Source organism: Actinomadura napierensis, assembly GCF_039529375.1.
Lineage (GTDB): Bacteria > Actinomycetota > Actinomycetes > Streptosporangiales > Streptosporangiaceae > Spirillospora > Spirillospora napierensis.
This window is the reverse complement of sequence record NZ_BAAAMR010000008.1, coordinates 33,549-88,052: the sequence shown is the minus strand read 5'-3', so window position 1 is coordinate 88,052 and position 54,504 is coordinate 33,549. Positions and strand designations below refer to the sequence as shown.

At 73.6% G+C, this 54,504-nt stretch carries 55 protein-coding genes, 2 tRNA genes, 1 other RNA gene and 1 pseudogene (1 of these 59 cut by a window edge); 30 read left to right on the top strand and 29 right to left on the bottom strand.

The window, feature by feature from the left end; genetic code table 11:
• On the bottom strand, positions 1-208 hold the 5' end (the start) of the coding sequence (locus tag ABD296_RS07260; protein ID WP_344262826.1) for a hypothetical protein. The gene continues 341 nt to the left of window position 1, outside the view; only the first 208 of its 549 coding nucleotides appear in the window; the start codon lies at positions 206-208; its stop codon lies beyond the left edge, outside the window.
• A 99-nt stretch (positions 209-307) separates the two neighbouring features.
• Here ABD296_RS07260 and ABD296_RS07255 point away from each other — a divergent pair, with 99 nt between their 5' ends.
• From ABD296_RS07255 to ABD296_RS07230, 6 genes are all read left to right on the top strand, one after another.
• The gene (locus ABD296_RS07255) at positions 308-991 is read left to right on the top strand and encodes a response regulator transcription factor (protein WP_344262824.1); all 684 of its coding nucleotides are present in this window, start codon (positions 308-310) and stop codon (positions 989-991) included.
• Positions 988-2,274: a sensor histidine kinase gene (locus ABD296_RS07250; protein WP_344262822.1), complete on the top strand. Its 1,287-nt coding sequence runs from the start codon at positions 988-990 to the stop codon at positions 2,272-2,274. Before ABD296_RS07255 ends, ABD296_RS07250 begins: the two co-directional genes overlap by 4 nt.
• 130 nt (positions 2,275-2,404) lie before the next feature.
• On the top strand, positions 2,405-3,487 hold the full coding sequence (locus ABD296_RS07245) for a hypothetical protein (protein ID WP_344262820.1): 1,083 nt from the start codon (positions 2,405-2,407) through the stop codon (positions 3,485-3,487).
• A complete protein-coding gene (locus ABD296_RS07240; RefSeq protein ID WP_344262818.1) occupies positions 3,484-4,302 on the top strand; it encodes a hypothetical protein in 819 nt (272 codons plus the stop codon). The genes ABD296_RS07245 and ABD296_RS07240 overlap by 4 nt, the downstream gene beginning before the upstream one ends.
• Entirely contained in the window at positions 4,299-5,777 is a 1,479-nt protein-coding gene (locus ABD296_RS07235) for an NADH-ubiquinone oxidoreductase-F iron-sulfur binding region domain-containing protein (RefSeq protein ID WP_344262816.1), read from the top strand. The genes ABD296_RS07240 and ABD296_RS07235 overlap by 4 nt, the downstream gene beginning before the upstream one ends.
• A 141-nt stretch (positions 5,778-5,918) precedes the next feature.
• Positions 5,919-7,580 (top strand): catalase, encoded by a 1,662-nt coding sequence (locus ABD296_RS07230; protein ID WP_344262814.1) that lies wholly within the window; start codon positions 5,919-5,921, stop codon positions 7,578-7,580.
• A 62-nt stretch (positions 7,581-7,642) separates the two neighbouring features.
• Here the strand turns inward: ABD296_RS07230 and ABD296_RS07225 are convergent, their stop codons facing one another.
• Positions 7,643-8,125, bottom strand: coding sequence for a hypothetical protein (locus ABD296_RS07225; RefSeq protein ID WP_344262812.1), 483 nt, complete (start codon positions 8,123-8,125; stop codon positions 7,643-7,645).
• 123 nt (positions 8,126-8,248) lie between these two features.
• Entirely contained in the window at positions 8,249-9,226 is a 978-nt protein-coding gene (locus ABD296_RS07220; protein ID WP_344262810.1) for a GlxA family transcriptional regulator, read from the bottom strand.
• Positions 9,227-9,345: 119 nt separating this feature from the next.
• Here ABD296_RS07220 and ABD296_RS07215 point away from each other — a divergent pair, with 119 nt between their 5' ends.
• A complete protein-coding gene (locus tag ABD296_RS07215; protein ID WP_344262808.1) occupies positions 9,346-10,248 on the top strand; it encodes a helix-turn-helix domain-containing protein in 903 nt (300 codons plus the stop codon).
• A gap of 1 nt (position 10,249) precedes the next feature.
• Here the strand turns inward: ABD296_RS07215 and ABD296_RS07210 are convergent, their stop codons facing one another.
• Entirely contained in the window at positions 10,250-11,362 is a 1,113-nt protein-coding gene (locus ABD296_RS07210) for a diaminopropionate ammonia-lyase (RefSeq protein ID WP_344262806.1), read from the bottom strand.
• Positions 11,363-11,450: 88 nt separating this feature from the next.
• Here ABD296_RS07210 and ABD296_RS07205 point away from each other — a divergent pair, with 88 nt between their 5' ends.
• The 8 genes from ABD296_RS07205 to ABD296_RS07170 all read left to right on the top strand — a co-directional run bounded on the left by ABD296_RS07205 (position 11,451) and on the right by ABD296_RS07170 (position 20,422).
• Positions 11,451-12,689 carry a LysR substrate-binding domain-containing protein gene (locus tag ABD296_RS07205; RefSeq protein WP_344262804.1) on the top strand — a complete coding sequence of 413 codons (1,239 nt, stop codon included), beginning with the start codon at positions 11,451-11,453 and terminating at the stop codon, positions 12,687-12,689.
• A 161-nt stretch (positions 12,690-12,850) separates the two neighbouring features.
• Positions 12,851-13,123, top strand: a complete 273-nt coding sequence (locus ABD296_RS07200; RefSeq protein ID WP_344262802.1) for a hypothetical protein — start codon at positions 12,851-12,853, stop codon at positions 13,121-13,123.
• A 64-nt stretch (positions 13,124-13,187) separates the two neighbouring features.
• Complete coding sequence (locus ABD296_RS07195) at positions 13,188-13,355, top strand: hypothetical protein (RefSeq protein WP_344262800.1); 168 nt, start codon at positions 13,188-13,190, stop codon at positions 13,353-13,355.
• Positions 13,356-13,408: 53 nt separating this feature from the next.
• Positions 13,409-14,170, top strand: a complete 762-nt coding sequence (locus tag ABD296_RS07190; RefSeq protein ID WP_344262798.1) for a MerR family transcriptional regulator — start codon at positions 13,409-13,411, stop codon at positions 14,168-14,170.
• A gap of 70 nt (positions 14,171-14,240) precedes the next feature.
• Positions 14,241-15,149 carry a serine hydrolase gene (locus tag ABD296_RS07185; protein ID WP_344262796.1) on the top strand — a complete coding sequence of 303 codons (909 nt, stop codon included), beginning with the start codon at positions 14,241-14,243 and terminating at the stop codon, positions 15,147-15,149.
• Positions 15,150-15,199: 50 nt separating this feature from the next.
• A complete protein-coding gene (locus ABD296_RS07180) occupies positions 15,200-16,963 on the top strand; it encodes a S9 family peptidase (RefSeq protein WP_344262794.1) in 1,764 nt (587 codons plus the stop codon).
• Positions 16,964-17,150: 187 nt separating this feature from the next.
• Complete coding sequence (locus tag ABD296_RS07175) at positions 17,151-18,071, top strand: hypothetical protein (protein WP_344262791.1); 921 nt, start codon at positions 17,151-17,153, stop codon at positions 18,069-18,071.
• Between the two features lie 86 nt (positions 18,072-18,157).
• Positions 18,158-20,422 carry a zinc ribbon domain-containing protein gene (locus ABD296_RS07170; protein ID WP_344262788.1) on the top strand — a complete coding sequence of 755 codons (2,265 nt, stop codon included), beginning with the start codon at positions 18,158-18,160 and terminating at the stop codon, positions 20,420-20,422.
• On the opposite strand, the gene ABD296_RS07165 is transcribed toward ABD296_RS07170, so the two are convergent.
• The 6 genes from ABD296_RS07165 to ABD296_RS07140 all read right to left on the bottom strand — a co-directional run bounded on the left by ABD296_RS07165 (position 20,419) and on the right by ABD296_RS07140 (position 28,601).
• Entirely contained in the window at positions 20,419-21,087 is a 669-nt protein-coding gene (locus tag ABD296_RS07165) for a TetR/AcrR family transcriptional regulator (protein ID WP_344262786.1), read from the bottom strand. The genes ABD296_RS07170 and ABD296_RS07165 overlap by 4 nt on opposite strands.
• Positions 21,088-21,139: 52 nt before the next feature.
• The gene (locus ABD296_RS07160) at positions 21,140-22,231 is read right to left on the bottom strand and encodes an aspartate-semialdehyde dehydrogenase (protein ID WP_344262784.1); all 1,092 of its coding nucleotides are present in this window, start codon (positions 22,229-22,231) and stop codon (positions 21,140-21,142) included.
• Positions 22,232-22,499: 268 nt separating this feature from the next.
• On the bottom strand, positions 22,500-23,774 hold the full coding sequence (locus tag ABD296_RS07155) for an aspartate kinase (RefSeq protein WP_344262782.1): 1,275 nt from the start codon (positions 23,772-23,774) through the stop codon (positions 22,500-22,502).
• 142 nt (positions 23,775-23,916) lie between these two features.
• Complete coding sequence (locus ABD296_RS07150; protein ID WP_344262780.1) at positions 23,917-24,822, bottom strand: TIGR03620 family F420-dependent LLM class oxidoreductase; 906 nt, start codon at positions 24,820-24,822, stop codon at positions 23,917-23,919.
• A gap of 98 nt (positions 24,823-24,920) precedes the next feature.
• A complete protein-coding gene (locus tag ABD296_RS07145; protein ID WP_344262778.1) occupies positions 24,921-25,268 on the bottom strand; it encodes an ArsR/SmtB family transcription factor in 348 nt (115 codons plus the stop codon).
• A 51-nt stretch (positions 25,269-25,319) separates the two neighbouring features.
• Positions 25,320-28,601 carry a DUF4132 domain-containing protein gene (locus tag ABD296_RS07140; RefSeq protein WP_344262777.1) on the bottom strand — a complete coding sequence of 1,094 codons (3,282 nt, stop codon included), beginning with the start codon at positions 28,599-28,601 and terminating at the stop codon, positions 25,320-25,322.
• Positions 28,602-28,688: 87 nt separating this feature from the next.
• On the opposite strand from ABD296_RS07140, the gene ABD296_RS07135 reads away from it, so the two are divergent.
• Positions 28,689-29,258: a YciI family protein gene (locus tag ABD296_RS07135; protein WP_344262776.1), complete on the top strand. Its 570-nt coding sequence runs from the start codon at positions 28,689-28,691 to the stop codon at positions 29,256-29,258.
• Between the two features lie 3 nt (positions 29,259-29,261).
• On the opposite strand, the gene ABD296_RS07130 is transcribed toward ABD296_RS07135, so the two are convergent.
• The 3 genes from ABD296_RS07130 to ABD296_RS07120 are packed head-to-tail and all read right to left on the bottom strand — an operon-like array spanning position 29,262 to position 30,819.
• On the bottom strand, positions 29,262-29,810 hold the full coding sequence (locus tag ABD296_RS07130; protein ID WP_344262774.1) for a DUF5063 domain-containing protein: 549 nt from the start codon (positions 29,808-29,810) through the stop codon (positions 29,262-29,264).
• Positions 29,803-30,402: a recombination mediator RecR gene (gene recR / locus ABD296_RS07125; RefSeq protein ID WP_344262773.1), complete on the bottom strand. Its 600-nt coding sequence runs from the start codon at positions 30,400-30,402 to the stop codon at positions 29,803-29,805. Before recR ends, ABD296_RS07130 begins: the two co-directional genes overlap by 8 nt.
• A 36-nt stretch (positions 30,403-30,438) precedes the next feature.
• A complete protein-coding gene (locus ABD296_RS07120; RefSeq protein ID WP_407061448.1) occupies positions 30,439-30,819 on the bottom strand; it encodes a YbaB/EbfC family nucleoid-associated protein in 381 nt (126 codons plus the stop codon).
• A 395-nt stretch (positions 30,820-31,214) separates the two neighbouring features.
• Between ABD296_RS07120 and hemC the strand changes: the two genes are divergently transcribed.
• Positions 31,215-32,120, top strand: coding sequence for a hydroxymethylbilane synthase (hemC, locus tag ABD296_RS07115; protein ID WP_344262771.1), 906 nt, complete (start codon positions 31,215-31,217; stop codon positions 32,118-32,120).
• A 6-nt stretch (positions 32,121-32,126) separates the two neighbouring features.
• Here hemC and ABD296_RS07110 read toward each other — a convergent pair whose 3' ends face one another.
• Positions 32,127-34,325: a DNA polymerase III subunit gamma and tau gene (locus tag ABD296_RS07110; RefSeq protein WP_344262769.1), complete on the bottom strand. Its 2,199-nt coding sequence runs from the start codon at positions 34,323-34,325 to the stop codon at positions 32,127-32,129.
• 55 nt (positions 34,326-34,380) lie between these two features.
• An RNA gene (gene ffs / locus ABD296_RS07105) (signal recognition particle sRNA small type) lies at positions 34,381-34,476 on the bottom strand.
• A gap of 58 nt (positions 34,477-34,534) precedes the next feature.
• On the opposite strand from ffs, the gene ABD296_RS07100 reads away from it, so the two are divergent.
• The 3 genes from ABD296_RS07100 to ABD296_RS07090 all read left to right on the top strand — a co-directional run bounded on the left by ABD296_RS07100 (position 34,535) and on the right by ABD296_RS07090 (position 35,977).
• On the top strand, positions 34,535-34,879 hold the full coding sequence (locus ABD296_RS07100; RefSeq protein ID WP_344262767.1) for a DUF952 domain-containing protein: 345 nt from the start codon (positions 34,535-34,537) through the stop codon (positions 34,877-34,879).
• A gap of 10 nt (positions 34,880-34,889) precedes the next feature.
• Positions 34,890-34,977: transfer RNA gene (locus ABD296_RS07095), tRNA-Ser, on the top strand.
• 244 nt (positions 34,978-35,221) lie between these two features.
• Complete coding sequence (locus ABD296_RS07090) at positions 35,222-35,977, top strand: SDR family NAD(P)-dependent oxidoreductase (protein WP_344262765.1); 756 nt, start codon at positions 35,222-35,224, stop codon at positions 35,975-35,977.
• Positions 35,978-36,035: 58 nt separating this feature from the next.
• Here the strand turns inward: ABD296_RS07090 and ABD296_RS50505 are convergent, their stop codons facing one another.
• A complete protein-coding gene (locus ABD296_RS50505) occupies positions 36,036-36,167 on the bottom strand; it encodes a DUF1059 domain-containing protein (protein WP_407061447.1) in 132 nt (43 codons plus the stop codon).
• On the opposite strand from ABD296_RS50505, the gene ABD296_RS07085 reads away from it, so the two are divergent.
• Positions 36,105-36,785 carry a helix-turn-helix transcriptional regulator gene (locus ABD296_RS07085; protein WP_344262763.1) on the top strand — a complete coding sequence of 227 codons (681 nt, stop codon included), beginning with the start codon at positions 36,105-36,107 and terminating at the stop codon, positions 36,783-36,785. The two genes, ABD296_RS50505 and ABD296_RS07085, sit on opposite strands and share 63 nt — an antisense overlap.
• Before the next feature lie 97 nt (positions 36,786-36,882).
• Positions 36,883-37,194, top strand: coding sequence for a type II toxin-antitoxin system VapB family antitoxin (locus ABD296_RS07080; protein WP_344262761.1), 312 nt, complete (start codon positions 36,883-36,885; stop codon positions 37,192-37,194).
• Positions 37,195-37,204: 10 nt separating this feature from the next.
• Here ABD296_RS07080 and ABD296_RS07075 read toward each other — a convergent pair whose 3' ends face one another.
• The 7 genes from ABD296_RS07075 to upp all read right to left on the bottom strand — a co-directional run bounded on the left by ABD296_RS07075 (position 37,205) and on the right by upp (position 43,810).
• Complete coding sequence (locus tag ABD296_RS07075; protein WP_344262759.1) at positions 37,205-38,476, bottom strand: CynX/NimT family MFS transporter; 1,272 nt, start codon at positions 38,474-38,476, stop codon at positions 37,205-37,207.
• A gap of 128 nt (positions 38,477-38,604) precedes the next feature.
• Positions 38,605-39,321 (bottom strand): FadR/GntR family transcriptional regulator, encoded by a 717-nt coding sequence (locus ABD296_RS07070; protein ID WP_344262757.1) that lies wholly within the window; start codon positions 39,319-39,321, stop codon positions 38,605-38,607.
• A gap of 140 nt (positions 39,322-39,461) precedes the next feature.
• Positions 39,462-40,934, bottom strand: coding sequence for a helix-turn-helix transcriptional regulator (locus tag ABD296_RS07065; protein ID WP_344262755.1), 1,473 nt, complete (start codon positions 40,932-40,934; stop codon positions 39,462-39,464).
• A gap of 255 nt (positions 40,935-41,189) precedes the next feature.
• The gene (locus ABD296_RS07060) at positions 41,190-41,981 is read right to left on the bottom strand and encodes an endonuclease/exonuclease/phosphatase family protein (RefSeq protein WP_344262753.1); all 792 of its coding nucleotides are present in this window, start codon (positions 41,979-41,981) and stop codon (positions 41,190-41,192) included.
• Between the two features lie 53 nt (positions 41,982-42,034).
• Entirely contained in the window at positions 42,035-42,565 is a 531-nt protein-coding gene (locus ABD296_RS07055; RefSeq protein ID WP_285913316.1) for a PH domain-containing protein, read from the bottom strand.
• A gap of 154 nt (positions 42,566-42,719) precedes the next feature.
• The gene (locus ABD296_RS07050; protein ID WP_344262748.1) at positions 42,720-42,980 is read right to left on the bottom strand and encodes a hypothetical protein; all 261 of its coding nucleotides are present in this window, start codon (positions 42,978-42,980) and stop codon (positions 42,720-42,722) included.
• A 191-nt stretch (positions 42,981-43,171) separates the two neighbouring features.
• Complete coding sequence (gene upp, locus ABD296_RS07045; protein ID WP_344262746.1) at positions 43,172-43,810, bottom strand: uracil phosphoribosyltransferase; 639 nt, start codon at positions 43,808-43,810, stop codon at positions 43,172-43,174.
• Between the two features lie 85 nt (positions 43,811-43,895).
• Between upp and ABD296_RS07040 the strand changes: the two genes are divergently transcribed.
• Positions 43,896-44,255, top strand: a complete 360-nt coding sequence (locus tag ABD296_RS07040) for a hypothetical protein (RefSeq protein WP_344262744.1) — start codon at positions 43,896-43,898, stop codon at positions 44,253-44,255.
• A gap of 198 nt (positions 44,256-44,453) precedes the next feature.
• Positions 44,454-44,939 carry a tRNA adenosine deaminase-associated protein gene (locus ABD296_RS07035; protein WP_344262742.1) on the top strand — a complete coding sequence of 162 codons (486 nt, stop codon included), beginning with the start codon at positions 44,454-44,456 and terminating at the stop codon, positions 44,937-44,939.
• A gap of 17 nt (positions 44,940-44,956) precedes the next feature.
• Here the strand turns inward: ABD296_RS07035 and ABD296_RS07030 are convergent, their stop codons facing one another.
• Positions 44,957-46,255 (bottom strand): alkaline phosphatase family protein, encoded by a 1,299-nt coding sequence (locus ABD296_RS07030; protein WP_344262741.1) that lies wholly within the window; start codon positions 46,253-46,255, stop codon positions 44,957-44,959.
• Positions 46,256-46,416: 161 nt separating this feature from the next.
• Here ABD296_RS07030 and ABD296_RS07025 point away from each other — a divergent pair, with 161 nt between their 5' ends.
• From ABD296_RS07025 to ABD296_RS07015, 3 genes are all read left to right on the top strand, one after another.
• Positions 46,417-46,854 carry a tRNA adenosine deaminase-associated protein gene (locus tag ABD296_RS07025; protein WP_344262739.1) on the top strand — a complete coding sequence of 146 codons (438 nt, stop codon included), beginning with the start codon at positions 46,417-46,419 and terminating at the stop codon, positions 46,852-46,854.
• Positions 46,847-47,350, top strand: coding sequence for a tRNA adenosine(34) deaminase TadA (tadA, locus tag ABD296_RS07020; RefSeq protein WP_344262737.1), 504 nt, complete (start codon positions 46,847-46,849; stop codon positions 47,348-47,350). The genes ABD296_RS07025 and tadA overlap by 8 nt, the downstream gene beginning before the upstream one ends.
• A 10-nt stretch (positions 47,351-47,360) precedes the next feature.
• Positions 47,361-47,448: transfer RNA gene (locus ABD296_RS07015), tRNA-Ser, on the top strand.
• A 72-nt stretch (positions 47,449-47,520) separates the two neighbouring features.
• On the opposite strand, the gene ABD296_RS07010 is transcribed toward ABD296_RS07015, so the two are convergent.
• The 3 genes from ABD296_RS07010 to ABD296_RS07000 form a co-directional block, all read right to left on the bottom strand.
• Positions 47,521-48,402, bottom strand: a complete 882-nt coding sequence (locus ABD296_RS07010; RefSeq protein ID WP_344262735.1) for a DMT family transporter — start codon at positions 48,400-48,402, stop codon at positions 47,521-47,523.
• Complete coding sequence (locus ABD296_RS07005) at positions 48,402-49,067, bottom strand: B3/B4 domain-containing protein (protein ID WP_344262733.1); 666 nt, start codon at positions 49,065-49,067, stop codon at positions 48,402-48,404. Before ABD296_RS07005 ends, ABD296_RS07010 begins: the two co-directional genes overlap by 1 nt.
• Positions 49,068-49,211: 144 nt before the next feature.
• Positions 49,212-50,147, bottom strand: coding sequence for an RNA polymerase sigma-70 factor (locus ABD296_RS07000; protein ID WP_344262731.1), 936 nt, complete (start codon positions 50,145-50,147; stop codon positions 49,212-49,214).
• A 198-nt stretch (positions 50,148-50,345) separates the two neighbouring features.
• Here ABD296_RS07000 and ABD296_RS06995 point away from each other — a divergent pair, with 198 nt between their 5' ends.
• Positions 50,346-50,831, top strand: a complete 486-nt coding sequence (locus tag ABD296_RS06995; RefSeq protein ID WP_344262729.1) for a carboxymuconolactone decarboxylase family protein — start codon at positions 50,346-50,348, stop codon at positions 50,829-50,831.
• 57 nt (positions 50,832-50,888) lie between these two features.
• Here ABD296_RS06995 and ABD296_RS06990 read toward each other — a convergent pair whose 3' ends face one another.
• Positions 50,889-51,326, bottom strand: a complete 438-nt coding sequence (locus ABD296_RS06990) for a MarR family winged helix-turn-helix transcriptional regulator (RefSeq protein WP_344262727.1) — start codon at positions 51,324-51,326, stop codon at positions 50,889-50,891.
• Positions 51,327-51,414: 88 nt separating this feature from the next.
• On the opposite strand from ABD296_RS06990, the gene ABD296_RS06985 reads away from it, so the two are divergent.
• Together ABD296_RS06985 and ABD296_RS06980 are read left to right on the top strand one after the other, a co-directional pair.
• Complete coding sequence (locus tag ABD296_RS06985; RefSeq protein ID WP_344262725.1) at positions 51,415-52,623, top strand: alpha/beta hydrolase; 1,209 nt, start codon at positions 51,415-51,417, stop codon at positions 52,621-52,623.
• A 105-nt stretch (positions 52,624-52,728) separates the two neighbouring features.
• Positions 52,729-53,181, top strand: coding sequence for an iron chaperone (locus ABD296_RS06980; protein WP_344262723.1), 453 nt, complete (start codon positions 52,729-52,731; stop codon positions 53,179-53,181).
• 7 nt (positions 53,182-53,188) lie between these two features.
• Here the strand turns inward: ABD296_RS06980 and ABD296_RS06975 are convergent.
• A pseudogene (locus ABD296_RS06975) lies at positions 53,189-54,504 on the bottom strand (ATPase); the annotation flags it as partial.

Sequence of the window (54,504 nt, the reverse complement as noted above, 5' to 3'; positions counted from 1 at the left end):
GCGGCGCGGAAGGCGCGGACGTGGGCGGAGGCCCCGGCGGCGTGGGCGGGACGGCGAGTGCGGCGTCCACCTGGTCCGGGGTCATCGGCTTCACGCCGCGCTCGGTGATGCCGGTGCCGACGGCGGAGATCGCCGCCATCCCGGCCGCGACCCCGACGACAGCGGCCGCCGACCAGACCGCGGCGGCGAGCACGCTGTGCTTGGACATGCACGAACTGTTCCAGAACGATGGCTAAGGTTCGACTAAGGCGCGATTAAGCGGGCCATAGGGCCCTTATCGGCCGCGTCAGCGGTCTAGCGTGGCGCCGTGGCGCAACTGCTGCTGGTGGAAGACGACGCCGAGGTGCGCACCAGGCTCGTCCGCGCGCTGGGCGAGCGCGGGCACGCGGTCGCGTCGGCGCCCACGGGCATGGACGGCATCCGGCGGGCGGTCGGCGCCCCGCCCGACCTGGTCATCCTCGATCTCGGGCTGCCCGATCTGGACGGCGCCGAGGTGCTGCGGATGCTGCGCGCGGTCAGCTCCGTCCCGGTGATCGTGGCGACGGCCCGCGACGACGAGCGGGAGATCGAGCGGATCCTGAACGCGGGCGCCGACGACTACCTGGTGAAGCCGTTCGGCGCGGGGCAGCTCGACGCGCGGGTCCGGGCGGTGCTGCGCCGCGCGGAGGAGCCGGCCGGCGCGTCCCGGGAGGTGCGGGTCGGCGGGCTGCGGATGGACGCGGCGGCCCGGGAGGCGACGCTGGACGGGCGGCCGCTCGGGCTGTCGCCGAAGGAGTTCGACCTGCTGTTCTACCTGGCGTCGCGGCCCGGGCAGGTGGTGTCGAAGCGGGAGCTGCTCACCGAGGTGTGGCACGTGCCGCTCGGCGGGGCGAACAAGACGATCGACGTGCACGTGGCGTGGCTGCGGCGCAAGCTGGGCGAGTCGGCGTCGGCGCCGCGCTACCTGCGGTCGGTGCGCGGCTCCGGCATCAAGATCGTCGACCCGTCGTGAGGCGGCACATCACGCTGCTGGTGGCGGCGACCGTGGTGCTGGTGCTGGTGGCGTTCCTCGTCCCGCTCGCGCTGCTGGTGCGGGACGTCGCGCGGACGCGGACGCTGGCGGCCGCGAACGTGCGGGCGCAGTCGCTCGCGCCGGTGGTCGCGGCGGGCGACCGGGGGACGGTCGAGGTCGCGCTGCAGCAGACCGCGTCCAGCGGCTATCCGATGACGGTGCTGTGGCCGGACGGGCGGATCAGCGGCGCACCGGCCGCGCGGGACGACGGGGTGCGGCTCGCCGAACGGGGCCGCAGCCTGACCGTGGACACGCCGGGCGGCCGGGAGATCCTGGTGGCGGTGCTCGGCGGACCCGGCGGGACGGCGGTGATCCGCGCCTTCGTCACCGACCGGCAGATGGTCGCCGGGGTGGGCCGGGCGTGGGCGATCCTGGCCGGGCTCGCGGCGGGGCTGCTGGCGGTGAGCGTGCTGGTCGCCGACCGGCTGGCGCGCTCGCTGGTGCGGCGGATCACCCGGCTGGCCGCGCTCGCCAAGGGCATCTCCACCGGGGACCTGGACGCGCGGATCGAGCCGGGCGGCCCGCCGGAGATCCGCGCCGTGACGATCGGGCTGAACGAGCTCGCGGGGCAGATCGGCGCGCTGCTGTCGCGCGAGCGGGAGCAGGCCGCCGACCTGTCGCACCGGCTCCGCACGCCGCTGACCGTGCTGCGGCTGGAGGCCGAGACGCTGCGCGACCCGGCGGAGGCCGGCCGGATCGGCGAGCAGGTCGACGTGCTGGAGCGGACCGTCACCGAGCTGATCAACACCACGCGCAAGCCCGTCCGCGCGGAGGCGCCGTGCACCGACGCGACGGCGGTCGTGACGGAGCGGGTCCGGTTCTGGTCGGTGCTCGCCGACGAGCAGGACCGGCGGATGGAGATGCACGTCCCGTCCACTCCACTGCTGGTCAGGGTGCGTGCCGAGGACCTGTCGGCGTGCCTGGACGCGCTGCTCGGCAACGTCTTCGCGCACACCCCGGAGGGCGGCGCCATGGGCGTGGCGCTGGAGGCGCGCAGCGGCGCCGTCTACCTGACCGTGGACGACGCGGGCCCCGGTTTCGGCGGCCGGCACCTGCTACGGCGCGGGGTCAGCACGGCCTCGTCCACCGGGCTGGGGCTGGACATCGTGCGGCGGACGGCGGAGGCCAGCCACGGCAGCCTGCAGCTCGGCGAGTCACCGGCCGGGGGCGCGCGGGTCATGGTGCGCTTCGGCGTGCCGCCGCGCGACGGCTCGGCTACCTGAGGATCACGCGCTTTAGCCGAGCCTTAACCCGCCCGCAGCGCCGTCTTATCGGGTGAGACGCGAATCTGGCGGGGTGATGTCCCCTCCGCGGTCTGGCGGCGGCTCTATCCTGCCGTGGGCCAACCGCATCGTGCGTCTCGGCGGCGCCGGCGCGGGTGCCGTCGTGCTCGTCCTGTGCGCGGTCGTGGTGCAGGCGATGCAGACGCCGCCGGGACGCCCATCTGCGGCGCCGGAGCCCGCGACCAAGCGGACCCGGCCGGCGCACGCGTCCCGGGGCACGGAGCGGACGAAGCCGACCGCGAAGACCACCCCGCTGGTCAAGACGGTGCGGGCGGCGGTCCTGCAGCAGCGCTCGACGATCGCGCGCCGCGAGTTCGGCGGGCGCGCACCGCAGCAGCCGACCGTCCTGCTGTCCCGGTCGGACGCGGCGAAGGGCTGGGCGTTCGGCTCGTCGGTGATCGCGCCGCCCGCCGGCGTGGACGCGCCGCCGGACGCCTCCCTGTTCATCGCCCGGCACGTCAAGACCGGATGGCAGGTGTCGGTGACCGGCGCCGCGAGCTTCGCGACGTTCGCGCGGCACGCCCCGGCGGACGTCGTCCCGGACGCCGAACGCGCGCCGCTCGCCAAGTACGGCAAGGCCGCCGCGACCGGGAAGGCCACCGGGCTGCAACTCCCCTGGGGCGTCGGCAAGTCGTGGACGATGGGGTCCGCCGGCGACCCGAGGCTGATCGCGTTCGCCGGAGGGGACGGCCGGGTCCTCGCACCCGGCCCCGGCCGCCTCTACCGGCTGTGCAGCCGGACGTCCGGGCACGCGCTGCTGCTGCTCATCCACCCGAACGGGCTGGCCTCGACGTTCGCGCGGCTGACTTCGCTGACCCCGGTGAAGGACGGCGGCGCGGTCCGGACGGGCGCCTACCTCGGGACGACCGGACGCGGGTTAGCGTGCTCCACCGGGCAGGCGGAAGGGCCAGCGTCGGTGGTGTTCGGGCTGCTGTCGGGCGGGCGCCCGGCGGCGTTGAACGGCGTGCAGATCGGCGGCTGGACGCTGCAGGCCACCGCGTCTGGGAAGGCCGTCGCGGCGGCGCGTCCGGGCGTCCGCGTCCAGGAGGGCGACCCGCTCCTCAATCTCGGCGACGGCGCCGCCCCCACCCCGGCGCCGTCGCCGGCGGTCACCGTGCCGCCGGCCGCGTCCCCTTCGGCGTCGCCGTCATGACGGGGAGGCAGGCGGCGTCCACGCCCGTCCGGGCGCCGGGCGGGCGGCGGGCGCTCAAGGTCACGCTGATGGCGGCCGGGCTCGCCGCCGCGGCGATGCTCGGGCGGACCGGCCGGGCGGCGGCCCCGCTCACCGCCGCGCACGCCTTCCTGGAGTTCTTCTCCGGCGTGTTCACGCTGGTCGGGCTGACCGGCGCCGTGGTGTTCGGGCTGCTGGCCGCGAGCCGCTTCACGCCGATCCGGCTGCGGGTCCTCGCCCAGTCCGGGCACCGCGCCGCCGCGACGCTCTCGCTGAGCTTCCTCGCCGTCCACATCGCCCTGAAGGTGCTGGAGAAGCACGCGACCGCGCTGGACGCCGTGCTCCCCGCCGCCGGCCTGCACGGCCGCGGCCTGATGGTGAGCCTCGGCCCGGTCGCCGGCGACCTGATGATCCTCGCGGTGCTGACCGGCGTCGCGCGCGGCCGGTTCATCGGCGCCGGGCGCGCCTGGACGTGGCGGCTGCTGCACCTCGCCGTCTACCTGTGCTGGCCGGTCGCGCTCGTCCACGGGCTCCAGGCGGGACGGGCCGCCAAGAGCTGGGTGATCTACAGCTACCTGCTGTGCGCTGCGGCGGTGGTGCTGCTCGTCCTGCTGCGGCTGGCCATCGCGTCCCGGCACCGCCGCGCGCGGGGGCCGCGTCCGGTGCGTCCCGCCGCGGCGCGTCCCCCTGCCCGGCGGCCCGCGCCCGCCCCCGCCGCGGAGGCGCGCGTCCCGGACGAGCAGTTCTGGGCGGACCTCAAGGACGAGGCGCGCCGCTGGTCGAGGAGCCGCCCGTGAGCCCCGGTCTCCGCCTCACCACCCTCGGGCCGCCGCGCCTGCTCGCCGGCCTCGACCGGACGTCCCGGCTGGACGCGGCGGCGCACCGGCTCGTCCACCCGGTGCCGCGCGGGCTGTCGTTCCGCGACCTGGCGGCGCTCGCCGAGAGCGTCGACCTGCGCGGGCACGGCGGCGCCGCGTTCCCGTTCGCCCGCAAGCTCGCCGCCGTCCGCAAGTCGGCGCAGCGGACCGGCCGCGAGACGGTCGTGCTGGTCAACGCCACCGAGGGCGAACCCGCCAGCTCCAAGGACAAGGCGCTCCTCGCGCACGCGCCGCACCTCGTGCTGAACGGGGCGGTGCTCGCCATGAGCGCGCTCGGCGCACGGGAACTGGTCATCGGCGTCACCGACGACGGCCTGCCCGCCCGCTCGCTGCGCCTCGCCATCGCCGAGACCCGGCTGCGCGGCCGCGCCCGCGTCGTCCAGCTCCCCGAACGGTTCATCACGGGGGAGGGCGGCGCGCTCGTGCGGGGCGTCAACGGTGAGACGCCGATCCCGCCGGGCGTCAAGACGAGGGCGGCCGACGGCGGCGTCGACCGGCTGCCCACCCTGCTGTCCAACGCGGAGACGTTCGCGCAGCTCGCCGTGCTCGCCGAGCTCGGCGCCGACGGCTACCGGTCCGCCGGGACACCCCGCGAACCGGGGACCGTGCTGCTTACCGTCACCGCCCCTGACGGGGGGCACATCGTCGTCGAGGCGCCTACGGGTGTGCCGCTCGCGGACGTCCTGCGGCACTGCGGGACCGACGCGGGGCAGGGCGTCATCGTCGGCGGCTACCACGGCGCGTGCCTCACCCCCGCGCAGGCCGCGCGGGTCAGGGTCTCGCGGGAGTCGATGGCCGCCGCCGGAGGCGCGCTCGGCGCCGGCATCATCGTCCCGCTGCCCCGCGACACCTGCCCGCTCGGCGAGATCGCCCGCGTCGCCGGCTACCTCGGCGCCGAGTCCGCCGGGCAGTGCGGCCCCTGCCACCTCGGCCTGCCCGCGATCGCCCGCTCCGTCGCCGCGCTCGCCGCCGGCACCGCCGGGGACGAGGCCGTCGCCGCGATCCGCGGCGGCAGCGCGACCGTCCGGGGGCGCGGCGCCTGCAAGCACCCGGACGGGACGACCCGCTTCCTGCTGTCCGCGCTGCGGGCCTTCGGCGACGACGTCGCCGCGCACGTCGACAACGGCGGCTGCGGCCGCCCGACCCGCCGCTTCCTGCCCGTACGCGGCGAGGAGGCCGCGGAGGCCGAGAGGTCCCCGCACCGGCTGGCCATCGACTGGTCGCGATGCGCCGGCCACGGCCTGTGCCGCCACCTGCTCCCCGACCTGGTCCGCCTCGACGAGTTCGGCTACCCGGTCATCAGCGACGGCGCCGTCCCCGCGCGCCTGCTGCGCGACGCCGTCCAGGCCGCCGAGATGTGCCCGGCCCTCGCGCTGTCGGTGCGGAGCGGCTGACACCCCTCGGCCAAGAGGCCCCCGGGTCATGAGGGCTTTACCGGCGGCGGACCATCGGCGGCGCGGCTTGCGGGTAGTGCCATTCCGCCGACCGGCCGCGAGCACATGAGCCGGCCACGAGCACACGAGGGGAGAGCCGGCGTGACCGACGTCGCGAGTTTGGGTTCCGAGCCCGGGGACGACCGCCCGGTACTGACGAACCGGCAGGGCCATCCGGTCTACGACAACCAGAACCAGCGGACGGTCGGGGCGCGCGGCCCCGCGACGCTGGAGAACTACCAGTTCCTGGAGAAGATCAGCCACTTCGACCGGGAACGCGTCCCGGAACGGGTCGTGCACGCCCGCGGCGCCACCGCGTTCGGCTACTTCGAGGCGTACGGGAAGTGGGGCGACGAACCCGTCTCCCGGTACACGCGGGCGAAGCTGTTCCAGGAGGCGGGCAAGCGGACGCCGGTCGCGCTGCGGTTCTCCACGGTCATCGGCGGACGGGACTCCGCCGAGACCGCCCGCGACCCGCGCGGGTTCGCGATCAAGTTCTACACCGAGGACGGCAACTGGGACCTGGTCGGCAACAACCTCGCGGTGTTCTTCATCCGGGACGCCATCAAGTTCCCCGACGTCATCCACTCCCTCAAGCCCGACCCGGTGACGTTCCGGCAGGAGCCCAACCGGATCTTCGACTTCATGTCGCAGACGCCCGAGACGATGCACATGCTCGTCAACGTGTTCAGCCCGCGCGGCATCCCGGCCGACTACCGGCACCAGCAGGGCTTCGGCGTCAACACCTACAAGTGGGTGAACCGGTCCGGCGACACCGTCCTGGTCAAGTACCACTGGATCCCGAAGCAGGGCGTCCGGAGCATGACCGGGGCGGACGCGGCGGCCGTGCAGGCCGACGACCTCGGGCACGCGACGCGGGACCTGCACGAGGCCATCGACCGCGGCGAGTACCCCGAGTGGGAGCTGGTCGTCCAGATGATGAGCGACGACGACCACCCGGAGCTGGACTTCGACCCGCTCGACGACACCAAGGTGTGGCCGGAGAACGACTTCCCGCCCAAGCCGGTCGGCCGGATAGTCCTCGACCAGAACGTCTCCAACAACTTCGCCGAGAACGAGCAGATCGCGTTCGGCACGGGCGTGCTGGTCGACGGCCTCGACTTCTCCGACGACAAGATGCTCGTCGGCCGCACGTTCTCCTACAGCGACACCCAGCGGCACCGGGTCGGGCCCAACTACCTGCAGCTGCCCGTCAACCAGGCCAAGGGCACGAAGGTGCGGACCAACCAGCGCGACGGGCAGATGACCTACTACGTGGACGGCGCCGGCGAGAACCCGCACGTCAACTACGAGCCGTCCATCACGGGCGGGCTGCACGAGGGGCAGTACCCGACGCACGACGACCAGGGCCCGGAGATCCGGGGCCGCGTCACGCGCAAGCGCATCCCGCGCGTCAACGACTACAAGCAGGCCGGTCAGCGCTACCTGCTGATGGAGGAATGGGAGCGCGACGACCTGGTGCACAACTTCGTCGACCAGCTGTCGCAGTGCGTCCGGCCCGTCCAGGAGCGGATGGTGTGGCACTTCCTGCTGGTCGAGGACGACCTGGGCCTGCGCGTCGGGAAGGGCCTCGGGATCTCGCCGGAGGACGTCGCGCACCTCGAGCCGCTGAACGGGCAGGACCTCACCGACGAGGACAAGCAGCGGCTGGCCAACCTCGGGAAGAACGGCTCGCGCGACGTGTCCGGGCTCAAGATGACGCACTGCGTCCCGAACGAACGCGCCACCCAGGTCTTCGGCTAGAGCGCCCACGCATCCACAGGCGGCCGGCGCCACGCCGGCCGCCACGGGCGGGCTGGGCCGGGTTAGTTGGCGGAGTAGCGGTGGGAGCGGGGTATCAGGGGGTACAGGCGGGAGCCGGTGCGGGGGCGGGCGGCATGGTGGTGGCCGGCGGCGTGGTGGCCGTCCACCGCCGCCTCGATGATCTGGTCCTCGGCGCTGAACGCGCTCTCCATGACGGCGATGAACTCGGTGTTCGGCGGGTGGACGCGGGCGGCGGCGTTGGCCGTCCGGCGGATGAGGACGCGGGCGCCGCTGCGCAGCGCCGACTCCAGGTGCCGCACGTCCTGCCCGGCACGGGCCTCGTGCGCGCCGAGGCGGCGGAAGTGGTCCAGCGCGGCGCGGCGGTCCTGCGCGCCGGTGTAGACGGTCAGCGCGTCCCGCACGAGGGTGAGGATCATGGCGGCGCTCAGGCCGGTGTAGGCGGGGACGCGGCCGACGATCTCGCCGACGACCTCGGCGGTGATCTCGTCGAGCCGCTCGGCGAGCAGTTCGGTCACGGGGTTCATGGGCGCGTCACCTCAGGGCTGCGGAGTCGCGGCCGTGCCCAGGCCGGGCTGGGCGCACCGGCCGCGAGTGATCCATCCCGCGCGTCCGCGGTACCGGTATGTTACTCGCGCGTAGGCCCGCTGTCAGTGCACCCGGCGGTCGGAGCGCGCGGCGCGGAAGGTGTGGCGGTAGGCCGACGGCGGGACGCCGATCGAGGCGACCAGGTGCTGGCGCAGCGACGCCGAGGTGCCGAAGCCCGCGCGCTCGGCGATGCGGTCGACGGGCAGGTCGGTGGTCTCCAGCAGGCGGCGCGCCAGGTCGACGCGCTGCCGGGCCAGCCACTGGCCCGGCGTCATGCCGGTCTCCTCGCGGAACCTGCGGGAGAACGTGCGGACGCTCATCCGCGCGTGCCGGGCCATCTCGGCGAGCGGGATCGGCCGGTGCAGCTCGCCGAGCGCCCAGGCGCGGGTCGCGGACGTGGCGGCGGCGTCCGGTTCGGGGACGGGACGCTCGATGAACTGGGCCTGGCCGCCCTCGCGCCAGGGCGGGACGACGCAGCGGCGGGCGACGCGGTTGGCGACCTCGCTGCCGTGGTCGCGGCGGACGATGTGCATGCACAGGTCGATCCCGGCGGCGACCCCGGCGGAGGTGAGCACGTCGCCGTCGTCCATGAACAGCACGTCGGCGTTGACGTCCACTCCGGGGAACAGCCGCTTGAAGCGCTCGGCCTCGGCCCAGTGGGTGGTGGCGGGCCGCCCGTCGAGCAGGCCGGCGGCGGCGAGCAGGTAGGACGCGGTGCAGATCGACACGATGCGGGTGCCGGGGCGCAGCCGGGCGAGCGCGGCGGCGACCGGCGGCGGGCACCAGTCGCGGTCCTCGGCCGGGCCGCATCCGAACGGCGGGACGACCAGCGTGCCGGCGGTCCCGATGATCTCGCAGCCGTGCTCGACGGCGATCGCGAAGTCGGCGCTGGTGCGCACCGGACGCCCGTCGATCCCGCAGGTCAGCACCTCGTAGAGCGGGTCGCCGCCGGGTCCGGTGGCCGAGCCGAAGATCCGCACGGGGATGCTCAGCTCGAACGGGTACACGCCGTCGAGGGCGAGGACGACGACACGGTGCATGGCCGGAGTCTTTCACGCGCCGCGATCTGGCCGGAATGAGACTCTCGAAGCCCCTGCACGTGCATCTGCAAGTGCCGCTACTATCCCGGGGCAGGATCCCCACCCCCGGAGGAGCGGCGTTGAGCGCAGGGCAGGATCCGGGGGCGGTACGGCCGGCGGACGGCGCCGTGCGGGGACCGGCGGCGCGCCGGATGCTGGTCGGCGCCCGCCTTCGCGACCTGCGGGAACGCAGCGGGCTGAGCCGCGAGCGGGCCGGCTACGCGATCCGCGGCAGCGCGTCGAAGATCAGCCGGATGGAGCTCGGCCGCACCTCGTTCGCCCGCCGGGACGTCGCCGACCTGCTCACCCTCTACGGGCTGCCGGACGGCCCGGAGCGCGAGGAGCTGATCCGGCTCGCGCAGGAGGCCAACGAGCGCGCCTGGTGGCACCGGCACGGCGAGCTGATCCCCGCCTGGACGCACCGGTTCCTCGACCTGGAGGAGACCGCCCGGCAGGTGCGGACCTACGAGCCGTGCCAGATCCCCGAGCTGCTGCAGACCGAGGAGTACACGCGCGCCAGCCTGGCGATCCGGGACGGGATCCGGGAAGGCGACCGGCGCATCGAGATCGACGAGCGGGCCGCCGTCCGGCGGCTGCGCCGCCGGCTGTTCACGGGCGACCCGGGCCGGGCCCTGACCGCCGTGCTGGACGAGGCCGCGCTGCGCCGCTTCGTCGGCGGCCCCGAGCTGATCCGCGGCCAGCTCGACCATCTGGCGGAGCTCACCGAATCCGGCCGCGTGGAGCTGCGGATCATCCCGGTCGGCGGGCGCCCGTTCCCCCTCGCGCACGGGTTCACGATCCTGAGCTTCGCGAAGCGGGCCCTTTCCGACGTCGTCTACGTCGAGTTCCTCACCACCGCGCTTTACCTGGACAAGCCCACCGACGTCGCCGCCTACGCGGGCGCCTGGGACCGCCTGACCGCGGCGGCGCTGCCGCCGGACACCGGCCACGCCCTGCTCCGCGACCTGCGCGAACGCCTCTGATTCAGACCGTCGCCGGGTTCGCGGCCGTGCCCTCGGTGCTCAGCAGGACGACGGTGTCCGCAGGTCCGAGGGACAGGCTGGGCAGGGCCGCGCGCACGCCCGCAAGGGACGCCGCGCCGCACGGGCCCGCGGGAACGCCCAGGTCCGCCAGCTCGCGGGCGGCGACCGCGGCGTCCTCGTCCGCGACGCAGACGGCGGCGTCCACGCCCGAGCGCAGATACGGCCAGGCCAGTGCGGACGGCGTGGCGCAGTTCAGGCCCGCCATGGCCGTCGCCCCCGTCTCGACGGTGACCGGCCGGTCGCCGGCGAGGCTCGCCAGCACGCACGGCGCCGCGTCCGGCTCCACGGACAGCAGGGTCGGCGCGGACCCGCCGGACCGGTAGTGGATCACGGCGGCCTGGGCCAGCGACCCGACCCCCACCGGGACCGCCACGACGGTGGGCGCTCCGGCGCCGGCCGAGCGGAGCTGCCGGTCGATCTCGGTGAACAGCGTCGAGTAGCCCTCCACGATCCAGCCGGGCACGCGTTCGTATCCGGGCCAGCCCGTGTCCTGGACGAGCAGCGCCGACCCGTCCGATGCGGAGTGTTCGGCGGCTCGGCGCACCGCCTCGTCATAGGACGCGGCGACGCGGACGACCCGCGCGCCTTCAGCCTCGATCGCGGCGAGCGCGGCGGGATGGACGCCGTCCGGGACGAAGACGTCCGCCGTGGTGCCGAGCATCCGGGCCATCGCGGCGACGGCCCGTCCGTGGTTCCCGTCCGTCGCGGTGACCAGCCGGAACGCCCCGGCGCGCGCCCGGAGAACGCCGAGCGGGTCCCCGGCCGGGACGGTGATGCCGAGGCGGTCGCACAGCGCGCGGCAGACGCCCCACGACGCGCCGAGGATCTTGAACGCGGGCAGCCCGAGGCGCGACGACTCGTCCTTCACGAACACCCGGCCGGCGCCGAGGCCGGCGGCGAGGGCGGGCAGCTCGACCAGCGGCGTCGGGGCGTACCCGGGCAGCGACGCGTGGAAGACGGCGACCCCGCGGGGCGCGGGCGGGCACGTCCACTCCCTGGCGGCGGGGCGGGAGAACCAGGAGGTGCGAGAGGCGGGATAGGCGGGAGCGACCATGCGGCCACGCTTCCGCAGCGGACACCCGTCGGTCCAGCGAATGTTTTCGAGCAATAATCATCGACTGAACCGACGAATGGAGCCCGCCATGCTCGATCTGCACCGGCTCCGCCTGCTGCGCGAACTCAAACACCGCGGGACCCTCGCCGCCGTCGCCGAGGCGCTGTCCTACAGCCCGTCCTCGATCTCGCAGCAGCTGTCCGTCCTGGAGAAGGAGGCCGGGGTGCGGCTGCTGGAACCGGTCGGGCGCCGCGTCCGGCTGACCGCGCAGGCCGAGATCCTCGTCGCGCACACCGAGGCCGTGCTGGAACGCCTCGAACGCGCCGAGGCCGACCTCGCCGCGTCCCTGCGCGACATCACCGGGGTGCTCCGGGTCGCCGCGTTCCAGACCGCCGCGCTCGCCCTCGTCCCGGACGCCCTCACCGCGCTCCGCGACGCCCATCCCGGCCTGCGCGTCGAGGTCGCGCAGCGGGAGCCGGAGAGCGCGCTGCCCGCGCTGCTCGCCCGCGACTTCGACGTGGTCGTCACCGAGGAGTACCCGGGCGAGCCGCACCCCCGGCCGTCGGGCGTCGAGTACGAGGAACTGGGCGCGGACGAGATCCGGCTGGCCCTGCCCGCCGCCGTCCCGCCCGGCACGTCGCTCCCCGATCTCGCGGACGTGCCGTGGGTGATGGAGCCCGCCGGGACCGCCGCCCGCGCCTGGGCGACCCGGCTGTGCCGCGACGCCGGCTTCGAACCCGACGTCCGATTCGAGTCCAGCGACCTGCTGCTGCACCTGCGGCTCGTCGAGGGCGGGCACGCCGCCGCGCTGCTCCCCGGGCTCGTGTGGGCGGGCGGCCCGCCGACGGTCGCGCTGGCGCCGCTGCCCGCCGGGCGGCGCGTCCGGCGGCTGTTCACCGCCACCCGGCGCGGCGGCGGTGCGCACCCCGCCGTCCGCGCCTTCAGGAACGCGCTCGCGGGGGTACGAGACCCGCGAAAGCGGACTAGCCTGGAACGCGTGAAGAACGTGTCGCGCTACGGGAAGCTCGTGGCCCATGAGGGCCGCGGTGCAGAGCTCGCCGAGCTGCTGCTCGAAGCCGCCCGTGCGCTGACCGATGTGCCCGGCTGCCTGCTGTACCTCGTGAACCGCCAGGCCGGCGCCCCTGACACCGTCTGGGTGACGGAGGTCTGGCGCAGCCAGGACGACCTGGACGCCTCGATCGCGCAGGTACGCGGCAGCGAGGCCACCGCGAAGGCGATGGCGCTGGTCAGCGGCGCCGAGATGATCGAACTGGAGGCGCTCGGCGGCAAGGGCCTGGACGCGGCCCCTGCCACGCCGGCTCCCTGAGACTTCCGCACCCCGATCTCCGGAACGCTCCGCCTACGGGAGTTCTGCGGGTGACCCTCACCTTCGGATGGGTGTTCTCCCCGATGGCGATGAGTCCGTCCCTGCGGCAGAGTCATATCAGACGGCAGGGGACGAGCTTCCTCGCAGGAAGAAGGCACACGATGTCGAAGACGCCGCCCAATCCCTCACTGACCACCACCGACCTCGCCGAGATCCTCTTCAGCTCCGGCCTGCAGGCCTCCGACCATCCGAGCGCCGAGCGGGTCCGGACCGCCATCGAGGCCCTGTCGCGCACCTGCGGGGGCGACCCGTCCGCCTGCGCCGCGCGCGTCGCCCAGGAGGCCGGCGACCACCCCGACACCTTCGCCGTCCGGATGCGGTGGGCGCTCGACAGCGTCCACGACGCCTACGGCGACCTCACGACCGCTGCCTGACCGCCCCGCCGGGGGTTGACCGGACGCCCGTCCGGGAACCGCACCGGGAACAGGGAGGGATCCGATGCGCTCGACAGCGACGCGTTCGCGCTTCACCGAAAGGCGGGAGGACATCGTCCCCCGCACACTCCGCGACCTGATCGCCGCCGACGCCGCGCGGCCGGGCGACCGGGCCGACGACGACCGCCGGCGCCGCAGACGCCGGACCACGGCCGTCCGCCGCGTCACCTAGCGGCGTCCCGGCCCGGGGCCGGTCGCGTGTCGTAGCGAACTATGCTTCTCCGCGTGACCGAACAGCCGGCGGACGAGCAGGGCGCCCCCTCCGCGGGCGCGGGCCGCGAGTACCGGATCGGCGAGCTCGCCCGCGCCGCCGATGTCCCCGTCCGGACCCTGCGCTACTACCAGGAGCGCAAGCTGCTGCCCCCGCCGCGGCGCGCGGGCCGCATCGGCCTGTACTCCGAGGACCACCTCGCCCGCCTCCGCATGATCGGCAACCTGCTGGAGCGGGGCCACACGCTGGAGGGCATCCGCGAGCTGCTGTCGGCGTGGGAGCAGGGCCGCGACATCGGCACCGTCCTCGGCGTGGAGAAGGTGGCCACGGCCCCGTGGTCCAACGAGGTCCCCGTCACGATGACGCTGGACGAGCTGGCCGAGCTGTTCCCCGGCGAGGTCGATCCGGAGTCCGTCGAGCGGGCGCTGTCGTCCGGGGTCATCGAGATGGACGGCGACCGCGTCACGCACTGGAGCCGCCGCCAGCTGGAGGCGACCGTCACGCTGGTGCGCGCGGGGGTGCCGCTCGCGGAGGTGCTGTCGGCCGGGCGCAGGCTCCAGGAGAGCATGGACGAGCTGGCCGCGATGTTCGTCCGGATGATCGCCGACCATGTGATCGGCGACGTCCAGGACCAGGACCTCGGCGACCTCACCGAGACCCTCGCCCGGCTGCGGCCCGGCGCCCAGGTCACCGTGGAGGCCGGTTTCGCCCGCGCCATGGACCGGCAGGTCCGCGCCGCGATCGACCAGCTCCTCGGCCGCCTCACCACGCCGTAGCCACGGTTCGTGAACGTCTCGTCGCGTGTCGTGACGGTGACATGGCCCCGTTGATCATTACGGTGGGCGGATGCCCGCCGTCCTGCCGCGCATGCTGGCCGCCGCCGCCCTCACCGCCTGTGCGGTGCTGCCCGCCGCGCCCGCCGGGGCTTCGGAGACGCCGGTGTGCCGCTCGCCGAAGCATCCGATGCTCGCAAAGCGGCTCGGCCACCGGATCGCGAGCGCGCTGGAGGACCGCACCGGCATCGAATCGGTCGCCGTGTACGACCGGAAGCGCGGAGTCCGCTGCGGCGTCCTGGCCGGGCGGCACTACGACTCGGCGAGCGTCGTCAAGGCGACCATCCTCGCCGCCCTGCTGCGGAAGGCCGCCGAGGGGCACCGGCCGCTCAGCGCGGCCGAGAAGAATCTCGCCACCAAGATGATCACTCGGTCGGACAACCGGGCCGCGTCCGCGCTGTGGCGGTCCGTCGGCCGCGCCCGCATGGCCCGCTTCCTGAAACGGGCCGGGATGGCGCGCACCGTGCTCGACCCGGCCGGCCACTGGGGGCTCACCCAGATCACCGCCGCCGACCAGATCACGCTGCTGCGGCGCCTCACCGCGCACAACCGCCTGCTCACCGACAAGGCCCGCGCGTACGAGCTGGGCCTCATGCACCAGGTGATCGCGTCGCAGCGCTGGGGGACCACGGCCGGCACGCCCGCCGGAGTCGCCTGGCACGTCAAGAACGGCTGGCTGCCCCGGCGCGGCAAGGACTGGCGCGTGCACAGCATCGGCGCGTTCACCGGCCACGGCGAGAACTACCTGATCACCGTCCTCACCCAGGGCACCCCGACCATGGCGTACGGCGTCGAGACCATCGAGCGCGTCGCCCGCGCCGTGCACGGCGACCTCGCCCCCGGCACCCGCGCATCGATCCCCGGCGGCCTGCCGGACGGCGCGGCGGAGACCTCCGACGGCTCCGTCCCGGCCGGCGCCTGAGGGCCGCGCGGATGGACGACCGGCCCGGAACCGGCGGCGATACTGGGGGGATGGCCGACGACGAACGCTGGAAGGCGCGGTTCCGCGCCGCCCGGATCACCCTTCCCCGCTGGGCGCGCGACGCCCCGAACCGCAGCATCTACCGGTCCAACGCCACCGGAACCTGGGAGGTCTACGCCTGGGACCGCGAGACCGGCGACCGGCGGCAGGTGACCGACCGGCCCAACGGCACATGGATGGGCACCGTCGACCCCACCGGCGCATCGGTCTGGTGGTTCGCCGACACCGACGGCGACGAGTTCGGCGTCTGGCGGCGCGTCCCGTTCGGCGGCGGTGAGGACGCCGTGGCGGTCCCCGGCCTGGAGCCGTCCTACCCGGGAGGGCTGGCCCTCGGCGCGAGCGGGCTCGCGGTGGTCGGCCGCACCGGCGAGGACGGCAACACCGTCCACCTGTGCCGTCCCGGCTCCGCGCCCGAGGTTCTCTACCACCACGCGGAGGACGCGCACGTCGCCGCCCTCACCCGGGACGAGTCGCTCATCGCGATCGGGCACAGCGAGCACGGCGACAGCCGCCACATGGCGCTGCGCGTCGTCCGCCCGGACGGCTCCGCCGTCGCCGACCTGTGGGACGGCCCCGGCAAGGGCGTCTACGGCATGGGGTTCGCGCCCGTCCACGGCGACACCCGCCTGCTCGTCGGGCACGAGCGCCGCGGCCGCGACGAGACCCTCATCTGGGACCCGGTCGCCGGCACCGAGCAGGAGATCGTCCTCGACCTGCCCGGCGAGATCGGCGCCGGCTGGTACCCCGACGGGTCCGCGCTGCTGATCTCCCACAACCACGGGGCCCGCGACGAGCTGTACCGCTACGACCTCGGCGACGGGTCGCTCACCCGCATCGACACGCCGCGCGGCGTCATCGGCGGCGCCGCCGTCGGGCCGGACGGGACGATCGAGTTCTCCTGGTCGTCGGCCGCCGAACCGCCGGTGATCCGCTCCACGTCCGGCGCGGTCGTGCTCACCCCGCCCGGCCCGGCCGCCCCGCCGTCCGTCCCCGTCGAGGACGCCTGGGTCGACGGCCCCGGCGGGCGCATCCACGCGCTGGTCAGCAAGCCGGACGGCGACCACCCCCACCCGACCGTGTTCGACGTCCACGGCGGCCCGACCGCGCAGGACGACGACTCGTTCGCCCCGGCCGCGGCCGCGTGGGTCGACCACGGCTTCGCCGTCGTCCGGGTGAACTACCGCGGCTCCACCGGCTACGGCTCGCAGTGGCGCGACGCCATCGAAGGACGGGTCGGGCTCACCGAACTGGAGGACATCAAGGCCGTCCGCGACTGGGCCGTCTCCAGCGGCCTCACCGACCCGGACCGGCTCGTGCTGACCGGCGGCTCGTGGGGCGGGTACCTCACCCTCCTCGGCATCGGCACCCAGCCGGACGACTGGAGCGTCGCGGTCGCCTCCGTCCCCGTGGCCGACTACGTCGCCGCCTACGAGGACGAGATGGAGGGCCTCCAGGCGTTCGACCGCTCGCTGTTCGGCGGCTCCCCCGACGAGGTCCCGGAGCGGTACCGCGAGTCGTCGCCGATCACCTACGTCGAGAAGGTGAAGGCGCCGGTGCTGATCCTGGCCGGCGAGAACGACCCGCGCTGCCCCATCCGGCAGATCGACAACTATCTCGCCCGCCTCTCCGAGCTGGGCCTGCCGCACGAGACGTACCGCTACGACGCGGGCCACGGCTCCCTCGTCGTCGAGGAACGCATCACCCAGATGTCCGCCGAAATGGACTTTGCCAGGAAACATCTGGGTATGTCATAACGCAGTCGCGGGGGCGGGCGTCGCCCCGCCCGCCCCCGCGTTTACAAGATCGAAGACCCGGGCATCCCTCCGATCGGCCGCCACCAGGCGTGCCAGCATGCGAGCCGGTGACCGACCGGCGGCCCCCCGGCGCGGCGGCGCGCTCGACCGCCGCTCTCCGCGCGGAGAGCCGAACCGGGGGGATCGCATGAACCGGCCGCACACCGTCCGCACGTCCACGCCCGCATCCGCGCCTACGCCGCCTTGCCCGCGCGCGCGCCGAAAACCCGCGTCCGCCGCGCTGACCACGCTGCTCGCGACCGCCGCCGCGCTCGTCGCGACCGCCCCGCCCCCGGCCCGCGCGGCCGAGGACCCGCGTCCAGGGACGGGCCCGCATCCGCTCTCCCCTCTCGGCGTGAACGTGCCGGGAACGCTGGCGGGCCTCGCACCGTCCGCCGCGGACGCCCTCCTGCCCGCCGCCACGCCCACCCCGGGACGCCCGCCGGACGACCCGGCGGCGGCATCGTCCGACCACATCACACCCGCGCCGGCCGCCGCACCTCACTCCACACCGGCGCCGACCCCGCCCACGTCCACCACCTCCGAGAACCCGATCTCGCTCGGCGCGCATCCGACCGCACCCGCGGCCACGGGCGGCGAAGCGGGCGCACGTCTTCCGACGACCGGCGCGGTCGCCGGGGTCCTCACGGGCGCGGTGCTGCCGGAACTGCCGAAATCGGTGCGGCTGCAGCAGGAGACCGCCGCCCTCCTGCTTGAGGCCGGCGGGATCAGGTGGCGGTCGACCGGGCACTGCTCGGACCGCACGCGGACGACCTGCACGTCCTTCGACGGCCTGCGCTGGGGGACGTTGAAGGGACTGCTCGACTTCCGGGCCGAGAGCGGCTGCCCGATCACGGTGACGGGCGGGACGGAGCGCGGGCACTCGGGCGGCCCCCGCAGCCACGGCACCGGCTACAAGCTCGACATCGCGACGAGCCGCTGCGTGGACACGGCGATCAGGCGCTACCCGTACCAGGGGGTGCGGGGCGACGGGGCGCGGCTGTACCGGTCACCGGACGGCACCGTGTTCGCCCGCGAGAAGGACCACTGGGACATCACCTTCCGCTAGGCGCGGAGAGAGCGGAGAGAACAGAGTCGGCGGCACTGCCAGGTTGTCGATTGCGTGTTCGATTATGGTGACGTAATGTATCCACCATGCCACAGTCCGCATCTCTTTATACCGCCGGCGGCGCCCCCACCGCCATGCGGAACATTGCGGAAGCTGCGGACGAGACGACAGTTACTGCCGGTGCGCGGCGGTTTCGCGGGAAGAACAAGGGTCCGGCGTGGAAGCGCCCAGCGGACGGTCCGGTGACGGTGGTGCGGTTGCGGCTGACGCCGGACCCGGCGGCCCGGCACCGGCTGGAGGGATTGTTCGGAGCGGCTTGGAAGCTGAAGAAAGCGCTTAAGCACGATGCTCGCTCGCGCGCCTTGGCCTATGAGGCCGCGCACCGTCGCCGCCGGAACCCCGGCAGAGCCAAGCTGTGGCGGACACGGCTCGGGTTGTCGCGGGATGCGCTGGAGCGCGCTGCCTACCGGCATCTGGACGCCTCACGTCATCTCAAGCATCACCTGTCGAAGGCCGTGGCCATGCATCTGGCCGACGAGGTGTGGACCGGTGTGGAGCGACACCTGTTCCCCGACGCGTCCGGCCGCCGACACGGCGTGCCCAAGGTCGGGTCGTGGTGGGAGTTCACCCGCATCCCCGGGCGGGCCCGCTCGCACACCACGGCCCGCAAATGGGAGACGTTCCGGCTGCACGGCACCCTGTCCGGTCACCTGGCCGGTCACGCCGCCCCCGGCTTGCCCGACGGCGTCTCGCCGCGGCAGGCGGCCGAGTCGGCGCCGGGGACGGGTGTGCTGGCTCAGCCGCGCACAATGCCGGTGCCGCCTCCACCCCGTAGCCGAGGTCGGGGGAAAGGCGTGTGGTGGGAGTATGACGGGGCGTTGACGGTGGTGTACGGGGGTGGTCCGGACGGGCGTCGCGGGGATCTTGTGGTGCCGGTTCGGCTCCCTCAAGGGGCGGGCCAGTGGCCACATCTGCTCCACACACTGGCTGATCCGCAGGCGTGGCACAAGGTGGACCTGGTACGCCGCCGTGACCCGGCCGAACCCGGCGGCTGGGCCTACGAGGCCCACCTCATGGTCCTCAAGCCCGCCTTTGTCCCTGCCTCGACGGCCGCACGGCGGGCCACCGCACCGACCGGTCGCCGGGGTGGGGTGGACGGCAATGTCTCCAACCTGGCGGTGGTGTCGGTCCCGGCCGGGCAGGCGCCTGCGGACCCGATACCCGGGGAGCCGGCCAGGCCCGAACGGGCCGCCGCTGCGCCAACACGGACGACCGAGGCGTCGCCGGATGCAGCGGTGATCTCGTCAAAGGTCACCATGTCCGACGCCGAGCAGACCCGTATCGCCCGGCGGGAGCGCAAGCGGCGGGGGCGGCAGCGGGCGCTTGAAAGATCGCGCCGCGCGTCCAACGCCGCCCAGTACGGGCTCAGCAAACGCCAACGCAAACGCCAGCGCCGCCGCCAGGCCACCGGGCTCCCACCCCGGCAGGTGCCGGTGCCGGGCGGGCCGCGCCTGCTCCGTGCCGACGGCAAACCCCGCCGCTCCTATCGCCGCGACACCGTGTCGAAGACCTACTTGCGACTGCGCGTCCGGCAGGCGGTCGCCGACCAACGCGCCGCTCAGTCCCGAAAGACCCGGGCGCGGCATTCCGCAGGCGGCATCGTGGCGGTACACGGCCCGAGCCTGGTGATCGAAGACTGCGACATCAGCGGGTGGTTCCGGTTGTGGGGACGGGCGTGCGCCCGCTTCACCCCCGGCATGCTCATCACCGCCCTCGAACACGAGTGCCGCGCAGCCGGCGGACGGCTGGTACGCGCGTCCACCCGCACCACCGCACTGTCCCAACACTGCCCCTGCGGGCGACGCGTCCCCAAACACCTGGGCATGCGCACCCACCGCTGCCGGACCGAGGACGGCGGATGCGGGCTGACCGGCGATCGAGACCTCATCGCCGCAGCGCTCGCCGCATTCGTCCATTTTCAAGATCCTGATGACCCGTCCACCGCCCGGGTGGACTACACGCTGTCCCGCCGTGTGCTGTGCACGGCCGGGCCGGGGCTGCCTGGAGCCCTGTCCGAGTCAACCGCGCTCATCCCTACTACCGGTGCGTCCGGCGCAGGGACCGGGAACGCGGCAGCCATCCACCACACCCGGCGCCGTCGCCGCAGTCCGCGGCCGCGGGAACGCAGGCAGGTGGCCTCTGCTCGGCGAAACCGGATCAGTACGGTGTCGACCCCGGATGAACCATGCCCGCCCACCACGGCCGGGACCACGGTCACGCCGGACAGACACCGACCACGAACCCGGCTGTTCAACAGACCCCCACCACAGGACTTGTCGAACAGGCCTTAGGCGCGGACCTCGCGGATGATGCCGACGAGCTCACGGGTGACCGACTTGAAGCCGGGCAGGCGGGACATGGAGACCATCCGGTTGACCAGCGGGACGGTCCGCTCGACGAGGAGGTACGTCTTGCGGCAGCCGGGGGAGCTGTCGTGCACCCAGTACAGCACGATGCCCATCGAGTAGATCCACAGCAGCTCGGGCAGCTCCTTGCGGAACTCCTTGTCGATCTTCAGGTCGGAGCCCTCGACGACCTCGCGGTAGATCGCGACCGCGGAGTCGCGGGCGGGGCCGGACTCGGCGCTGAACGGGTTGAGCGGGCTGGTGGGCTCGGCGGCGAACTTGAAGAACTTCCCGGCGAACTCGTGGTAGGGGACCATCGTGTCGACGCGGGCCTTCAGCACGCCGAGGAGGCGGGGCGCGAACGCGGTCTCGGCGTCGAGGACGGCGCGGCAGGCGGCGAGGTGCTCGTCCTGCAGCTCGTCGTAGTACGCCTGGATCAGTTCTTCCTTGGACCCGTAGTAGTAGTAGGCGTTGCCGACCGAGACCCCGGCCTCCTTGGCGATCGCGCGCATCGTCGTCGCCTCGTAGCCGCGCTCCCGGAACAGCCGCAGCGCGGTCTGGACGATCAGGGCACGCGTCTGCTCGGACTTCACCGCCTTCGTCTCGGTCACGCATGCCACCCTACGGCCCCGATCGGACGTCCTGCAGGTGCCGTGATCGCCGTCAGGGGGTGAGTTCGGCGGCGACGAGCTCGGCGATCTGGGCGGTGTTGAGCGCGGCGCCCTTGCGCAGGTTGTCGCCGCACAGGAACAGGTCGAGCCCGCGCGGGTCGTCGAGGGAGCGGCGGACCCGGCCCGCCCAGGTCGGATCGGTGCCGACGGCGTCGGACGGGGTCGGGAACTCCAGCATCTCCGGGTCGTCGCAGAGCACGACGCCGGGCGAGCGGGCCAGCACGCCCTGCGCCTCGCGCTGGTCGACGCGCTCGCCGAACACCGCGTGCACGGCCACCGAGTGCGCGGTGACGACCGGGACCCGCACGCAGGTCGCCGCCACCTTCAGCTCCGGCAGGCCGAGGACCTTGCGGCACTCGTCCCGGATGCGCAGCTCCTCGGAGCCCCAGCCGTCCGCGCCGGGGCCGCTGGTCCACGGGACGACGTTGAGCGCGAGCGGCGCGGGGAACGGGCCGAGGTCGCCGACCACGCCGCGCACGTCCCCGGCGCGGTGGCCGAGCGCGCGGTCGCCGCCGACCTTCTCCAGCTGCGCGTACAGCGTGTCGACGCCGTCCCGGCCGGCGCCGGACGCGGCCTGGTAGGACGCGACGACCAGCTCCCGCAGCCCGTACCGCTCGTGCAGCGCGCCCAGCGCCACGATCATCGCCAGCGTGGTGCAGCCGGGGCCCGCGAGGACGCCGCGCGGGCGGTCGCGGACCAGGCCCGGGTTCACCTCCGGGACGATCAGCGGGACGTCCCGCCGCGCCCGGAACGCCGGGGAGGCGTCCACGGCGACGGCGCCCCGCGCGACGGCGACCGGCGCCCATTCGGCGGCGGCGCGGGCCGGGACCGCGAACACCGCGATGTCGGCGCCGTCGAAAACCTCGGGGGTGAGCGCGACGACCTCCGTCTCCTCGCCGCGCACCCGGAGCGTCCGTCCGGCCGACCCGGGCGTGGCGGCCAGCCGGATCTCCCCGTACACGTCGCGGCGGGTCGACAGCAGGTCCAGCAGGACGGCGCCGACCGCTCCGGTCGCGCCGGCCACGGCCAGCGTGGGCGCCCGCCGCCCGTCGCGTCCGGTCCTCGGCCCGGCGGTCGAGCCCATGGTCGCCCCTCACCCTCTCGTCGGTCGGGTCGTCCGCTGCGCGCGCCCCCGCTCCGTGTGAACTTCCGCGGGGCGCGGCCGGTTCCCGCACGAGGGTGCCACGGCCCGGCGCGCGCGACTGCGGCACGCGCCTCAGAAGCGCGGCGGGCGGGGCGGAAACGACGGCGCGGGCCGCACGGAACGTCCGTGCGGCCCGCGGCCCGCGGCCCGCGGCCAGCGTCGGGAAGGGCCGGGCGTCGGGAAGGGCCGGGCGTCGGGAAGGGCCGGGTCAGCGGCCGGTGCCGCCGTAGACGACGGCCTCGACCTGGTCGACGTCGAGGTCGAAGGCGTGGTGCGCGGCGGCGACCGCGGTGTCCACGTCGTCCTGGGCGACCACGACGGAGATCCGGATCTCCGAGGTGGAGATCATCTCGATGTTCACCCCGGCGTCGGCGATCGCGGCGAAGAACGTCGCGGTCACGCCCGGGTGCGAGCGCATCCCGGCGCCGATCAGCGACACCTTGCCGATCCGGTCGTCGTAGCGCAGCGACTCGAACCCGATCCGCTCCTTCAGCTTGTTCAGCGCGGTCAGCGCGGACTGCCCGTCGCTGGCCGGCAGCGTGAAGGAGATGTCGGTGCGCCCGGTGGACGCCGCCGACACGTTCTGCACGATCATGTCGATGTTGATCTCGGCCTCGGACAGCACCGTGAAGATCGTCGCCGCCTCACCGACCTTGTCGGGCACCCCGACCACGGTGATCTTGGCTTCGCTCCGGTCGTGCGCGACCCCGGAGATGATCGCCTGCTCCATGTCCTGTCCTTCGATCTCGCTGCTGTCGACGACCCACGTCCCCTCCTTCTGGGAGAACGAGGACCGCACGTGGATCGGGATGTTGTACCGGCGCGCGTACTCCACGCAGCGCAGGTGCAGGATCTTCGCACCGGTCGCCGCCATCTCCAGCATCTCCTCGTAGGAGATCTTGGGGATCTTGCGGGCGGCCGGGACGATGCGCGGGTCGGCGGTGAAGACCCCGTCGACGTCGGAGTAGATCTCGCAGACGTCGGCGTCCAGCGCCGCCGCGAGGGCCACCGCCGTGGTGTCGGAGCCGCCGCGGCCGAGCGTGGTGATGTCCTTGGTGCCCTGCGAGACGCCCTGGAAGCCGGCCACGATGCAGACCGCGTTCTCGTCGAGCGCGCTGCGGATCCGCCCCGGCGTCACGTCGATGATCTTCGCTTTCCCGTGGGTGCCGTCGGTGATGACCCCCGCCTGGGAGCCGGTGAACGAGCGGGCCTCGTGGCCCAGGTTCGCGATGGCCATGGCCAGCAGCGCCATCGACATCCGCTCGCCGGCGGTGAGCAGCATGTCCAGCTCACGGGCCGGCGGCAGGGGGCTGACCTGCTTGGCCATATCGATGAGGTCATCCGTCGTGTCGCCCATGGCGGAGACCACGACGACGACGTCGTTCCCCGCCTTCTTCGTCGCGACGATGCGCTGGGCGACCCGCTTGACGCACTCGGCGTCTGCGACGGAGGAGCCACCGTACTTCTGCACGACAAGGGCCACGGGTGGGCGCTCCTCGGATCGGGGTCAGGCGTTCTGACCGTCGAGTCTACCGAGGGGGCGCCAATGGATTACGAGCAGGTAACTGCGCACGGGCTGTTCGCCGGCCGCAAGGACCGGCTGAACGACGACCTGCTGGAGTTCTTCACGTCCTGACCGCGGCCGTCTCGGGCAGCAGCGCCTCGGCCAGGCGGCGCCAGTACGGCATCGCCGTCCGGCCGGGATCCCCGCCGATGACCTGGACGCCGACATGGTCGGCACCGGCGTGCAGGTGGGCGTGCAGCTTGGCGGTGATGGTGTCCAGGTCGCCCCAGACCACCAGGTCGTCGACGAGGCGGTCGCTGCCGCGGCCGTTGTCGATGTCGGCCTCGGTGTAGCCGAGACGGAGGAACTTGGCGATGTTGTACTTCTCCGTGAAGTAGCCGTGCAGGTGCTCGCGGGCGATCTCGCGGGCCCGGCCCGCGTCGCTCTCGAAGAGGACCGCCTGCTCCACCCCCAGGAACGGGCCGTCGCCGAGCACCTCCCGCGCCTGCGCCGTGTGCCGCACCGTCACGTGGTACGTGTGGGCGCCCGCGGCGCGGTCGCGCCCCACGGCCAGCATCTTCGGCCCGTACGCCGCCACGATGCGGCGCACCGGCGTCCGCGGCGCGGGGTTCGCGTTGGTCGTCGCGTCCATCTCGTCGAGGTAGCCGTTCATCGCCCGCAGGGGCGACGTGCCGGGCTGCTGCGGCTCCCCGCCGAGGCCGAGGCCGAGCACGTGGCGGCCGGGGTAGGCGTCGGCCAGCAGCACCGCCGCACCCTGGGTCCAGCGCGGTCCCCGCGCCGGGATCCGCGCGATGCCGTTGACGACCTTGATGCGCCCGGTGGACGCCAGCAGGAAACCGGCGTGGGTCATGGCCTCGCGGCCGTCCCGTTCCGGGATCCAGATCGCCGGCCAGCCGAGTTCCTCCAGCTCCTGGACGGACTCGCGGATCGCGGCCGCCGGCTGCTCCTCGAAGTCGAACGTCCAGATCCCGAAGCGTCCGAGGTCCGTTCCGTCGATGGCGCCCATGCCGTCCTCCCGGTCGGTCGTTCATGTCGATGATTCGAAGTATCGCAGAATCTCGATATGAGATGCAAGCGGGCGCGGCGGCCTTCCGGCGGAGGGATCTAGAGCGAGCGGCCGAGTGCGGCGACGAACCAGGCGATGCGTTCCTCGTCGCGCTTGTAGTGCGTCCACTTCCCGACCCGGGTGGACCGGACGAGCCCGGCGCGCTCCAGCGCGGCCATGTACGCCGAGACCGTCGACTGCGCGAGCCCGACCTTGGCCTGGATGTGGCTGACGCAGATCCCGACCTCGACCGGGTCGGCGATCGCCTCCTCGACCGGGAAATGGCGCTCCGGTTCCCGCAGCCACCGCAGCAGCTGGAGGCGCACCGGGTTGGCCAGCGCCTTCATGACGTCCAGCAGCTCGGCTGCGACGTCTTCCGAGGGGTCCGCGTTCTTCGTCGTCATCATGGCTCTCCGGACCGAGTCTACCGCGACGTTTCGCAGAACATCGATATGACCTCAGGACGCGGCGTCCGCCAGCTCGGCCAGCACCTCCGAGACGGTGACCGGGTGCAGGTCGCCGAACGGCCGCCGCCCCTCGCGGCTCGCCCGGTCGCCGGTCTCGGGGCGCTCGTCGAGCCAGATGACCTCCAGCCGCTGACCATCGGCCAGGTTCGGGTCGATGCTGAGCCCCGGATCCAGGTGGACGTTGACGTACAGGCCGCCGGGCACCGCGCGGTACATGCTGTGCTGGATGCCGGCGTCCATGGGGCCGCCGCGCCGCCAGCCGCGCCGCTCCAGGCCCAGTACGGCGGTGGGCGCGACGACGGTGCCCTCGCACCTCTCCAGCCGGCGGGCGGCGCGCTCGTCCTCGGTCAGCGTGTGCACCGCCCGCCCGAGCTGCGGGAACGGCTGCAAGACCGCGTAGTCGGCGAACAGCTCCGACCACGCCCCGCGCGCCTCGCCCAGCTCCAGAGGGTGCGGGATGCCGACGCCCGCCGACTCCGGCAGCGTCAGCACGTCGTCGCCGGCGTCGGCGAACGTCCGGTCCTCCGCCACGCGGAACGCCGTCGCCTTCCCGCCGTCCTCGGCGATCCACACAAGCCGCCGCGCGATGTGCCAGATCAGCGGATGCTCCACGAACAGGCGGCGGAACTCCGCGACCGCCCAGCGGCGACGCGTCACCATCGCCGTCTCCAGGCGGTGGATCTGGTCGGCGGCGACCGTCCGCACGTCCTTCTTCAACGCGGCGAACCGCTGGTACGCGGCGGGCGCCAGGTCGGGGTCGTCCTTGGCGCCCGGCTTGGGCAGGGTCTTGCGGCGGGCGCCGTCCTCGTCGGACACCTGCGGCCTGAGCTGCTCGTCGAACCCGACGACGAAACGGCGCGGCCCGTAGTCCAGGACGAGCCCGCCGCCCGCGTCCAGGCCGAAGTCGGGGACCAGCCGGTCGCCCAGCTGCTCCGGCGTCAGCCCCAGCCCGTCCGCGACCTCCTTGATCTTGTCCTGCGCCCGCGCCCTGAGGCCCTTGAACTTCACCTTCTGCGCGATGCCGTGCAGATGCATCAGCGCCACGTCCGTGCCGATCGCCGCGAGGACGTCCAGGCCGGCGACCGCCTTGGCGTGGCCGCCGTCCCCCGGCCACGCGCGGATCAGCGGCGTCAGCCTCCGGACGGTGTCGTCGTCGCCGAACCATCCCAGTTGCGCCAGCGCCCAGCCGTCCTTCGCCGGTGCCTCGCCCCGCTGCCACTGCTCGAACAGCGCCCACGCGAACTCCGCCAGCGACTCCGGATCGCACGCCTCCTTGACGATCCCGACGCCCGCGTACACCTCGTCGTTGCTGGACATCGCCAGCATCGTCAGCACGTGCCGGACGGCCGTGACGGGCAGCGCGTCATCGCGTCCGCGGAGCCTGATCTGCGGCAGAGACTCCGGGACGGCCCACTCGCCCACCACCGGAATGCGTTTCGGTAGGAGTTCCAGCGGATCCACCATGACGGCCGGTCGCAGGGCGTCCGCCACATCGTCGCCGTGCGCGCGCGCCGCCGCCTTGATGATCTCGTCGTCCCCGTGCTTCTCCGCCACCAGCCGCAGCGCGCTCTCGGCCTCTCGCCGCGCCGGGCCGGGCTTGCCCAACGCGGCAGGGACCAGCAGCGGCACCGCGTCCACGCCGTGCCGGCCGAACCAGGCGAGCGCTGTCTTGCGGCCCCGCTTCGGCCTGGCCAGGAACGCGGCCATCAACCGCGCCATTCCGGCGTCCAGGAACGGCAGCGCCCGGTCGGCCAGCCCCGCCGGGTCCTCCTCCGCCACCCGCAGCGCGACCGGCAGCGCGTCCACCCCGAACCGGGCCACGACCTGCCGCAGCCACATCTCGGCCTCCCACAGCTGCGGCTTCCAGCCCGCCAGCCACGGCCGGACCTTCTCCACCGGCCCGTACGTGAGGACACCGAGCCCGTACCCGTGAGCGCGGCCACCGCGGAACTCCTCGACCAGCGCGTCCCAGTCGTCACCCGCCGGGACGCGGTGCCGCTCGTCGGTCCTCGCCCACTCCTCCTGCTCGCCCGGCTCCCACCGCATCGCGGTGTCGGCGGGCGGCACGAGGCCCTCGACGACGACGGACTTCGCCGCCTTGACGTCCCGCAGCCACGGCGGATCGGCCAGCGGGCCCGGCAGCGCGTCCACCGGAGCGTCCGGCAGCCGTCCGTCGTCCGCCACCGCCACACCGGCCGCCGCCGCCAGTTCGGGATGGGACCGCACGTGGCCCGCCAGCAGGTCGGCGAGATGCGGGGCGTCCGCGGCGGCCGGCTCCAGCAGCCGCAGCGCCCGCGCGGGGAACCGCTTCATCGCCGCGAGCAGCGCGGGCCGCACATGCTTCTGGTCCGCGCGGTCGACCAGCGACTGGAACGCCTCGTCGCCCGGCACGATCGCGAGCATCTCCAGGATCAGCTTCCGGAGGTCGGTGTCCCACTCGTTCGCGTCGAACGCCTCGGCGAACAGCGGCACGGTCGCCGCACCCACCCCGTCCAGCATCGTCACCAGGCACGACCGGTTCCACATGAACGGGAAGGCGAGCCCGTACGTGCCGAGCGTCTCCGCATGGCTCGCCGACCCCAACGCGCAGTGCAGCATCCACAGGAAGACTCCCTCGTGGTGCAGATCGGGCGGCGCGGCGCAGCACTCGTCCACCCAGTCGAGCCGCGACGGCACCAGGAACGACACCGCCGCCCGCTGCGTCGCCGTACGCCGGCACCGCGCGAGACCGTCCACCGCCTCCGCGTACTCGGCCTCGCCGGCGACGGCCAGCAGCCCCCGCAGCCGCGCACCGATCCTCCACGCCGGCGTCGCCGCGACCGACCTGCCGGGCCGCCCCGCCTTCGCCTCCGCGACCCGGACGCCGGGGAAACCCCAGCCGATCCCGCTCAGCTCGGCGAACGCGCACGCCGCGAACGGCAGCCCGTGCTCGGTCGCCCACACGTCCGCCAGCGGCGCCGCGAGCTTCTCGACGGTGTGCTCCCACCGCGCGTCCTCGATCAGCAACGCGGCGACCACGGCCGCCCCCAGCGGGCTCACGGCGCCGGCCAGGTGCTCCTTCGCCGCGGCGGCCAGTTCCGGGTCCACATCGTCCCGCTCACCGAGCGGCTGCTTCGCCTCCAGCGCCCGGACCCGCTCCCGCACGTCCTCGGCGGCGCCCCGGTCGACCTTGATCGCCGGACCCGGCCGCCCGCCGCGCCGCGGGAACATCCGGCGCCGCCACGCGTCCGGAAGAACCAGGGCGTCCTCGTCCGAACCGGGAAGATCATCCATACCGCCCCACCGTAGGGCAGCCCTGCGACACCCGCCGCCCGTTCCGACGCCTCCGGCCCGGCGCCGCCGCGGGGCAGGGCGCCGATCATGGGCGGGCAGACTGGCGGCATGGAGTTCCTGTGCTACCACCGCGACCGGCCCGGCTCCCTGCCGCTGCGCGAGCAGCTGGGGGAGGCGCACTGGTCGTACATGGACCGGTTCGCGGCGCGGATGATCGCCCGCGGCCCGACCTTCGCCGGCGACGGCGAGACCCCCACCGGCAGCCTGCACATCGTCGACCTGCCCGACCCCACCGCCGCCCGCGCGTTCGCCTTCGACGAGCCCAACTACCAGGCCGGCGTGTACCGGGACGTGCTGCTGCGCCGCTGGCGCAACACGCTGGGACGCACCATGTGGGACTTCCCCGGCGGCCGCACCGGCGGCGACCGGTACCTGGTCCTCGGCCTCGGCACCGGAGAGGCCGCCGACCTGACGGCACCGACCGCCATCGACACGCTCATCGCCTACGGGCCGCTGCTGTCCGACGACGGCACCGCCTGGCTGGGCACGGCCGCCCTCATCCAGGCGCCGGACCCGGACGCGGCACGCGCCGTCCTGACCCCGGACCGGTACGCCGCCATTGACGTCCATCCCTGGGAGTTCGGCGGACGGCGGTAACCGCTACTGGGCGACCGCCGCCTCCTGCGCCACGGCCAGGCGGTCGTTGGCGACGTAGGCGTGCAGGGCGCGCAGCGACGCGCCCGCATGGTTGCCCCAGTGGTTGAAGTAGGAGTACTGCCACCACCACAGCGCCTCGAGAGGACGGTCCTGGTTGTAGTGGCGCAGCCCGTGGACGAGGTCGCTGGCGACGTCGACCAGGTCGTCCGACAGGCGGTAGGCCGTGGGCTCGGTGTCCTTGTACGGGTCGAACACCTCGACGTACTCGTCCAGGTCGCCGAGCCGCTCGGAAAGGCCCGTGCGGACCGCGTCGAGATCGGGGTCGTCGCCGATCTCCGGCTCCCAGTTGTCCGGCAGGATCACGTCGGCGCTGGCGCCGAGCTGCGCGCCCGCCAGGATGACCTGCGAGACCTCCAGCAGCAGCAGCGGGATCGTGTGAGCCCCGCCGTCGCCGCGTGCCACGGCCTCCAGGCCGTTCAGGTAGTTGTCGACATGGCACGCGACCCGTTCGGCGAGCGCGTTCCAGTCCTGCGGGCTGTTGGCGTCAGACATCGAGCAGCCTCCGTCCTTCGAATGCGCGTCCCAGGGTCACCTCGTCGGCGTACTCCAGGTCACCGCCGACCGGCAGGCCGCTGGCGAGCCGGGTGACGGTGAGGCCCATGGGCTTGACCAGGCGGGCGAGGTAGGTCGCGGTCGCCTCGCCCTCCAGGTTCGGGTCGGTCGCGAGGATCAGCTCCGTGATCGTGCCGTCCGCGAGCCGCTGCATCAGCTCGCGGATCCGCAGGTCGTCGGGGCCGACGCCCTCGATCGGGCTGATCGCGCCGCCGAGCACGTGGTAGCGGCCGCGGAACTCGCGGGTCTTCTCGATCGCGACGACGTCCTTGGACTCCTCGACCACGCAGATGACCGACGGGTCGCGGCGCGCGTCGCGGCAGATCCGGCACTCCTCCTCTTCCGCGACGTTCCCGCACGTCCGGCAGAAGCGGACCTTGTCCTTGACCTCCTTGAGCGCCTTGCCGAGGCGCTCGACGTCGGCCGGATCGGCGGCGAGGAGGTGGAAGGCGATCCGCTGCGCGCTCTTGGGGCCGACGCCGGGCAGCCTGCCCAGCTCGTCGATGAGGTTCTGGACCACCCCTTCGTACAACGGACCACTCCTTTCGTCTTGACGGTCGTTCGCCGGTCAGCCGCCGAGGCCGGGGAAGCCGCCGGGAATGCCCTCGCCCGAAGCGCCACCGCCGCCGAGACCGGGAATGCCGCCTCCGCCGCCGAGGCCCGCGGCGAGCGGTCCCATCTTCTCCTGCTGCAGCTCGGCCGCCTCCCGGGCCGCGTCGCGGATCGCGGCGAGCACCAGGTCGGCGATGGTCTCGGCGGTGTCGGCCGGGTCGTCGGCGTCGATCGCCTTCGGGTCGATCGCCAGCCCCGTGACCTCGCCCTGGCCGTTGACCGTCGCGGTGACGAGCCCGCCGCCGGCGGTGCCTTTCACCTCCGCCTCCGCCAGCTCGCGCTGCGCGGCGAACAGCTGCTCCTGCATGGCCTGCGCCTGCTGCAGCAGCTCCTGCATGTTCAACTGACCACCGGGTTCCACGGTGCACCCCTCTTCTCGGCCCCGCGGAGGGCCTGCTCTCTCGCGACCGCGCCGACCACCGGACGTCCGTCCCCCGAGACTACGGGGTCCCACCGAGATCCCGTAAGTGCGGCCCACCCCATGTCCCCACTCCACCCAACAGCCGCCGGGCGGCTGGAGCGGTGGGCGTCGTGGTGGCGGACGCGTCCGCAGGCCGTGCGCGTTCACTGCTCCCTGCCGGGACGCGGTGGCGGCGGCCGAGCGGGTGGACGCGATACTCGAACAGCGGATGTATCCCGGCACGTTCCGGGGGCTCAGGCGGCGCTGCGGAAGGGGCGAACGTGACTGGCGATGGTGTGCCTGGCGGCTCGGGTGTGGGTGGGGTGCTGCGGTTGGGCACGCGGACTTCGCCGCTGGCGATGGTGCAGGCTCGCGGTGTGGCGGCCCGGTTGCAGGAACTGGCGGACGTGACCGTGGAGGTGGTCGGCATCCAGACCGGCGGGGACCGACATAAGGGACACCTAGGCGAGTTGGGCGGCAAGGGCGCGTTCATGCGGGAGATCGACCGGGCGCTGCTGGCCGGCCGGGTCGATATCGCGGTGCATTGCCTCAAGGACGTGCCCGGCGACGTCCCCCGGCCGGACGGGCTGGTGTTCGCCGCGTACGTCGCGCGTGACGACGTCGCCGACGTGATGCTGTTCCCGGCGGCGGGCAAGGTCCAGTGCCTGGCCGATCTCGCCCCGGGGGCGCGCGTGGGGACGTCGGCGGTGCGGCGGCGCGCCCAGCTCGGACGGATCCGGCCCGATCTGCGGATCGAGTACCTGCGCGGGAACGTGAACTCGCGGCTGGGACGGCTGGACGCGGGCGAAGAGTTCGACGCCATCGTGCTGGCGCGGGCGGGCCTGACGCGGCTGGGGATCGAGCGGCCGGGCGAGGCCCTCGACATCCTTCCCGCCGTCGGGTCGGGAGTGCTGGCGGTGGACTGCCGCGCCGACTCCGATGCCGTGGAACTGGTGCGGCTACTGGATCACCAGGAGACCCGGCGGTGCGTCAGCGCCGAACGCGCGATGCTGCACGGCCTCCAGGGACACTGCAACAGTCCGATCGCCGGGCACGCCCGGATCGAGCGGGACGGGCGACTGAGCCTGCGCGGAATGGTGTTCACCCAGGACGGCTCGCGGTTCGTCCACTCAGAGGAGCGGTCCCCGGTGGAGCAGGGCGAGGATCTCGGCGCTCGCGTGGCCGGCGATCTCCTGCGCAAGGGCGCCCGCGACCTGATCGGGAGCGTTCCGAACTGACCGGCCTCAGGAGTTGTCTATCTCGCGGATGACCTGACCGCCCAGTTCCCGCTGGATCAGCGCCATCCCGCTCATCTCCGCCTCGATGCCGTCGGCGTCGGCGTCCCCCTCCGGGTCCACCTCGTCGCTCTCGTCCATCGGGGACGGCTCGGGAGGCGGCGGCGGTTCGTCGGGCGGGGGCGGCATCGGCCCCGGGTCACCCGCCCCACCGCCGAACGCGGCCCCGCGGGGCGCGTCCCCGCCGGACGCGGGGCGGGGAACGGGGTTCGAGGACGCGCCGCGCTGCGGTGCCGCCCGGTCCGCCGGTGCGCTCTGACCTGGTCCGCCGCCGTTCCCCCCGGACGAGCCGAACCCGGGGGCCGGGGACGAACCGCTCGTGCCGGACGACCCGAAGCCGCCGGAAGGAGCACCACCGCCGAACCCGCCGCCGGCATTGGACCGTCCGCCGCCCGGGGCCGGGCCCGGCCCGGGGCCGCCCTGGCCCCGTCCGCCGCCGCCCGCACCGCCGGACACGGTCTCGATCCGCCAGTCGACGCCCATCCGCTCCCGGAGCACCTCGCTGAGGATCACGTCGCGATTGCCGTTGACGAACCCGAGGCGGTTGCCCTCCGCCTCGAACGCGAGCGTGAGGACGCGTCCCTCCAGCGACGCCGGCCGCACCCCGGACATGATGACCATCCAGGTCGCGCGGCTCTTCTGCTTGACGGCCTCGATGATGTCCGGCCAGTACCGCTGCACCGCCGACACGTCCACCCCGCCGCCCGGCGACGCCGCGGGTTCGGGGGCCTTCTCCTGGGGCGGCGGAGGGCTCGGCCGTGTCGCGACCGGGGCCGGACGCTCGGGGGCCGGCGGAGCGGCGGGCCGTTCCGCCGGGCGGGCCGCCTGCTCCGCAGGTCGCGGAGAAGGCTCAGCCGGAGCCGGGCTCGGTGCCGGGGCCGGGGCCGGCGCAGGAGCCGGGGCCGGGGCCGGGGCTGGCGCTGGGGCCGGTGGCGTGAACGCTTGAGCCATCCCGTCACCGGCGGGCGGCCCGGCCGGGAGACCTCCCTGGGCGGCCTGGCGTTCGAGACGGTCGAGGCGGGCGAACATCGACGCCTCGTCCTCGTAGGCGGCCGGCAGCAGGATCCGGGCGCAGATCAGCTCCAGCAGCAGCCGCGGCGACGTCGCGCCGCGCATCTCCGTGAGCCCGGTGTGCAGCAGGTCAGCCGCCCGGGTCAGCTCCCCCGGGCCCATCGAGGACGCCTGGCGCCGCATCTGCTCCAGCTCGTCCGGCGGGACGTTCAGCAGCCCCGAGCCGCCCGCCTCCGGGACGTTCGACAGGATGACCAGGTCGCGGATGCGCTCCAACAGGTCGGCGGTGAACCGGCGGGGCTCCTGACCGCTCTCGATCACCCGGTCGACGGCGGCGAACACCGCGGCGCCGTCGCGGGCGGCGAACGCGGCGATGACCTCGTCCAGCAGCGTCGAGTCGGTGTAGCCGAGCAGCGAGACGGCCCGCGCGTAGGTGATGCCCTGCTCGTCCGACCCCGCCAGCAGCTGGTCGAGGATCGACAGCGTGTCGCGCGCGGACCCGGCGCCCGCCCGCACCGCCAGCGGCAGCGCGGACGCCTCGTACGGCACGTCCTCCGACTGCAGGATCTCCTCGACGAGCTCCGTCAGCACGCCCGGCGGGATCAGCCGGAACGGGTAGTGGTGCGTCCGGGACCGGATCGTCCCGATGACCTTCTCGGGCTCGGTGGTCGCGAACACGAACTTCAGGTGCGGCGGCGGTTCCTCGACGAGCTTCAGCAGCGCGTTGAAGCCCTCCCGGGTGACCATGTGCGCCTCGTCGATGATGTACACCTTGAAGCGCGCCGACACGGGCGCGAAGAATGCACGTTCGCGCAGGTCGCGGGCGTCGTCGACGCCGCCGTGCGAGGCCGCGTCGATCTCGATCACGTCGATGTGGCCGGTCCCGGACGGGCCGAGCGCGACGCACGAGTCGCACTTGCCGCACGGGTCGGGCGTCGGCCCCTGCTCGCAGTTCAGCGAGCGGGCCAGGATGCGGGCGCTGGAGGTCTTGCCGCAGCCCCGCGGGCCGCTGAACAGGTACGCGTGGTTGATCCGGCCGTTGCGCAGCGCCTGCTGGAGGGGCTCGGCGACGTGCTCCTGCCCCTTCAGCTCGGCGAACGTCGCTGGCCGGTACTTGCGGTACAGAGCCAGACTCATCGGGGGTCCGCCCTCCCTCGAGAAGCAGAGCGTCAGAAGCGCGAGGGTGCTTTAAGCAAGGGACCCCCCGCACACCCGCCAGAGCCTGCTTATCCTTGCTGCCTTCCGGCCCTGGGGAGGTTCACAGGGTGACGCCGTGCGAGGGGTCTGCACAGAGTCTATGGCATGCGCGGCCAGGGTCGGCACGGTTGCCGCGTACTCTCCGCCCCATGACGGACGCCACGCAGCAGACGCTCCTGCACATCGCCGAACGCCGCCATTGGGAATCCGCCTGGGACTCGGGAGTGTCGTACACCATGTCGACGCTCGGCCGGACACTCGACGAGGAGGGTTTCGTCCACTGCTCGTCCGATATGGACCAGGTGGAGGGCGTCCTCGGGCGTTTCTACTCGGCCGTCCCCCGGTCGGATCTGGTCCTGCTGGTCATCGACGTGTCGCGGCTGGACGCGCCGGTCCGCCACGAGCAGGTCGGCGACGGGGTCTTCCCGCACGTCTACGGTCCGATCCCGGTCTCCGCCGTAATCGGTGTCCGGTCACTGCCCGAGAACCGGTAGGCTTTCCCGCGGAGGATTCGCCTAGTGGCCTAGGGCGCACGCTTGGAAAGCGTGTTGGGTTCACGCCCTCGCGAGTTCGAATCTCGCATCCTCCGCCACCGGACGAAGGTCTCGGCCGCTCAGCGGCCGGGACCTTCGTCGTTCCGGGGCCTCGGCCCACGCCACAGATGTAGTTCCGTCGGCGTGAGTTGCTTCGGGGTAGTTCCTCCGGTGCGATTCCACCGCTGTGGTTCGGGCCCGGCGAGCGGTCTCACTGAGTCGAATCCCCCGGCCGCCGGCCGCGTCGTGCCTGGTAGCTGTGGGGAAACGTGTTGGACGACTGGGTGAGGAACCGAACTGATCATGGGGAACAGGAACCTGGAGAACAAGGTCGCGGTCGTCACCGGCGGCGCGTCCGGTATCGGCGGGGCGATCACCCGGCTGTTCACCGGACGGGGCGCCCAGGTCGTCGTGGTCGACCTTCAAAAGGAGGCCGGCGAGGCCCTCGCGCGCGATCTCGGCGATGCGGTGGTGTTCCTGCAGGGGGACGTGTCGGACTGGGCCGTCGCGGACACCGCCGTCGCCACGGCCGTGGAGCGCTTCGGGAAGCTCGACACCCTGGTCAACAACGCGAGCGCGTCCCGCCAGAAGCCCTTCGACGAGCAGACCGACGACGACTGGCGGCTTGCCCTGGACACCGGCCTGTTCGCCACGCGCAACTTCATGCTGGCCGCGCTGCCCGAACTGAAGAAGGCCGGCGGCGCGTCGGTGGTCAACTTCGGGTCCGGCGCGGGGTTGGAGGGCCAGCGGAACCAGGCGTCCTACGCCGCCGCGAAGGAGGCCATCCGCGGTCTGAGCAGGGTCGCCGCCAACGAGTGGGCGGCGTATGGGATCCGGGTGAACGTCGTGTGCCCCATGGCGATGACCCCCGGGGTCGTCCAGTGGGCGGAGGCGCGGCCCGAGCAGTATGCGCAGTCCGCCGCGAAGGTGCCGATGGGGCGGTTCGGCGATCCGGAACGGGACGTGGCGCCCATCGTCGCGTTCCTGGCAAGCGACGACGCGCAGTACATGACGGGGCAGACCGTCATGGCGGACGGCGGCGCCGTCAAGCTCCGTTAGAGGCTCGCGGAACGCGGCCTGAGCGGAATCCGGCTCAGGCCGCGCCGGGCGCGCCCGCTCAGGCGTGCTGCGGTACCTCGTCCTTCAGGCCCTTGCGGATCTCCTCGCGCAGTTCAGGAGTGTCGGCGTGCCCGTGGACGGACGCCGCGTGCTCGGCGGCGGCCCGAACCACCTCGTCTGGTCCGGGCATCCGGCCGGACGGCCGCTCACGGTCCCGGACGGCCTGCTGGGCCGCGACGCGCTGGAGGCGTTCGCCCGCGACAAGGCCGCCGATCCGCTGGTGGCCCGGATGACGGCAGGCCCCGGCACGCCGCTTCTCCGCTCGGACGTGCAGTCGCGCGCCGAGTACCACGCGCTCGCCGCCTACGCGGACGTGTACCGTCCGCTCGGCATCGAGCATCAGCTCGCGATGGCGTTCCCCGCCGGATGCACGGCGGACGGGCCGCGCGGCGTGTGCCTGGCGGTCAACCGGGCGCGCGGGGACTTCGGCGACGCCGACCGGGCCACCGCCGACCTGCTGCGCCCCCGGCTCGTCCGGGCGATGAGGCGGCTCGCGCCGCCCGGCCGGGAGCGGGTCACCCGCCGAGAGGCCGCGGTGCTCGACCTGCTCGCCCGCGGCCTCACCGACCGGCAGATCGCGCGGCGGCTGGCCATCAGCCCGCGGACCGTCGAGAAGCATCTGGAGCACGCCTATCCGAAGCTCCGCGCACGCGGCCGGGTGGACGCGGCGACCACCTGGCCCTCCCTCGCCGGAGGCGGCCCGGAAGGGCGGTCCCGGCCCCTTCCGGACCCTCCGGAACCGGCGTGACGGTAGTTACTCACGGGGCCTCTGAGCTGCGGCGTAACTGGTTTACCAATCGGTGGAATCCGGTGACCGGGGTAGTCGGGCAACGTAGACTCTGGGCGTGATCTTCAAGGCGGTGGGTGAAGGAAGGCCCTATCCCGAGCACGGTTTGTCGTCCCGGGACTGGGCCAAGCTCCCCCCTCGCCAGGTCCGCCTCGACCAGCTCATCAGCACCAAACGGGAGCTGGACCTCCACTCGCTGCTGGCCAAGGACTCCACGTTCTACGGCGACCTGTTCCCGCACGTCGTCCAGTGGAAGGGCGAGCTCTACCTGGAGGACGGCCTGCACCGCGCGCTCCGGGCGGCGCTGCACCAGCGGACCGTCTTACACGCCCGCGTCCTCGATCTGGACGCCGTCGACATGATCGGCTGAACCCAGCGCCTCAGTGCGTCCGGGCGGGTTCGCCGGCGGGCACGCTCTTCGGTTCGACGAGGCGGACGTCCTGGCACGTCGCCGGGACCACGTATCCAGGCCGCGCGGCGAGCAGCCCGAACACCAGCTCCGGAACGACAAGGGCGAGGACGAGCGTCAGCGGGACGTGCCAGCCGCCCGTCGCGCTGTGCAGCACGCCCATGGCGAACGGCCCGAACCCGGCGAGCAGGTAGCCGCCGGTCTGCGCCATGCCGGACAGCCGCCCCGCGACGGCCGCGCTCGGCGAGCGCAGGCTGAGCAGGGTGTAGGCGAGCGGGAACGCGCTGCCGGTGCCGATGCCGAGCAGCACGACCCACGCCCAGCCGGCGGCGGGCGCCAGCAGCAGGCCGCCGATGCCGACGACCATGGCGAGCGCGACGCCGGCGACGACGGCCCGCTGGTCGCGGAGCCGAGCGGCGACCACGGGGACGGCGAAGCCGAGCGGGATGCCGACGATCATCATCGTGGAGACCATCATCCCGGCGGTGGCGTCGGCGTACCCGGCGTCCTGCATGATCTCCGGCAGCCACGACATCAGCACGTAGAACATCAGCGACGCCAGGCCCATGAACACCGCGACGTACCAGGCGACGGGCGAGCGCAGCAGCGAGCCCTCGGCGGGCGCGGCGGCCGGGGCGGCGGGCTCGGCGGGCGCGGGGGAGCGGCGGCCGTGCACCGCGAGCGGTCCCCACGCGAGCGCCGCGACCAGCGACGGGACGGCCCACACGGCGAGCGCCAGGCGCCAGCCGCCAGCGCCGTCCAGCGGGACGGCGAGGCCCGCGGCGACGGCGCCGCTGGCGGCCATCAGCATCATCGCGAGCCCGGTCAGGGACCCGACGCGGCGCGGGAAGGCGCGCTTGATGACCGCCGGCAGGAGGACGTTCCCCATCGCGATCCCCGCGCCCGCCAGGACCGTTCCAACGAACAGCGACAGCGGCGACGCGGCGACCCGCAGCAGGATCCCGGCGGTGATCAGCACCAGGGAGCCGGCGATGGCGGTCTCGGCGCCGACGCGGCGCGCGAGCACCGGCGCCAGCGACGCGAAGGCGCCCAGGCACAGGACGGGCAGGGTGGTCAGGACGCCGACCTCGACCCCGGACAGGCCGAACGCGTCCCGCAGGTCGCCGAGCAGCGGGGAGATCCCGGTGATGGCGGCCCGCAGGTTGATCGTCAGCAGCACCAGGCCGACGAGCGACCAGGCGGTCAGGGCACGGGGGACGGGGGACGTTGCCGAGGTGTTCATTTCGCCTTCGTCATGCGCCCGCGGGCGCGTCGAACCGGTTGGGGGACGGCGCGGGCCGGAGAGCCCGGCCACGCCGGAGATCGTTGATGGGACGCGGCGAACCGCGTGTGCCGGACGCGTCGCCGCCGCTACGGCTCGCGCGCGTCGGCGACGCCCGGGGCCTCCTCGGCTTTCCACGGCCCGGTGGAGGCGAGGATCTGGTCCAGGCAGGCGTGCGTGGCCCGGGCGGCGGCGTCGGCGTCGCCCGCCTGCACGGCCTCCGCGATGGGGCCGTGCGGGACGTCCGCGTGTTCGAGCAGGGTGCCCGCCGCGCCGATGCTGGCGCGCAGGGCCGTGCTGAAGTCGCGGTACAGGTCGGCGAGGACCCGGTTGTGGGTCGCCTCGACGACGGCGGTGTGGAACGCCAGGTCGGCCTCGACGAAAGCGGCGTGCTCGCCGGCCGCCCATGCTTCGTTCCGGCGGTCGAGGGCGGCGGTGATGGCGGCGATGTCGGCGTCCGTGCGGCGCGCGGCGGCGAGCCGGGCGGCCTCGACCTCCAGTCCGCGCCGCACCTCCAGGGTCTCCACCAGTTCGGCCGTCTCCAGGCGCCGCCGGACGGCGCTGGACAGCTCGCTGGTGGCCCGCACGTAGGTGCCGTCGCCCTGCCGGCTGTCGAGCAGGCCCGCGTGGGTGAGGGCGCGGACGGCCTCGCGGACGGTGTTGCGGCCGACGCCGAGCGTCTCCGACAGCACCGGCTCCGGCGGGATCTTCGCACCGACCGGCCAGGAACCGCCGGTGATCTCGCCCCTGAGCTGCTCGATCACCTGGTCGACGAGCGACGATCGGCGAGTGGTGCGCAGCGTCATGGTCCCTCCTCGATCCAGGGGGCGCCGACATCCGATCAGCCAGTCATCCTATGTTTGTGATCCAATAATACGACAGCCTCACGGACGCCTTTATTCCGGAGCGCCGGAAACCCGCACGGAACGCGGAAGGCACAGGGCGGTCAGACCCGTCCGAGGTCGTGGTTGGCCTCCTGGGACGGCGCGGCGTGCAGGCCCGCGGCCTCCAGCGCCTGCCGGTACGCGCCGGCCGCCGCCTCGGCGTCCTGGACCAGTTCGAACAGCTCCCCCAGCTCCCGGAGCAGGTGCGCGGCGGGGCGCCCGGCCGGCAGCGTCCTCAGCTGGTCCGACGCGGCGCGCAGCACGACCTGGGCGGCCGGCCGGTCGCCCTGCGCCACCCGGGCGCGGGCGAGGACGAGCCGGGCGAGCACGGTCTTCTGCGTCCGCGCGACGATGTCGATGCTGGGATGCGGCGTGATCGGGTGCGTCCGCGCCGGAGCGGGCGCCACCAGGGCCATGCCCGTGTCGAGGAACTCCTCCAGCTCGGCGATGGCCTCGTCCAGCTCGCCCACGAGGACCAGCGCGCGCGCCTTGGCGATGGTGCTCTCGGTGGCCTCGGCCCCTTCGAGCGCGCTCGTCCTGCGGAGCAGCGCCAGGGCCTCGCGTGCGGCTTCGCGGCTGCCCTCGGCGCGCGGCTTCTCGATGCCGGGCGCGCCGTCGGCGGACGGAACGACCTCCGCCACCGGGGAAGGCGCCGGCTTCGAGAACGGCATGACGCCCCTCAGCAGCGCCTTGGCGGCGGCGAGGTCGAGACGCGCACGCGCCTGCACGGGCGTCGCGTCGGTGCGGGCGGCCAGCGCCTGGTCGGCGAAGTACAGCGAGTCGCCGATCGTCCCCTCGTCGAGCGCGCGGATGCTGGCGCGCTGGTAGTGGACGCTCGCCGGCTCGTCCTGCCCGGGACCCTCCGGGTGCAGGAGCCGCCTGCCCACCTCGTGCGCGCGCACGGGCTCGGAGCGGTCGACGTAGGCGAGCAGCAGGATCCGGCCCGCCTCGGTGTACTCCTGCCCCGCGGTGAGCCCGAGCCTGCCGAGCCGGTCCATCGCGCGCTCGCCGAGCGCGATCGCCTGGCCGAGGTCGCCGACCGCGTGGTAGCAGCGGGCCAGCGCGATCACCGGCGGCAGCCAGCTCGCCCGCCCCGGATCGCGTTCGGCCTGCTCGCGCAGCTCCTCGAACAGCGCGATGGCCTGGTCGGTGCGGCCCAGCTCCTCCAGGGCGCGGGCGCGGCCCCAGCGGGCGCGGGACGTCAGGTCCGGATCGTCGCTGCGGGCGATCACCTCGTCGAAGCCGGACTCGGCGGTGCCCGGGTCGCCCGCCAGCAGCGCGAGGTGCGCATGGCGCTCCCGCACCTCCAGATGGGCGCGCTGCTCGGGCTCGACGCCCTCGGCGAGGTACTCCGGCGTGCAGCCGAGCCGTTCGGCCAGCATGCGCAGGACGGTCGGCGTCGGAGTCCGCTTACCGGACTCGATCAATGAGATGTAGCTGTCGGAAAGGTCGTGACCGGCGAGCTGTGCCTGCGACAGGCGTCTGGTGAGCCGCAGGTTGCGGACACGTTCGCCGACATTGCCTGGACCCGGCATGTGGACTCACTTAGCGGAAGTAATCAGGCGGCTGGGGTGCCGACATGATTGCACATTGCGGGTTATCGCACATCGAGAGTAATGAAGCGGGACCCCCCGGACCGTCGCGGCACCTGTCGTCTTCGACGTTATCCGACGATCCCCGCAAGATCGCCGATTACGCCGAGATTGCTCTCACTCCCGACGCTTCCGAGGTGAGGAGGCATGGCCGGCAAGGGTAGCGGGCGTGGCCGGTGAGGGGAGGGGGATGCGCGGCTAGCGCGGGTCAAGGTCGGCGATAAGGCCGTAGTGGTCGCTCGGCTGGACGTCGCCGACGGGCGCGTCGAACACGCGGGCGCAGTCGCGCACCGCCAGAGTGGGGCCGCCGTGGAGCCCGCAGCGCACCAGGATGTGGTCGATCCGGCGGAACGGCCAGTCGCCGTCCACCATCAACGGGTTGTCCGGTGTATAGGTGTCGCCCGATTCGTCCGGATGCACGCGCTCCCAGCAGTCCCGGTAGCAGACGCTCATGCCGTGCAGGGACTGCCGGCCCGTCCAGAAGCGCATGCTGGCCGCCTCCGGCGCGGCGTCCATATCCCCCGCGACGACCACGTGCACGGGTCCCTCGCTCAGGTGCTCCTCAATGGCGCGCGCGGCGGCCACCGCCTGGAGCTCCCTTTCGAGCTCGTACTGCAACTGCCAGCTGGGGAAGTGGTTCACGAACATGACGCGGCCGATCGGATCGGGTGCGCGGACGTCCGCGACGAGCGTCGTGCACGCGAATCCGGCCGTGCGCGGCGTGACGTTCAGATCGGCCTCCCACGCCGCCGCCACCGGCCACCGGCTGCCGATCGAGATCCCCTGCCCGTCGGGGTCCCGGTCCGCCTGCTGCACCACCCGGTACTCCGGGCCCAGCAGGTCGGCCGCCTGGTCGTAGGACGCGGTCTCGATCGACTCCTGGAAGGCGACGAGGTCGGGACGCAGGGCGCGGACGCCGTCGGCGATCACCCGCCGCCGCTCGGCCCACCGCCCCCGCACTCCCCACAGGTTCAGCGTCAGGACGCGCATGCCCGGCCCGCTACCCGGCGGGCGGGGCCGCTAACACCCCGCAGGTACCGGGGTCAGTCGTCGGCGGTGGCGTTCTTGTTCGGGAAGATCATCTCGCAGACCTCGAGGTAGAGCTGCTCGGGGTAGGGGAGGTAGGGGACGGCCGACAGGGCCTGGTCCTGGCCGGCGGACTCCAGGACGAACTCGCCGTAGCCGAGCATCCGGCCCGCGATCGTCCGCTTGAAGCTCATGTCGGTGACCTTCGCCAGCGGCATCATCGCGACCTTGCGGGTGATCAGGCCGGTGGTGAGCAGCATCCGCTGGTTGGTGATCACGAAGTAGTCGACCGACCACTCGGCGACCCGCCAGACGAACCAGGCGAGCAGGATCAGCCACGCCCACCAGATCCAGCTGATCACGGTGCCCGCCTGGCTGGCGACGGTGTTGCTCAGCACGCCCGCGATGATCAGTCCGCCGAGCACCAGCCCGACCGGGACCATCAGCACCGCCGGATGCCGGCGCACCGTGATCACCTGGTTCTCGTGCGGGAGAAGGTACTTGTTCACCGAGGCCGGGGCCGAGTCCCCCGGGGTGACCAGCCTCATCGCGGCCTCGGTGCGCGGCGGCGCGCGCCGGCCGGGCGGACGGGAGCCGCCGCGGCCCTCGTCTTGTGCTTGCGTGCGGGCACGGCTGCCTCCCGGAACGTCCCACGGACCCCGGTTCAGTCTCGCACAGCCGCAACCCCCGGCAAAGCAAGGCCTATGGCGCGTTGTCGAGAGAGGAACGGCGCGCCCGGCGGCGTTTCTCCGCCGCCACCGTGGCGAGCACCTCCAGGTGCCGCCGCGCGATCCGCTCCACGAGGTCCGGGGTCGCTCCCCCGCACACCTCGTCCGCGCCGTGCCGCGCGGCGGACACGCACCGTTCCACCGTGTCGGTCTGGTGCACCCCTTCGAACTCCTCGGTGAGCCGCTCGCCGATCGCGGCGTAGCGCGGCAGGTCGCCATCCCCTTGGTGAGTCATCGCGACTCCCCCTAGACCTCGCTCCCACCGCCCGGTCCGTAAAGGTCCCCTGTGCCGGGGCGGCGGAGGGGAACGCGCACTGACGTTCCGTAGCGCGTTCGTACCCCTTGCCACCCGGAACGAACATCCGGAACGAACCACGCAACCGCATCGCTGCTGCTAGACGCCCTGCCCCGCCGGGCACCCGCCCGTCAGACGACGCCGTAGAGGCGGTCGCCGGCGTCGCCGAGGCCCGGCACGATGAAGCCCTGCTCGTTGAGGTGCGAGTCGACCGCGGCGGTGACGACCTTGATGGGCGCGGACGTCCCCGCGAACGCCTCCTCCAGGTACTTGAGGCCCTCGGGGGCGGCGAGCAGGCAGAGGGCCGTCACGTCGTCGGCGCCGCGGTCGAACAGCAGCTTGATCGCGGCGGCGAGCGTCCCGCCGGTGGCGAGCATCGGGTCCAGGACGTAGCACTGCCGGCCGGACAGGTCGTCGGGGAGCCGGGTCGCGTACGTCTGCGCCTGCAGGGTGCCCTCGTCCCGGACCATCCCGAGGAAGCCGACCTCGGCCGTCGGCAGCAGCCGCGTCATCCCGTCCAGCATCCCGAGGCCCGCCCGCAGGATCGGCACCACCAGCGGCTTCGGGCTGGCCAGCTGGACCCCGTCGGCCTCCACCAGCGGCGTGCTCACGGTGGCCGCGGCGACGCGCACGTCACGGGTGGCCTCGTAGGCCAGCAGGGTCACCAGCTCGTCCGCCAGGCGGCGGAACGTGGGGGAGTCGGTGCGGACGTCCCGCAGCGTGGTGAGCTTGTGCGCGACGAGCGGATGGTCGACGGCGAGGGTCTGCATGCGGACACGGTAGCCCAACGCCCGCGCGGGGCGGCCGGGCCTGCAAAGTTGGATAGGACGCCACTGAGCTGGGCACCATGGCGATATGAGCAGCGACAGCGATCAGTGGCCGGCGGGGGCGCGCGAGCCCGCGCCCGAGCGGCCCGGGCCGGCCACCGGCCCTCCGGAGAGCGCGCCGCCGGCTCCCGACTCCCTCGTCCCCCCGCCCGAGCCCGTGCCGCTCCCCGTGGACGCCGACGACGTCGCGGAGGCGGTGACCGATGTCACAGCCGGCGGGCAGGGCGACGTCCCGCCCGAGGTGGTGCGGGAGCGGCTGCGCCGCCGCGCGATCTTCCTGCGGGAGCTGGCGGAGGCCCGGGAGCTGCGCCGCCGGGTGACGCCGCACAGGTCGCGGCGTGCCCGGATCCACGCGGCGCTGCGGCGACGCACCTTCCGCATCAACTGACCGTCCGGGCCGGGCGGGCGTCGCCCCCTTCGCGGGGTGCTGACGCGGATCGAGTAGGTTCGTGCCCTTGGGTACCGGAAAGCGGCGCTGACTCCCCGCTTCACGCGGCGGTGCGGCGCCGAGTTTGGCGGTGGGGCACGCGAGGGCGCGCCGCATCTGCGACCATGCCCAGGCAGGAACCGCGCCGGTGGGGTGGAAATGACGGATGTGGACGCGACGGACTTCGCCGTCGTGGTGTATCGGGAAGACGACCGCTGGGAGGCCGAGATCCTCCCGGTGGCGCTGACCGAGGACCTGGCGGGGCTGATCCATGCCCTGCGCCAGCAGCCCAGCCTGGGCGGGACGATCGGGCTGGTCTCGGTGGGCGACGACTTCTTCGTGGCGATCCGGCTGCTCGGCGACGAGGTGATGGTGTTCCTGTCGGACGTCACCGCCTCGGTCGACTGGCCGCTGGCCGGCCAGGTGCTGGAGTACCTGGACATCCCGATCCCCGAGGACGAGGAGCTCGACCAGGTGCTGCCGGTCGGCGACATGTCGATCTTCACGGACCTGGGGCTCGACGAGATGGAGCTCGGCGCGATCTCCGGCGACCTGGAGCTCTACCCGGACGAGATGCTGCTCAGCGTCGCCGGCCGCGTCGGCTTCGCCCCCGCCTTCGAACGCGCCCTCGACGCCGTGTCCTAGTTCGTCGCCGGGCCTCGCTACTTGAAGCCGTGGGTCATGGCGTAGGCGTTGAGCTCGGCCCAGTCGTCGCCGGTGTGGCTGTGCTGCGGGTCGATGCAGCCGAGCGTGAACGGGCGCGGGACGTCGTAGTGCGGCGCCTTCAGCTTGGGCGCGCTCTCGAAGTCCAGGACCTCGGCGATGTTGCGGGCCGCCGCGTCCCTCACCGAGAGGGGGTCGAGGCCCCAGCGCCACTCGATCGCCTTGAGGACGGACGTGTGGTCGTACACCTCGTGGGCGACGGCGCCGCGCCGGGCGCGCGGTGAGATCAGCAGGCACGGGACGCGGAAGCCGCGCAGGCCGGTGCCGAGGTCGGGGCGCGGGTCGGGGCCGGTGGGCGGCGGGACGTGGTCGAAGAACCCGCCCCACTCGTCGTAGTTGATCACCAGCAGGGTGCGCGCCCAGTTCGGCGAGTCGATGACCGCCGTGTAGACCTTGTTGAGGAAGGCCTGCCCGTACCGGATGTCGGCGAGCGGGTGCTCGTCCTCCGACAGGCCGGGCAGCGCCTCGCCGACGAAGCCGGGCTCGACGAAGCTCACCGCGGGCAGCCGCCCGTTCTTCGCGTCGTTGTAGAACTCCGAGATGTGCCGGCTGATGTCGAGGTGCTTGAGGCCCCACAGCGCGGTGAACGGGACGTCGCTGAAGTAGTAGCGGGCGGGGATCTTCGCGGCCTTCAGCCGGTCCCAGACGGTGGTGAGCTCGGAGAAGGTGAAGGTGTTGGAGATCCGGTCGGTCTGCCCGGCGTGCTGGAAGATCCGGTTGGGGAACGTCGAGGACATGATGGCGGCGAAGTAGCGGTCGCAGAGCGTCCAGTCGAGCGCGGCGTGGCCGTGGAAGCCGAGGTCGGGCCCCTTGAAGTAGCCGATGGAGAACACGTCGTTCTCCCCCGCGCGCAGCCATCCGTCGCATTTGCCGTCGTTGTACTCGGTGCGTCCGCCCGCGTACGAGTGGTCGGGGTCGTTGAAGCCGCACCCGTACGGGACCTTCAGGTGGTGGGTGTCGTGGGTGTTGCCCTGTGCGTCGGTGAAGGTGAGGCCCGCCTGGCGGCCGTCCGCGCCCGGCACCCAGCCCATGTAGTGGTCGAACGACCGGTTCTCCATCATCACGACGACGATGTGGTCGATGCCGGAGTCCCCGGGGTCGGGGAGCGCCGAGACGGGCGCCCGGACGGACGTCGCCGCGTCGGCCGCCGTCCCGCCCGCCCCGCTCGCCGCGATCAGTGCCGCGGCCCCCGCCGTCCCCGCGAGGAACCCGCGCCGCGTCAGCTCGTCCTTGCCCATGGTTCTCCTCCCGCCGCCACGCCGGTGAGAAGTATCACGACGGTTGGGACACCAGGGGAAGAACCGGAGTGGGCCACTGTGGGACAAAACCCGAAATATCCTCATGACCGAAAGGGCAGGAGGGCGGTGACCGGAGCGACCCCGTGCGTCACAATGAGCACGTGTCCTACTTCGCCGCCGTCTTCGCGCGGAGCCCGCAGGGCTGGGTCGGGGCCGAGGCCGTGCTCGCCGAGGCCGAGCACGTCGACGACGTCGCCGACCTGATGCGGGAGGCCGCCGTCGAGTCCTACGGCGATCCGGTGGTCCTGCTGATCGAGCAGGACGACGACTGGTTCGCGGTCGTCCGGCTGGACGGCGACGGCGAGCCCCGCGCCTACGTCTCCACCGTCCGCGAGGACGGGCTCGGCGCGCTGTTCCACCAGCTCGTCGGGGAGGTCCCCGACGGCGACTCCGACGGCGACCCCGCCCTGCTGGAGGACCTCGGGGTCGGTCCCGGGCAGCTCACCGACCTCGGCGAGCGCGCCCTGCCCGGGGACGCGCTGCTGACCGTCGCCGAGCGCGCCGGGTTCGGCGAGGAGTTCGACCGCCTCCGTGACTGATCCGGGCAGCGGCCCCGCCCGGCGGGCGGCGGAGCCGGACGAGGAGTACGGCGCGGCGATGCGGCTGGCGCTGGACGAGGCGCGCGCCGCCGCCCGCGACGGGGAGATCCCCGTCGGCGCCGTCGTCCTGGACGGCTCGGGCGCGGTGATCGGCGCCGGCCGCAACGACCGGGAGCGCAGCGCCGACCCGACCGGGCACGCCGAGATCGTCGCGATGCGGGCCGCCGCGGCGTCGCTGGGGGAATGGCGGCTGTCCGGCTGCACCCTCGTCGTGACGCTGGAGCCCTGCACGATGTGCGCGGGAGCATCCGTCCAGGCCCGCGTCGACCGGATCGTGTACGGCGCGGTCGACCTGAAGGCCGGGGCCGTCGGGTCGCTGTGGGACGTCGTCCGGGACCGCCGCCTCAACCATCGGCCCGAGGTGCTCGCGGGCGTGCTGGCGGAGGAGTGCGGCGCGGTGCTCTCCGAGTTCTTCGCACGCCGCAGATTCCGGTAGGCTTCCCCGCGGTGGTGTCGCCTAGTGGACGAGGGCGCACGCCTCGAAAGCGTGTGAAGGGCAACCTTCCGTGGGTTCGAATCCCACCACCACCGCCACAGGAAAGGCCGCCGACCATCCGTCGGCGGCCCTTTTTCGTTCCCTGACCCGGCGCCTCAGCCGAGAGTGCCTCAGCCGACGGTCACGAGGGCCACGCCTGCCACGGCCACGGCCATGCCCACGCGCTGGACGGCGCGGAGGCGCTCGCTGTAGGCGATCCGGGCCAGCAGCATCGTGATGGCCGGGTAGAGGGACGTCAGCACGGTGACGAGGCTCAGCAGGCCGTCCTGCACGGCGAGGTAGTACAGGGCGTTGGCGCCGGAGTCGAGCACGCCGGACAGCAGCGCGAGGCCGATCAGCGCCTTTCCGGTCACCCGCGGACCCCGGTCGCCGCCCCGGAACCGCACGGCGATCAGCAGTGCCGTGAACACCACGGTCATCGTGCCGACGCGGGCGGCGGCGATCGGCCAGAGCCCGGCACCGTCCCCGGCGGCCTTCAGCAGGATGAAGAAGACGCCGAAGCAGGTGCCGGACACCAGCGCCATCAGCGGGCCGCTGTCCAGCGGGCGGCGGAGGGGGGAGGCGCCGCCGGACGGCTCGGCCTCCTCGCCCTTCTCCATGCTGACCAGGCCGATCGCGACCAGGCACAGCAGGACGCCCAGCACGGCCGCCTCGTCCAGCCGCTCGCCGCGCAGCACGCCGACGCCGACCGGCAGCACCGCCGAGGCCAGCGCCGACACCGGCGCGACCACGTTCATCGGGCCGCGGGCGAGCGCCCGGTAGAAGGTGATCAGGCCGAGGCCGCCGCAGAGGCCGGCCAGGAATCCCCAGACCAGCGAGGGGGGCGAGGGGGCGCCGCCCACGACCACCGCGGCCACCGCGACGACCAGCAGCCCCATCGGGGCGGACAGCGCCAGGGTCTTCAGCGCGGTGGAGTGGCGCGACACCGCGCCGCCGAGGAAGTCGGCGACGCCGAACGCCAGGGCCGTGACGAGCGCGAGGGCGGTGACCATCACTCCCCGCCGATCAGCCGACTCTCGATCCGGACGTCCGGGGAGATGGTCCGGAGCCGGGCGGCGAGGTCGTCGCCGGCGTCGCGGAGCCGGTCGAGCGGGTACGGGGCGAGGCGCTCCAGCAGGAACAGCCCGTTCTTCGTCGTCTCGGTGAGGCGGGTGCGGACGCACTGCCGCCAGTTCCAGCGGCGGCAGGTGACGCCGGCGTCGTCGCGCCAGACGACCTCGCCGGGCGCCGGGTGCTCCACGGCCGGCTCGCCGCCGGCGACCACGTCGAACGGCTCGTCGCCGGTGGCCCTGATCAGGTGGGCGGGCCCCTGGTAGGCGTCGAGGTCCTCGCCGCCGATGGGCAGCGCGTAGGCGACGCTGACGGCGTTGTAGGCGTCGACGACCTTGTTGATGGAGGGGAGCGCGTCGGCGCGGCGCAGGAGGGCGTCCACGGAGGGGCGGGTCCGCTTCGGCTTCGCGCCGAACGCCCGGTACGCCTCGCGCCACGCCTCCACGTGCGGGTCGTCGGCGTCGGCGGCTCCGGCGGCCTCTTGCAGCCAGCCCTCGGACACCGCGTCGCTCGGCCCGTTGCGCAGTCCCTCGGCCGTCATGACGAGGACGGCGAAGTCGGGACGCAGTTCCCGCACGGCCTCGTCCACGGTGATCTGCTCCAGCATCGCCTGCTCCCCTTCCGGGCGGTCATTTCAGTGAACTTGAAAGTTCAGCATACCGACCGACGGGGCGTCGCCGCCAAGGGAATCCCCCTTCCTAACACGGGCGGGCGGCCGTTTGTTCTCGTCCGGCCCCGGCGCGGCCCGGAATCAGCGGCGCAGGAGCGTCTCCCGCTCCATGCGCGACAGCTTCTCGGGGTTCCGGACGGCGTAGAGCCCGGTGATGAGGCCGTCCTCGAGGCGCACCGCGATGACCGTGTCGATCTCGCCGTCGAGCCGGAAGATCAGCGCGGGGTAGCCGTTGACCTGGGCCGCCTCCAGCGAGCCGGCGGCACCGAACCTGCGCAGCCCGGCCGCCAGCGGGGCGACCTTGTCCGCCCCCAGGATCGGCACCAGCGCGGCCTGGGCGACCCCGCCGCCGTCGCCCAGGAAGACGACGTCGGGCGCGAGGATGTCGAACAGGCGCTGCAGATCGCCGGTCTCGACCGCGCGCTGGAACGCCTCCAGCGCGCTGCGGGTCTCGGCGGCGGAGACGGCCCCGCGCGGGCGCCGCGCGGCGACGTGGGCGCGCGCCCGGTGGACGATCTGGCGCACCGCGGCCTGGCTCTTGCCGACGGCCTCGGCGATCTCGTCATAGCCGAGGTCGAACACCTCGCGCAGGACGAACACCGCCCGCTCGGTCGGCGCGAGCGTCTCCATCACCAGCAGCATCGCCATCGAGACGCTGTCGGCCAGCTCGACGTCCTCGGCCACGTCGGGGGAGGTGAGCAGGGGCTCGGGCAGCCACGGGCCGACGTAGGACTCCTTGCGGCGGCGCAGCGTGCGCAGCCGGCCGAGCGCCTGCCGGGTGGTGATCCGGACCAGGTAGGCGCGCTGGTCGCGGACGGTGCCGAGATCGACGCCCGTCCATCGCAGCCAGGTCTCCTGCAGCACGTCCTCGGCGTCGGCGGCCGAGCCGAGCATCTCGTAGGCGACGGTGAACAGCAGGTTGCGGTGGGCGACGAACGCCTCGGTGGCGGCGTCCGCACGGCCGCCGGGCGCGCCCGGTCGGGCCGTGCCCGCCGCCGGTTCGCTGGATTCGCTCATGGCCCGCTCCCACCTGGTCGTCTGTGACTCTCCCACGCCCACGAGATGCCTGCCGCCGCCGTTCTGTGACACCCGCGTCCGGTGGCGCACGTCACATCGCGATGCCGTCACGGGGGTCGGGGCACCGGCATCTCCATGGTCGTCAGCACGCCGAGCGGACGGTCCGCCCGGCACACCGCTCAAGGAGTGAGGACGACCATGGAAGCCCGAATGGACCTGATGGCCAACGAGATCGGCGCCAAGATCGGCAAGCGGTTCTTCAACGTCAGCCTCGCGATCCAGCAGTCGCCGCTGCCCCGGACCGTCCAGGACCTGGTCATGCTGCGCGCCAGCCAGATCAACGGCTGCGGCTGGTGCGTGGACGTCCACACCAAGGAGGCCGCGGGCGCCGGGGAGACCGCGGTGCGGCTGAACCTGGTCGCGGCCTGGCGCGAGTCGACGGTGTTCACCGAGGCCGAGCGGGCCGCGCTGGCCCTGGCCGAGGAGGGCACCCGGCTCGCCGACGCCCACCCGGGCGTGTCCGACGGGACCTGGGCACGGGTGCGCGAGCACTACGACGAGGACCAGATCGCCGCGCTGGTCTACCTGATCGCCATGATCAACGCGGCCAACCGGCTCGGCGTGATCGTCCGCAACCGGGGCGGTTCGTACGAGCCCGCCATGTTCGCCGACCTGGCGAACTGATCCCGGGGGCCCGGCCCGGAGCGATCCGGGCCGGGCCACGGGCGGTCGTTCCGGGCGTCATTCCGGGTCGGGGAGCGTGCGGACCAGGTCGAGCAGGCGCCGGACGTCCGGCAGGACGTGGACGAGACCGGCCTCGGCGACCGCGGCGGCCGCCCGGTCGAAGAAGGGCTGCCGGACCTCGGCGATGCGCCGGACGAGCTCCCGGCCGGCCGGGGTGAGGGTGAGGTCGGCCCGCCGCCGGTCGCGGGCCGAGGGGCGGCGCTCGACCCACCCGGCCACGGCGAGGCGATCGGTGAGCCGGCTGGGGTGGCCGGGGTCGGCGGGCATCCGGGCGCCGAGGTCGGCGATGGAGATGGGCTCCCCGTCGGCGATGACCAGCAGCGCCTCGGCCTGGACGGCGGTGACGCCGAGCGGGCGCAGCAGGTGGTTGAACCGCCGCTCGATCTCCCGCTGCGCGGTCTTCACGGCCATCACCAGTTCGAGTACGGGCTCCACGGGAGGAGTCTATTGCTTCTGTGTCATGACATACATATGCTCGGCCCTCTGGCCAAATATGTGTCATGACACGGAAACGGGGCGGCGGATGCGCAGGATCAGGTTCTCCCGGACGCCGGCGTTCGACTTCGAGGCGCTCCGCGGGCTGTGGACGGCGGCCTACGACGGCGGCGACTTCGGGGAGGTCGCCGCCGTCATGGCACGGGTCCGCAGGGGCGACTTCGAGTCCTGGTACCGGGAGTGGTCGGCGATGGCGAGCACCGTCGCGGAGCGCGGGCACGCGTACGGCGAGCCGGTGTCGCGGGGCACGGCGCTGCTGCGGGCCGCCAACTACCTGCGGCAGGCCGAGTTCTTCCTGGACCCGGCCGATCCGCGGCGCACCGAGACCGCCGCGGCGGGCCGGGACCTGTTCGACGCCGGGCTGGCCGGTCTCGGAGTCGACGCCTCCCGCGTCCACATCCCCTACGACGACGCGCGGCTGGAGGCGCTGCTCCTGCGGCCCGCGGACCCCGGCGCCCGCACGGTGATGGTGGTGCAGGGCGGCTTCGACTCCACGCTGGAGGAGCTGTACTTCATGTTCGGCGCCGCGGCGGTGCGGCGCGGCCACTGGGTGCTGATGTTCACCGGCCCCGGGCAGGGGTCGGCGCTGCGCGAGCACGGCCTGCCGTTCACCGCCGCATGGGAGCGTCCCACGCGGGCGGTGCTCGACTGGCTGAGCGGCGTCGTCGAGCCCCGCCTCCTCGTCGGTGTCGGCATCAGCTTCGGCGGCCACCTGGTGGCCAGGGCCGCCGCGTCCGAACCGCGCTACGACGGCATCGTCCTCTACGACTACTTCCCCGGCATGCTCACCGCGTTCCTGCACAACGTGCCCCGGCCGGTGCGCGGCGCGTTCCAGCGCATGCCGTGGTGGATGCGGCGCGCCGTCCCCCTTTACGGCAGGTTCGACGCCCAGGCCCGGTGGGGCGTCGGCAACGCGCTGTGGACGTTCGGCGCCGGGACGCTCCCCGGCCTGATCGACGCGATGCGGCCCTTCGACGACCGCGCGTGGGCCGGCGGGATCACCGCGGACGCGCTCGTCCTGCTCGCCGAGCGGGAGCACTTCTACGACCCCGCGCTCGGCCACGACTTCGCCGCCCGCCTCACCGGCGCCCGCTCGGTGCGGGTGCACACCTTCACCGAGGCCGACGGCGGGCATCGGCACTGCCAGAACGGCGCCCTCCAGCAGGCCCATGAAGTGATCTTCGACTGGGTCCACGGCCTGACCCGCGCGGAACCGGTACCGAGTGCCTTTCCGTAGTGAGCACGGAGGCGGCCCGCACTCCTGCCGGGAGAGTCTGTGACCACGGCGATCAGCCCGGACGACACCGGGCCGATCACGACCCGACTATCAATAGGAGTGACCATGGCCGGCAGCAAGAGCAGCACGTACGAGGGGTTCACGGCCGAGGAGCGGGCCGCGATGAAGGAGCACGCCCAGGAGGAGAAGAAGGCGGCGCGGCGCGGCTCGCCGGCGGACAAGGCGGCGGAGGCGGAGCGGGACGTGCTCGCGAAGATCGCCGAGATGGGGGACACGGACCGGATCATGGCCGAGCGCGTCCACGCCGTCGTCACCTCCGCCGCCCCGGTCCTCGCGCCGAAGCTCTGGTACGGGATGCCCGCGTACGCCCTGGACGGCAAGGTCGCCTGCTTCTTCCAGAGCGCGGCGAAGTTCAAGGCGCGCTACGCGACGCTCGGGTTCAACGACGCGGCGAAGCTGGACGAGGGCCCGATGTGGGCGACCGCCTTCGCGCTGACCGAGGTGACGGACGAGGTGGAGGCGCGCATCGCCGCCCTGGTGAAGCAGGCCGTGAGCTGACGCCCGGCTACCGGGCGGGGGCGGCGCCGAGGTCGGCGAGCGCGGCCTGTCCGGCGGCGGCGTGCTCACCGCCGGCGAGCACCAGGGTGCGCGCCGCCTGGTACCGGCAGCCGGCCGACTCGAACGCCGCGGCGGCGGCGAGCTGCCGCGGCAGGTCGCCGTCGAGCAGCGCCTCCGCCCGGTCCACCTGGGCGGAGGCGACCGGGTTGCCGGTGACGAGGGCGCGGGCGGCGGCGATCCGGTCGCGGGCGTCCGGGTGCCCGGCGAGCACCGCCGCCTCCGCCCTGAGCGCCGCGTACCAGTGCAGCCAGACCCAGCAGACCCACTTCCACACCTGGTCCGGCTCCGGCGCGACCCGTTCCAGCGCCGCGTCGACCTCGCCGCGATGGAGCAGGACCATGGTGTCGAAGACGGCGCCGTAGCCGAGGCGGTGGTCCGCTTCGGGGCCGGCCCGGCCGACGATCGCGAGCCAGGCCGCCCGGGCGTCCTCGTCGCCACGCAGGCCGTGGACCATCGCGACCGACGCGGCGGCCGGGCCGAGCGAGCGCGACCGCAGCCGCCCGCTCTTCTCCCACGCGTCGAGGAACCGCACGCTGGTGGTGCGCACGTCGCCGACATTGCCGCTGAACGCGTCCGCGACCAGCAGCCAGGACGTGGCGTGGTGGCCCGCCTCGGCGAGCAGCGGATGGTCGGCGAGCCGCCTGCCCCACCGGCGGGCCTCTGGCAGCTCGCCGACGCCGACGGCGGTTCCGGCGGCCATGGCGAGGGCGTCCATCAGCTCGTGCGTACCGGCGGGGGTGGACGGCTCGGACCCCAGCAGGCCGATCCGGCGGCGGGCCGCGGCCGCGGCGGCGAAGGCGTCACCGGCCCAGCTCTGGGCGCCGGACAGCGCGTCGAGGGCGGCGGACTCCGTCACCGGGTCGCCCGCGCGGCGGGCCAGCTCGACCGCCCGTTCGGCCTGCTCGACCGTCTCCTGAACGGGGTTGTCCGGGTCGCCCTGGACCGCGCCGAACGCGTCCGCGAGCACCGCCGCCTCGGCCAGCGCGTCGGCCCCCTCGGCGGCCGGTTCCGCGCCGGACAGCTCCCGCGCCTCCACGAGCATGCCCTTCACCTCGTCCACGGGTGGGGTGGACGCGAACGAGCTGGAGAAGCGGTACGCGACGGTCGCGGCGGTGGCCAGCCCGCGGCCGGCGCCGGCGGTGTCCCCGGCCCGGCGGGCGGCCTCGGCGGCGGCGCGGTGCAGGCGGTACATCTCGCCGTCGACGCTGCGGCACCCGGCCACGGCGGCGGCGTGCCGCAGCGCCACGGCAGGGGCGGGGGGAT

Excerpts from the sequence above, each read along its gene's own strand:
- upp (WP_344262746.1), bottom strand. The coding sequence starts at position 43,810 with ATGCAGACCCTCGCCGTCGACCATCCGCTCGTCGCGCACAAGCTCACC.
- ABD296_RS07090 (WP_344262765.1), top strand. The coding sequence starts at position 35,222 with ATGGGGAACAGGAACCTGGAGAACAAGGTCGCGGTCGTCACCGGCGGC.
- ABD296_RS06985 (WP_344262725.1), top strand. The coding sequence starts at position 51,415 with ATGCGCAGGATCAGGTTCTCCCGGACGCCGGCGTTCGACTTCGAGGCG.
- ABD296_RS07005 (WP_344262733.1), bottom strand. The coding sequence starts at position 49,067 with ATGCTGGAGCAGATCACCGTGGACGAGGCCGTGCGGGAACTGCGTCCC.
- ABD296_RS07195 (WP_344262800.1), top strand. The coding sequence starts at position 13,188 with ATGCGCTCGACAGCGACGCGTTCGCGCTTCACCGAAAGGCGGGAGGAC.
- ABD296_RS07130 (WP_344262774.1), bottom strand. The coding sequence starts at position 29,810 with ATGTCTGACGCCAACAGCCCGCAGGACTGGAACGCGCTCGCCGAACGG.
- ABD296_RS07140 (WP_344262777.1), bottom strand. The coding sequence starts at position 28,601 with ATGGATGATCTTCCCGGTTCGGACGAGGACGCCCTGGTTCTTCCGGAC.
- ABD296_RS07100 (WP_344262767.1), top strand. The coding sequence starts at position 34,535 with ATGACGGACGCCACGCAGCAGACGCTCCTGCACATCGCCGAACGCCGC.
- ABD296_RS07145 (WP_344262778.1), bottom strand. The coding sequence starts at position 25,268 with ATGATGACGACGAAGAACGCGGACCCCTCGGAAGACGTCGCAGCCGAG.
- ABD296_RS07160 (WP_344262784.1), bottom strand. The coding sequence starts at position 22,231 with ATGGGCTCGACCGCCGGGCCGAGGACCGGACGCGACGGGCGGCGGGCG.
- ABD296_RS07225 (WP_344262812.1), bottom strand. The coding sequence starts at position 8,125 with ATGAACCCCGTGACCGAACTGCTCGCCGAGCGGCTCGACGAGATCACC.
- ABD296_RS07040 (WP_344262744.1), top strand. The coding sequence starts at position 43,896 with ATGAGCAGCGACAGCGATCAGTGGCCGGCGGGGGCGCGCGAGCCCGCG.
- ABD296_RS07180 (WP_344262794.1), top strand. The coding sequence starts at position 15,200 with ATGGCCGACGACGAACGCTGGAAGGCGCGGTTCCGCGCCGCCCGGATC.
- ABD296_RS07150 (WP_344262780.1), bottom strand. The coding sequence starts at position 24,822 with ATGGGCGCCATCGACGGAACGGACCTCGGACGCTTCGGGATCTGGACG.
- ABD296_RS07110 (WP_344262769.1), bottom strand. The coding sequence starts at position 34,325 with ATGAGTCTGGCTCTGTACCGCAAGTACCGGCCAGCGACGTTCGCCGAG.
- ABD296_RS07205 (WP_344262804.1), top strand. The coding sequence starts at position 11,451 with ATGCTCGATCTGCACCGGCTCCGCCTGCTGCGCGAACTCAAACACCGC.
- ABD296_RS50505 (WP_407061447.1), bottom strand. The coding sequence starts at position 36,167 with ATGCCCGGACCAGACGAGGTGGTTCGGGCCGCCGCCGAGCACGCGGCG.
- ABD296_RS07060 (WP_344262753.1), bottom strand. The coding sequence starts at position 41,981 with ATGCGCGTCCTGACGCTGAACCTGTGGGGAGTGCGGGGGCGGTGGGCC.
- ABD296_RS07200 (WP_344262802.1), top strand. The coding sequence starts at position 12,851 with ATGTCGAAGACGCCGCCCAATCCCTCACTGACCACCACCGACCTCGCC.
- ABD296_RS07010 (WP_344262735.1), bottom strand. The coding sequence starts at position 48,402 with ATGGTCACCGCCCTCGCGCTCGTCACGGCCCTGGCGTTCGGCGTCGCC.
- ABD296_RS07065 (WP_344262755.1), bottom strand. The coding sequence starts at position 40,934 with ATGCCGGGTCCAGGCAATGTCGGCGAACGTGTCCGCAACCTGCGGCTC.
- ABD296_RS07170 (WP_344262788.1), top strand. The coding sequence starts at position 18,158 with ATGCCACAGTCCGCATCTCTTTATACCGCCGGCGGCGCCCCCACCGCC.
- ABD296_RS07175 (WP_344262791.1), top strand. The coding sequence starts at position 17,151 with ATGAACCGGCCGCACACCGTCCGCACGTCCACGCCCGCATCCGCGCCT.
- ABD296_RS06995 (WP_344262729.1), top strand. The coding sequence starts at position 50,346 with ATGGAAGCCCGAATGGACCTGATGGCCAACGAGATCGGCGCCAAGATC.
- ABD296_RS07075 (WP_344262759.1), bottom strand. The coding sequence starts at position 38,476 with ATGAACACCTCGGCAACGTCCCCCGTCCCCCGTGCCCTGACCGCCTGG.
- ABD296_RS07030 (WP_344262741.1), bottom strand. The coding sequence starts at position 46,255 with ATGGGCAAGGACGAGCTGACGCGGCGCGGGTTCCTCGCGGGGACGGCG.
- ABD296_RS07000 (WP_344262731.1), bottom strand. The coding sequence starts at position 50,147 with ATGAGCGAATCCAGCGAACCGGCGGCGGGCACGGCCCGACCGGGCGCG.
- ABD296_RS07220 (WP_344262810.1), bottom strand. The coding sequence starts at position 9,226 with ATGCACCGTGTCGTCGTCCTCGCCCTCGACGGCGTGTACCCGTTCGAG.
- ABD296_RS07210 (WP_344262806.1), bottom strand. The coding sequence starts at position 11,362 with ATGGTCGCTCCCGCCTATCCCGCCTCTCGCACCTCCTGGTTCTCCCGC.
- ABD296_RS06980 (WP_344262723.1), top strand. The coding sequence starts at position 52,729 with ATGGCCGGCAGCAAGAGCAGCACGTACGAGGGGTTCACGGCCGAGGAG.
- ABD296_RS07070 (WP_344262757.1), bottom strand. The coding sequence starts at position 39,321 with ATGACGCTGCGCACCACTCGCCGATCGTCGCTCGTCGACCAGGTGATC.
- ABD296_RS07035 (WP_344262742.1), top strand. The coding sequence starts at position 44,454 with ATGACGGATGTGGACGCGACGGACTTCGCCGTCGTGGTGTATCGGGAA.
- ABD296_RS07055 (WP_285913316.1), bottom strand. The coding sequence starts at position 42,565 with ATGAGGCTGGTCACCCCGGGGGACTCGGCCCCGGCCTCGGTGAACAAG.
- ABD296_RS07240 (WP_344262818.1), top strand. The coding sequence starts at position 3,484 with ATGACGGGGAGGCAGGCGGCGTCCACGCCCGTCCGGGCGCCGGGCGGG.
- ABD296_RS07120 (WP_407061448.1), bottom strand. The coding sequence starts at position 30,819 with ATGCAGGAGCTGCTGCAGCAGGCGCAGGCCATGCAGGAGCAGCTGTTC.
- ABD296_RS07050 (WP_344262748.1), bottom strand. The coding sequence starts at position 42,980 with ATGACTCACCAAGGGGATGGCGACCTGCCGCGCTACGCCGCGATCGGC.
- ABD296_RS07185 (WP_344262796.1), top strand. The coding sequence starts at position 14,241 with ATGCCCGCCGTCCTGCCGCGCATGCTGGCCGCCGCCGCCCTCACCGCC.
- ABD296_RS07135 (WP_344262776.1), top strand. The coding sequence starts at position 28,689 with ATGGGCGGGCAGACTGGCGGCATGGAGTTCCTGTGCTACCACCGCGAC.